Annotated in this window: 47 protein-coding genes (1 of these 47 running past the window's edge); 18 read left to right on the top strand and 29 right to left on the bottom strand. The window is 60.1% G+C overall.

Features of this window, described 5'->3' with window-relative positions:
* Positions 1-185 precede the first annotated feature (185 nt).
* Entirely contained in the window at positions 186-872 is a 687-nt protein-coding gene (locus tag QM467_RS09395; RefSeq protein WP_283366052.1) for an outer-membrane lipoprotein carrier protein LolA, read from the top strand.
* A 141-nt stretch (positions 873-1013) separates the two neighbouring features.
* Entirely contained in the window at positions 1014-1820 is an 807-nt protein-coding gene (xth, locus tag QM467_RS09400) for an exodeoxyribonuclease III (RefSeq protein ID WP_283366053.1), read from the top strand.
* 10 nt (positions 1821-1830) lie between these two features.
* On the opposite strand, the gene QM467_RS09405 is transcribed toward xth, so the two are convergent.
* Both QM467_RS09405 and QM467_RS09410 read right to left on the bottom strand, forming a co-directional pair.
* On the bottom strand, positions 1831-2277 hold the full coding sequence (locus tag QM467_RS09405; protein ID WP_283366054.1) for a cyclic nucleotide-binding domain-containing protein: 447 nt from the start codon (positions 2275-2277) through the stop codon (positions 1831-1833).
* Positions 2278-2298: 21 nt separating this feature from the next.
* On the bottom strand, positions 2299-2985 hold the full coding sequence (locus QM467_RS09410; protein ID WP_283366055.1) for a response regulator transcription factor: 687 nt from the start codon (positions 2983-2985) through the stop codon (positions 2299-2301).
* Between QM467_RS09410 and QM467_RS09415 the strand changes: the two genes are divergently transcribed.
* The gene (locus tag QM467_RS09415; protein ID WP_283366056.1) at positions 2984-3712 is read left to right on the top strand and encodes a L,D-transpeptidase family protein; all 729 of its coding nucleotides are present in this window, start codon (positions 2984-2986) and stop codon (positions 3710-3712) included. The genes QM467_RS09410 and QM467_RS09415 overlap by 2 nt on opposite strands.
* Here QM467_RS09415 and QM467_RS09420 read toward each other — a convergent pair.
* Positions 3631-4269 (bottom strand): YggS family pyridoxal phosphate-dependent enzyme, encoded by a 639-nt coding sequence (locus QM467_RS09420; RefSeq protein ID WP_283366181.1) that lies wholly within the window; start codon positions 4267-4269, stop codon positions 3631-3633. The two genes, QM467_RS09415 and QM467_RS09420, sit on opposite strands and share 82 nt — an antisense overlap.
* A 305-nt stretch (positions 4270-4574) precedes the next feature.
* On the opposite strand from QM467_RS09420, the gene leuS reads away from it, so the two are divergent.
* Genes leuS through holA form a run of 3 tightly spaced genes read left to right on the top strand, consistent with a single transcriptional unit; the run spans position 4575 to position 8771 of the window.
* Positions 4575-7190 carry a leucine--tRNA ligase gene (gene leuS, locus QM467_RS09425; protein WP_283366182.1) on the top strand — a complete coding sequence of 872 codons (2616 nt, stop codon included), beginning with the start codon at positions 4575-4577 and terminating at the stop codon, positions 7188-7190.
* Positions 7177-7725 carry an LPS assembly lipoprotein LptE gene (lptE, locus tag QM467_RS09430; RefSeq protein ID WP_283366057.1) on the top strand — a complete coding sequence of 183 codons (549 nt, stop codon included), beginning with the start codon at positions 7177-7179 and terminating at the stop codon, positions 7723-7725. The genes leuS and lptE overlap by 14 nt, the downstream gene beginning before the upstream one ends.
* The gene (gene holA, locus QM467_RS09435; RefSeq protein ID WP_283366058.1) at positions 7725-8771 is read left to right on the top strand and encodes a DNA polymerase III subunit delta; all 1047 of its coding nucleotides are present in this window, start codon (positions 7725-7727) and stop codon (positions 8769-8771) included. The genes lptE and holA overlap by 1 nt, the downstream gene beginning before the upstream one ends.
* Before the next feature lie 32 nt (positions 8772-8803).
* Here holA and QM467_RS09440 read toward each other — a convergent pair whose 3' ends face one another.
* The 12 genes from QM467_RS09440 to QM467_RS09495 form a co-directional block, all read right to left on the bottom strand.
* Positions 8804-9670, bottom strand: coding sequence for a ParB/RepB/Spo0J family partition protein (locus tag QM467_RS09440; RefSeq protein ID WP_283366059.1), 867 nt, complete (start codon positions 9668-9670; stop codon positions 8804-8806).
* 73 nt (positions 9671-9743) lie between these two features.
* Positions 9744-10562, bottom strand: a complete 819-nt coding sequence (locus QM467_RS09445; protein ID WP_283366183.1) for a ParA family protein — start codon at positions 10560-10562, stop codon at positions 9744-9746.
* A gap of 10 nt (positions 10563-10572) precedes the next feature.
* Positions 10573-11208 carry a 16S rRNA (guanine(527)-N(7))-methyltransferase RsmG gene (gene rsmG / locus QM467_RS09450; RefSeq protein ID WP_283366060.1) on the bottom strand — a complete coding sequence of 212 codons (636 nt, stop codon included), beginning with the start codon at positions 11206-11208 and terminating at the stop codon, positions 10573-10575.
* Between the two features lie 4 nt (positions 11209-11212).
* On the bottom strand, positions 11213-13099 hold the full coding sequence (gene mnmG, locus QM467_RS09455) for a tRNA uridine-5-carboxymethylaminomethyl(34) synthesis enzyme MnmG (protein ID WP_283366184.1): 1887 nt from the start codon (positions 13097-13099) through the stop codon (positions 11213-11215).
* A gap of 12 nt (positions 13100-13111) precedes the next feature.
* Positions 13112-14491 (bottom strand): tRNA uridine-5-carboxymethylaminomethyl(34) synthesis GTPase MnmE, encoded by a 1380-nt coding sequence (gene mnmE, locus QM467_RS09460; RefSeq protein WP_283366061.1) that lies wholly within the window; start codon positions 14489-14491, stop codon positions 13112-13114.
* A 50-nt stretch (positions 14492-14541) separates the two neighbouring features.
* Positions 14542-15846, bottom strand: coding sequence for a transcription termination factor Rho (rho, locus tag QM467_RS09465; protein ID WP_283366062.1), 1305 nt, complete (start codon positions 15844-15846; stop codon positions 14542-14544).
* A gap of 238 nt (positions 15847-16084) precedes the next feature.
* Positions 16085-16621 (bottom strand): bifunctional adenosylcobinamide kinase/adenosylcobinamide-phosphate guanylyltransferase, encoded by a 537-nt coding sequence (cobU, locus tag QM467_RS09470; RefSeq protein WP_283366063.1) that lies wholly within the window; start codon positions 16619-16621, stop codon positions 16085-16087.
* Between the two features lie 28 nt (positions 16622-16649).
* A complete protein-coding gene (gene dnaA, locus QM467_RS09475; protein ID WP_283366064.1) occupies positions 16650-18119 on the bottom strand; it encodes a chromosomal replication initiator protein DnaA in 1470 nt (489 codons plus the stop codon).
* Between the two features lie 788 nt (positions 18120-18907).
* Positions 18908-19627, bottom strand: coding sequence for a DNA polymerase III subunit epsilon (gene dnaQ / locus QM467_RS09480; protein ID WP_283366065.1), 720 nt, complete (start codon positions 19625-19627; stop codon positions 18908-18910).
* 36 nt (positions 19628-19663) lie between these two features.
* Positions 19664-20254, bottom strand: a complete 591-nt coding sequence (gene coaE / locus QM467_RS09485; RefSeq protein ID WP_283366066.1) for a dephospho-CoA kinase — start codon at positions 20252-20254, stop codon at positions 19664-19666.
* Complete coding sequence (locus QM467_RS09490) at positions 20251-21105, bottom strand: shikimate dehydrogenase (RefSeq protein ID WP_283366067.1); 855 nt, start codon at positions 21103-21105, stop codon at positions 20251-20253. The genes coaE and QM467_RS09490 overlap by 4 nt, the downstream gene beginning before the upstream one ends.
* A gap of 16 nt (positions 21106-21121) precedes the next feature.
* Entirely contained in the window at positions 21122-21955 is an 834-nt protein-coding gene (locus QM467_RS09495) for a pyruvate, water dikinase regulatory protein (protein WP_283366068.1), read from the bottom strand.
* A 416-nt stretch (positions 21956-22371) separates the two neighbouring features.
* Between QM467_RS09495 and hemE the strand changes: the two genes are divergently transcribed.
* The gene (gene hemE / locus QM467_RS09500) at positions 22372-23436 is read left to right on the top strand and encodes a uroporphyrinogen decarboxylase (protein ID WP_283366069.1); all 1065 of its coding nucleotides are present in this window, start codon (positions 22372-22374) and stop codon (positions 23434-23436) included.
* A 1-nt stretch (position 23437) separates the two neighbouring features.
* Positions 23438-23857: a protoporphyrinogen oxidase HemJ gene (hemJ, locus tag QM467_RS09505; protein ID WP_283366070.1), complete on the top strand. Its 420-nt coding sequence runs from the start codon at positions 23438-23440 to the stop codon at positions 23855-23857.
* A gap of 1 nt (position 23858) precedes the next feature.
* On the opposite strand, the gene QM467_RS09510 is transcribed toward hemJ, so the two are convergent.
* The 6 genes from QM467_RS09510 to QM467_RS09535 all read right to left on the bottom strand — a co-directional run bounded on the left by QM467_RS09510 (position 23859) and on the right by QM467_RS09535 (position 33074).
* Complete coding sequence (locus tag QM467_RS09510) at positions 23859-24449, bottom strand: ActR/PrrA/RegA family redox response regulator transcription factor (protein WP_283366071.1); 591 nt, start codon at positions 24447-24449, stop codon at positions 23859-23861.
* 81 nt (positions 24450-24530) lie between these two features.
* Positions 24531-25847, bottom strand: coding sequence for an ActS/PrrB/RegB family redox-sensitive histidine kinase (locus QM467_RS09515; protein ID WP_283366072.1), 1317 nt, complete (start codon positions 25845-25847; stop codon positions 24531-24533).
* Positions 25848-25918: 71 nt separating this feature from the next.
* Complete coding sequence (gene typA / locus QM467_RS09520) at positions 25919-27739, bottom strand: translational GTPase TypA (protein WP_283366073.1); 1821 nt, start codon at positions 27737-27739, stop codon at positions 25919-25921.
* A 284-nt stretch (positions 27740-28023) separates the two neighbouring features.
* A complete protein-coding gene (locus tag QM467_RS09525; protein WP_283366074.1) occupies positions 28024-29358 on the bottom strand; it encodes a TAXI family TRAP transporter solute-binding subunit in 1335 nt (444 codons plus the stop codon).
* A 97-nt stretch (positions 29359-29455) separates the two neighbouring features.
* Complete coding sequence (locus tag QM467_RS09530) at positions 29456-30697, bottom strand: argininosuccinate synthase (protein ID WP_283366075.1); 1242 nt, start codon at positions 30695-30697, stop codon at positions 29456-29458.
* Positions 30698-30788: 91 nt separating this feature from the next.
* Positions 30789-33074 (bottom strand): NADP-dependent malic enzyme, encoded by a 2286-nt coding sequence (locus QM467_RS09535; RefSeq protein WP_283366076.1) that lies wholly within the window; start codon positions 33072-33074, stop codon positions 30789-30791.
* Between the two features lie 218 nt (positions 33075-33292).
* On the opposite strand from QM467_RS09535, the gene mutS reads away from it, so the two are divergent.
* Complete coding sequence (mutS, locus tag QM467_RS09540) at positions 33293-36064, top strand: DNA mismatch repair protein MutS (RefSeq protein WP_446737756.1); 2772 nt, start codon at positions 33293-33295, stop codon at positions 36062-36064.
* A 9-nt stretch (positions 36065-36073) separates the two neighbouring features.
* On the opposite strand, the gene QM467_RS09545 is transcribed toward mutS, so the two are convergent.
* Positions 36074-37393: an ABC transporter ATP-binding protein gene (locus QM467_RS09545; protein ID WP_283366077.1), complete on the bottom strand. Its 1320-nt coding sequence runs from the start codon at positions 37391-37393 to the stop codon at positions 36074-36076.
* Between the two features lie 21 nt (positions 37394-37414).
* On the bottom strand, positions 37415-39049 hold the full coding sequence (locus QM467_RS09550; protein ID WP_283366186.1) for an ABC transporter permease: 1635 nt from the start codon (positions 39047-39049) through the stop codon (positions 37415-37417).
* A 388-nt stretch (positions 39050-39437) separates the two neighbouring features.
* Between QM467_RS09550 and QM467_RS09555 the strand changes: the two genes are divergently transcribed.
* From QM467_RS09555 to QM467_RS09565, 3 genes are all read left to right on the top strand, one after another.
* On the top strand, positions 39438-40976 hold the full coding sequence (locus QM467_RS09555) for a YifB family Mg chelatase-like AAA ATPase (RefSeq protein ID WP_283366078.1): 1539 nt from the start codon (positions 39438-39440) through the stop codon (positions 40974-40976).
* Positions 40977-41074: 98 nt separating this feature from the next.
* The gene (locus tag QM467_RS09560) at positions 41075-42802 is read left to right on the top strand and encodes a response regulator (protein WP_283366079.1); all 1728 of its coding nucleotides are present in this window, start codon (positions 41075-41077) and stop codon (positions 42800-42802) included.
* Positions 42803-42888: 86 nt separating this feature from the next.
* Entirely contained in the window at positions 42889-43836 is a 948-nt protein-coding gene (locus QM467_RS09565) for a GNAT family N-acetyltransferase (protein ID WP_283366080.1), read from the top strand.
* Here QM467_RS09565 and QM467_RS09570 read toward each other — a convergent pair.
* On the bottom strand, positions 43833-44702 hold the full coding sequence (locus QM467_RS09570; protein WP_283366081.1) for a YihY/virulence factor BrkB family protein: 870 nt from the start codon (positions 44700-44702) through the stop codon (positions 43833-43835). The two genes, QM467_RS09565 and QM467_RS09570, sit on opposite strands and share 4 nt — an antisense overlap.
* A 128-nt stretch (positions 44703-44830) precedes the next feature.
* Between QM467_RS09570 and QM467_RS09575 the strand changes: the two genes are divergently transcribed.
* Together QM467_RS09575 and QM467_RS09580 are read left to right on the top strand one after the other, a co-directional pair.
* Positions 44831-46867, top strand: coding sequence for a M3 family metallopeptidase (locus tag QM467_RS09575; RefSeq protein ID WP_283366082.1), 2037 nt, complete (start codon positions 44831-44833; stop codon positions 46865-46867).
* A gap of 111 nt (positions 46868-46978) precedes the next feature.
* Positions 46979-48631 (top strand): acyl-CoA dehydrogenase family protein, encoded by a 1653-nt coding sequence (locus QM467_RS09580; protein ID WP_283366187.1) that lies wholly within the window; start codon positions 46979-46981, stop codon positions 48629-48631.
* 62 nt (positions 48632-48693) lie between these two features.
* On the opposite strand, the gene QM467_RS09585 is transcribed toward QM467_RS09580, so the two are convergent.
* The 5 genes from QM467_RS09585 to QM467_RS09605 form a co-directional block, all read right to left on the bottom strand.
* Complete coding sequence (locus QM467_RS09585; protein ID WP_283366083.1) at positions 48694-49005, bottom strand: RNA-binding S4 domain-containing protein; 312 nt, start codon at positions 49003-49005, stop codon at positions 48694-48696.
* Between the two features lie 14 nt (positions 49006-49019).
* Positions 49020-50273 carry a GNAT family N-acetyltransferase gene (locus QM467_RS09590; protein WP_283366084.1) on the bottom strand — a complete coding sequence of 418 codons (1254 nt, stop codon included), beginning with the start codon at positions 50271-50273 and terminating at the stop codon, positions 49020-49022.
* A gap of 198 nt (positions 50274-50471) precedes the next feature.
* On the bottom strand, positions 50472-51620 hold the full coding sequence (locus tag QM467_RS09595; protein WP_283366085.1) for a CobW family GTP-binding protein: 1149 nt from the start codon (positions 51618-51620) through the stop codon (positions 50472-50474).
* Positions 51617-53041, bottom strand: a complete 1425-nt coding sequence (locus QM467_RS09600; RefSeq protein WP_283366086.1) for a D-alanyl-D-alanine carboxypeptidase family protein — start codon at positions 53039-53041, stop codon at positions 51617-51619. The genes QM467_RS09595 and QM467_RS09600 overlap by 4 nt, the downstream gene beginning before the upstream one ends.
* 235 nt (positions 53042-53276) lie before the next feature.
* On the bottom strand, positions 53277-53573 hold the full coding sequence (locus tag QM467_RS09605; protein ID WP_283366087.1) for a BolA family protein: 297 nt from the start codon (positions 53571-53573) through the stop codon (positions 53277-53279).
* Between the two features lie 207 nt (positions 53574-53780).
* Between QM467_RS09605 and QM467_RS09610 the strand changes: the two genes are divergently transcribed.
* From QM467_RS09610 to fdxA, 4 genes are all read left to right on the top strand, one after another.
* Positions 53781-54260, top strand: a complete 480-nt coding sequence (locus tag QM467_RS09610; RefSeq protein WP_342395116.1) for a J domain-containing protein — start codon at positions 53781-53783, stop codon at positions 54258-54260.
* Positions 54261-54457: 197 nt separating this feature from the next.
* A complete protein-coding gene (gene cobS, locus QM467_RS09615; RefSeq protein ID WP_446737757.1) occupies positions 54458-55453 on the top strand; it encodes a cobaltochelatase subunit CobS in 996 nt (331 codons plus the stop codon).
* A 49-nt stretch (positions 55454-55502) separates the two neighbouring features.
* Positions 55503-57374, top strand: coding sequence for a cobaltochelatase subunit CobT (gene cobT / locus QM467_RS09620; protein ID WP_283366090.1), 1872 nt, complete (start codon positions 55503-55505; stop codon positions 57372-57374).
* A gap of 128 nt (positions 57375-57502) precedes the next feature.
* On the top strand, positions 57503-57671 hold the 5' portion of the coding sequence (gene fdxA / locus QM467_RS09625) for a ferredoxin FdxA (RefSeq protein ID WP_283366091.1). 170 nt of this gene lie beyond the right edge of the window; only the first 169 of its 339 coding nucleotides appear in the window; its start codon is at positions 57503-57505; the stop codon falls past the right edge of the window.

Consider the following 57671-nt stretch of genomic DNA (forward strand, 5'->3'; position numbering starts at 1 on the left):
TGGCGGCGTGGATCGTGGCGCGTTCGATATCGAGGATTAAACCCTCCGCATTGCCGCCACAGGAAGGGTCTAGATGCTTGGCGCCGCCATTGGCGACGTCGCGGCTTGGAATTCCCTGACATGATGGCAAGGACGCCAGACATGACGCCAATCAAATTACATTCGGACAAGAGGCGAAAAGCAAAATGAAGCGCGGCACCATGTTGTTTTTCGGCGCTCTGGCGACATCTGCGTTGATGAGCGGCGCCTTCGCGCAAAAGCTTCCCGCGCCGGAAAAAAAGCCATCTGCGAAATCCGCCGAAGCGCCGAAATCGGCGCCTGATCCGGTCGATTCGCAAACGGCAATCCAGATGGCGAATGACTATTTCAACGCCGCGCAGGTCATGACCGCCGATTTCGTGCAGGTCGGCGCCGACGGACGGCGTTCGGAAGGCAAACTCTATGTCCTGAAGCCCGGACGCCTCCGCTTCGAATATGCCTTGCCCGCGACAATGGAAATTATCGCCGACGGAGTTTCAGTGGCGATTCGCGATCGCAAGCTCCAGACCCAACAGCTTTATTTTATCAACCAGACCCCCCTCAAATTTCTCCTGAAGGACGAGCTCAATTTGAAAAAGGACGTCAAGATAACTGGCGTCTCGTCCGACCCGAAATCGACGACCATCACGATCGAGGACAGCGCCACCTTCGGCGGCTCGTCGACAATCAAGCTCAATTTCGACCGCAAGGCCTTCGCCTTGCAACAATGGGAAGTCACAGACCCTCAGGGCTACCAAACTCTGGTCACGCTGCATAACATCGACCTGAAGTCGGTTCCGGATCGCGGTCTTTTTCGTATCCCCCCGACGTCTTTCTGGCCCATGCAGAACTGATTCGTCGCCTAGCGTTGTTTCACGTGAAATGAGGCGACCGCGCTTTGCGAAGGGCGATTCAGCATCGCGCCTTGATTCCTTGCCGGTTCTTGGGCTTAGTCGCACAGCCGCGCACCAATTGCGCCGCCACGGGGTGACGACGTGAACCTGAAAATTACGACCTGGAACATCAATTCCGTTCGGCTGCGGATCGCCCAGGTTGGCGCCTTCCTGCGCGATCACCAGCCCGATATTCTTTGCCTTCAGGAAACAAAATGCCGGGATACCGAATTCCCGACCGCCGATATTCGTAAGTTCGGCTACGAGCACATCGCGATCAATGGACAGAAGGGTTACCATGGCGTCGCCATTATCTCGCGCCTGCCGCTGAGCAATATTGATCGAAAGGCCTTTTGCGAGATGGGCGATGCGCGGCATATCTCTGCCGCGATCGAAATCGCAAACCGCCCGGTCCGGATCGACAATCTTTATGTTCCGGCTGGCGGCGACGAGCCGGACCCGGTGATAAACCCCAAATTCGCGCACAAGCTCTCGTTTTTGGACGAAATGTCCCATTGGATCGACAAGGAATCCTTCGCGAAGGAATCGTCGATTCTGGTCGGCGATCTCAATATCGCGCCGCACGAGAATGACGTCTGGAGCCACAAGGCGCTGTTGCCGGTGGTCAGCCACACGCCGATCGAGACCGACAAGTTGAAATCCCTCATTGCGCAGGGATCATGGATCGACACGCTGCGTCATTTCACTCCGATGGAGGAAAAGCTCTACACTTGGTGGAGCTATCGCGCCCAGGACTGGTCCAAGGCGAACAAGGGACGCCGTCTCGACCATATCTGGGCGTCGCCGGCGCTGGAGCCGCATCTCGAAGGAATCGACATCCTGCGGGAAGCACGCGGGTGGGAGCGGCCATCCGATCATGTTCCGGTGAGTCTGCGTCTGCGTTTCTGACGCCTGGCCGTCACAAGGCCCGCCGGGCCTTGTCCAACTCTTGCCCGAAATTCTCGATTTCCTGGCGGACGGCTTCTCTCGCCCGCCTCGCGCTTTCGGGAAACTCTTCCAGCACGCGACGAATCAGGGAACGCGGAAGCTTGAGCGTCGTCGCGTTTTCGCGGGCGATGGCGGTCGAGGGCTGAACGGTTGGCGCGAGCAATGCCAATTCCCCGATCAGGGCGCCCGGACCGACAATTTTGCCATTGTCCATTGTGCCGTGTCCGAGATCGAGCATGATCGACCCGGACAGTACGAGAAAGCCGCCATCCGAGACGTCGCCATTGCGAAAAACCACGTCGCCGGCGCCAAATTTCACGGGTTCCGCAGCAAATGCAATGAGCTTCAGCGCCTCCGGCTCAAAAGCCGAGAAGATCGGAAGGCGAGCGAGCGCTTTGACATCGCTTTCCAAAGACATGACGTTTCCCCAAGATAGCCATCATACCGCGAGGCGATAACCGCCGGCGTCCGTCAGCAGCAGCCGCGCGCTCGCGGGATCCGGCTCGATCTTCTGCCTGAGGCGATAGATATGTGTTTCCAACGTATGGGTCGTGACGTTGGAATTATAACCCCACACGTCGCGGAGGAGATCCTCCCGGGAAACAACAATCCCCTTCGCCCTGTTCAGATATTGCAGGATCGCCGTTTCCTTTTCGGTCAACCGCAGCTTTTCGCCATTCCCGCCGATCAGCAGCTTCGCGCTCGGCTGGAATTGATAGGACCCGATCTGGAAGGTCGCGTCTTCGCTGAATTCGTGCTGGCGCAAATGGGCGCGAATACGGGCGAGCAGAACCGCGAAGCGAAAGGGCTTGCTGACGTAATCATTGGCGCCCGAATCAAATCCGGAAACAATATCGTTTTCCGAATCATGTCCCGTCAGCAGAATAATCGGCTTTTGGAATCCTTCGGCGCGCAGGCGTTTCACGGCGTCGCGCCCATCGCCATCCGGCAGTCCGACGTCCATAATGATCAAGTCGAGCGGCTCTTTGCGAGCGACGGCAAGCGCCTGGGCGACATCCGCGGCCTCGGACGCGATAAATTCGTGGTGGACGGTCAATTGCTCGACCAAAGAGAGGCGCAAAAGGGCATCGTCGTCGACAATCAAAATCCGGCGGACTTGCGACATGAACGATCCTGTTACCCGCGCACATGCTAGCTGGAAGGCCAACCGGGTTGAAAAGGGCGAAATTCCGACAATGCGGAAAGAATCTACGCTGTATCTTAAGCTTCGTCAAAAGCAGGACGTCTTTTGCACACGTGGCGCAGCCCAAATTTCGTGCGCTTTCGTTCGCCAATTGCCTCGGCTGCCTGGTCGCCCACCGTTGGGACTCGTCAGAATCGGCGCGCAGGCGCTTTTTTGCGCGCTCGGTCGAAACGGCGTCGGCGTCAAGCGTCACGAGGGTGATTCGATAACGCCGATCGGCCGCTTTCGAATCACACGATGGATGCGGCGACCCGATCGCTGGACCAGCTTCCGAGCAGATTGTCGTGCGATTTCAAAGGCCGATGGCTGGTGCGACGATCCGCGTTCGTTCGGCTATAACCGCGCGGTCCGCTTGCCGGTCCCCTTTAGCGCGGAGACGCTCTGGCGTGACGACGGGCTTTACGACATCCTCGGCGTGATCAATTTCAATCAGCGGCCTCGCGTCATCGGACGCGGCAGCGCCATTTTCATGCATATCGCTCAGGACGGCTATCGCCCCACCGCCGGCTGCATCGCCCTCGCCGCCGAGGATTTCAGAAAAATACAATTTCGTCTGGGATCTGCGCCTCAAATCGTCGTCGGCGATATTTTCATCCGACGATCGCCGAAAATCGCCGAACCAACTCGGACCTTCGTGGCGCCCATTTGAATGGCCAGTTCGAAATCGTCGCTCATTCCCATCGACAGCTCCTTCAACTGAAACTCCCTCGCCAGTTGATTGAGCAGCGCAAAATGAGGCGACGCCAGTTGATCAACCGGCGGAATACACATCAGGCCGTCAATCTCCAATAGTGTCCGTTCGCGGCAGAACGACAGCAGCGCGCCAAGTTCGCGCGGCGCGACCCCCGCCTTCTGAGGCTCCTCCCCTGTATTGACCTGAACATATAGCTGCGGCGTCTTGCCGCTCTCCCGCATCGCAGCATCAATCGCCGCGGCGATTTTCGGCCGATCGATCGTTTCGATGACGTCGAACAGCGCGACGGCCTCGGCAGCCTTGTTCGATTGCAGCGGCCCGATGAGGTGCAGCGTTATGCCGGGATAGAGGGCGCGAAGTTGCGGCCATTTTTCCTTGGCCTCCTGGACGCGGTTTTCCCCGAAGACCTTTTGCCCGGCGGCGAGGAGAGGAAGGATGTCTTCCGCGCCGAAATTCTTGGAAACGCAGACCAGCTCGACGGAATTTTCCGAACGGCCAACGTCCCGGCACATGCGCTGGATGCGCGTACGGATAGTTTGCAGGCCGGCGAGGGCTGGGCTCGCAACAGATTCTTTTTCCACGGGATCTCCCTTTATCGCTGTGAACCATGCCGGCCGCGCCGCGCCATTCGAGCCGCCAAATTTCGCATTTCGTCGCTCGCTCATGCGTTGCAGGCGTCAGGTCTAGAAAGGGAATCCACCGGAATCAAGCCGGCTGCGCCACTTGTCTGTTTCGCCCTGCTAAACAAATTGACCATCGCCCGGAAATCATGCTCATTGCAGGCAATTTCCGATGTCGCGCGAGAATTGAAATGACGATGCGGTCTGAGCGTTACAACGCTCGTGAAGTCGAGTCGAAATGGCAGAATATCTGGCAGGAACGGCAGACGTTTGAAACCCGGAACGACGATCCGCGACCAAAATATTACGTCCTCGAAATGTTTCCCTATCCCTCGGGACGCATTCACATGGGCCATGTCCGCAATTATGCGATGGGCGACGTCGTCGCGCGCGTGATGCGGGCGAAGGGCTTTAGCGTCCTGCACCCCATGGGCTGGGACGCGTTCGGCATGCCCGCCGAGAACGCCGCGCGGCTTAACCGCTCGCACCCCGCGACCTGGACCTACGCAAATATCGCCACCATGCGGAAACAGTTGCAAAGCATGGGGCTGTCGATAGACTGGAAGCGTGAAATCGCGACCTGCGATCCCTCCTATTACAAGCATCAGCAGTCGATGTTCCTCGATATGCTGGGCAAGGGCCTGGTTTACCGCAAGAACGCCAAGGTGAACTGGGATCCCGTCGACCAGACTGTTCTAGCCAATGAACAGGTGATCGACGGCCGCGGCTGGCGCTCGAACGCCCTGGTCGAGCAGCGCGAATTGACGCAGTGGTTTTTCAACATTACCGCCTTTTCCGAGGACCTTCTGGACTCTCTGGACACCCTGAAGCGGTGGCCGGAAAAGGTGCGCCTGATGCAGAAGAACTGGATTGGCCGGTCGGAGGGAGCTCTGGTCCGCTTCGCCGTCGCGCAGCCCGCTCCAGCATCCGAGATCGAGGTCTATACGACGCGCCCGGACACCCTGTTCGGAGCGAAATTCATCGCGCTTTCCCCCGATCACCCACTTGCCCTGCAACTCGCCGAAGGCAACCCGAACCTTGGCGCCTTCATCGAAGATTGCCGCCGGATGGGAACATCGGTCGCGGCCCTCGAAACGGCCGAAAAGAAGGGTTTCGATACCGGATTGCGTGCGGTCCATCCCTTCGATCTCCAATGGTCGATTCCAGTCTATGTCGCGAATTTCGTCCTCATGGACTACGGAACCGGCGCCGTCTTCGGCTGTCCGGCCCATGATCAGCGCGACTTCGAATTCGCTCGCGCCTATGGCCTCGGCCATACCATCGTCGTCTGCCCTGAGGGCGCGGACCCGGCGACCTATCGGCTGACCGACGCCGCCTATGAAGGCGACGGCCGGATGATCAATTCCCGCTTCCTCGACGGCAAGACGCCAAAGGAAGCGCAGGACGAGGCCATTCGCCGCCTCGAATCCGAAATGCTCGATGGCCGCCCGCGCGCCCAGCGCAAGGTCAATTTCAAATTGCGCGACTGGGGCGTTTCCCGCCAACGCTATTGGGGCTGCCCGATTCCGATCATTCATTGCGAGACCTGCGGCGTCGTTCCCGCGTCGAAGGACAGTCTGCCGATCACCCTTCCCGCGGATGTCTCCTTCGACATTCCGGGCAATCCGCTCGACCGTCATCCGATCTGGAAGAATGTCGATTGTCCGCAATGCGGCCGCCCGGCGCGGCGCGAAACCGATACGATGGACACTTTTGTCGATTCCTCCTGGTATTTCGCCCGCTTTACCGATCCGAACAACGAAACCGCGCCGACCACGCCTGCCATTGTCGACCACTGGCTCCCTGTCGACCAATATATTGGCGGCATCGAGCACGCGATTCTGCATCTGCTTTATTCGCGTTTCTTCACCCGCGCCATGAAGGAGACCGGCCATGTTGGCGTCAAGGAACCGTTCGCCGGTCTGTTCACGCAGGGCATGGTCGTCCATGAAACCTATCGCGCCGCTGATGGCGCATGGCTTTCGCCAACTGAAATCCGCTTCGACGCTGACGGCTCGGGACGTCGCGCCTTTGCGCTGAGCGATGGCCAGCCGATCGCGATCGGCGCGATCGAGAAGATGTCGAAATCGAAACGCAACACCATCGATCCCGACGACATCATCGGAACCTACGGAGCCGACACCGCGCGCTGGTTCATGCTGTCCGACTCCCCGCCGGATCGAGACGTCATCTGGACCGAGGAAGGCGTTCAGGGCGCGGCCAAATTCGTCCAGCGCCTTTGGCGGTTGATCGGCGACATCGCCGATTTCAGCCGCAACGCGGGGAAAGTGACAAGCTATGGCGAATTCGCGCAAAGCATTCGGCGAGCGGCGCATGGCAGCCTGGTGAAGGTCGAAGAGGACCTTGAACGCCTTCGCTTCAACCGTTGCGTCGCCCAGGTCTATGACCTGACGAACCAATTGACGGCGCTGCTCAATTCGATCGACAAAGTCGCCATCGACGACGATATCCGCGCCGCTTTTAACGAATCTGGAAAGATTCTCGTTCACCTTTTCGCGCCAATGATGCCTCACCTGGGTGAAGAATGCTGGGCGGAACTGGGCGAGGCAACGCCCATTGCCGAATCGCCCTGGCCCAAGGCCGATCATTCTCTTGTCGTGGATAACGTGCTAATGCTTCCGGTGCAGGTGAACGGAAAAAAACGCGCGGATCTGACGATCGCCCGTGACGCGACTTCGAACGAGATCGAAGCGGCAGTGTTGAACCTGGATGTTGTCCAACGTGCTCTGGAAGGCCGGACGCCGAAAAAGATCATCGTCGTGCCGCAAAGGATCGTCAATGTTGTCGTCTGATCAGCCCGTTGCGCCCAAGGCCCGTAAAGCCGTCAAGGCTTGCGGATTTGCCGTACTTCTTTCTTTTGGCCTGTCCGGCTGCGTCGAACCCCTCTATGGCCCCAAGATCGGCGGCGTCTCGATTGTCCCCGATATGCAGGCGATCAAGGTCGAGCCGATTCCGGATCGCATCGGTCACTACCTTGAAAACGAGCTGATCTTCGCACTCAACGGCACAGGGTCTTCCCCCACGCCGAAATATCGGCTGGTGGTGACTGTTCGGGAACGGCTCAGCACGCCGATTGTCAACACCGTCACGGGCGAGGCGCAAGCCGGCGACGTCAATATCGACGCCGATTACCGGCTCTATCCGATCGCTGGCGGGGGCGAACCGATCGCAAGCGGCAACGTCACCCAATTCGTTGTTTATGACCGCTCCAGCCAGCGGCTGTCGAATGTCCGCGCCGCACGCGACGCCGAGATTCGCAACGCCAAGGTGCTCGCCGATCAAATCCGCACGCGCATCGCAGCTGCACTGGCGACGCGCGGCTCCTGATGGCCGCCATCGCGCATAGGGACGCCGACCGCTATATCGAGCGGCCCGACCGTGCGCATTTTCTCTTTCTCGTTTTCGGCGCCGATCAGGGACTGATCTCCGAACGATCGCGACGATTGCTCGCTTCCATCGCCACAAATGGACGCCAGGCGCAGAACATTATCGATCTTTCGGGCGACGCGATTGCGCAGGACCCGCTTATCCTGGTCGATGAAGCGCATTCCATCGGCCTTTTCGATGGGCCGTCCCGCGAAATCCGAGTCATGCTCGGCGGAAAATCGATTTTGCCCGCGCTCGAGATGATCGAGCGCTCGCCGCCGACATCAAGCACCATCGTTCTCATCGCTGGCGACCTGAAGCGCGACGCCCAAATACGCAAGTGGATTGAAAGGCAGCCTTTCGCGGCCTCTATCGAATGTTCGCTGGACGACGCCCGGGACATCCAGCGCCTGCTGGACGCCGAACTGAAGCGGGCGAACCTCACCATCGAACCCGAGGCGCGGGAAATCCTGTCGGAAATACTCGGCGATGATCGGATGTCGACCAGATCGGAGATCGACAAACTGCTGCTCTATGCCAAGGACCAGAGCACGGTCACCGTCGAGCATGTCCATGACATTCTCCTCGACGCAACCGCGGTGAATCTCGACGCTCTGCTCTCAGGAACCTTTACCGGTCGCCCCGAGCGGATCATCGAGGCCTCAAGCAAACTGTCGCTCGCAGATCTGGACGTGAACAGGCTCTTCGCCGCGGCATTGCGCTATGCGCTCGCGATCCATCGCGCCCGCGCCGAAATCGAGAGCGGCGCCTCGCCGGATGAGGCGCTCCAGATCCTGCTCCGTCTCATCAATGGCTTCAAAAGGAAATCAGAGGTGACGACTGAACTCCGGCAAGCGCAATCGGCAAAGACGGTCGATTTCGTCAACGCGATTTACGTCGCGATCAAGGACCTTCGTCAGAATAACATTCTCGGCGATGAGCGCTTTTCGCGCCTTATGCTTGCCATGGCTCGCTCGATGCAAAACGCTAACCGCAAAAGAGCCTGATCTTTCCGGCCTTTCGCAAGTTTAATAAATCGTTAGCCCTGCAAGCGTTTGCATAACAAGTCCAATTGCTCCATCGATTTGTAATGAATGCGAACATCTCCCGCATCATTTTTATGCGAAATCTTGACCCCGAGCCCGAGCAAGTCGCCCAGCAACTTTTCCAGAGCCCGCGTGTCCGAATCCTGTTCAGCCCTCGCCCTCGGCTTTTTCGGCGCCTCTCCCGCGTCTTCCTGCGCAAGACGCTCGACGTCCCGAACGGTAAGCCCTTCCTCGACGATCCGGGCCGCGACTTTTTCGGGATGCGAAACGGACAACAAGGCGCGCGCATGGCCTGCTGAGATCTGCCCATTGACGAGATAACCCTGGGCCTCTTCCGGCAACTTGAGCAGTCGCAACGTATTCGCGACGTGGCTCCGGCTCTTGCCGATGATCTTGGCCAGATCCTGTTGGCTATAGGAAAACTCCTCCGTCAACCGTTCATAACCCCGCGCTTCCTCCAAGGCGTTGAGATCGGCGCGCTGAACGTTCTCGACAATCGCGATTTCAAGCGATTGCTGGTCATCTGCCTCGATGATGACGATCGGAACTTCGTGCAACCCCGCCCGCTGCGCTGCACGCCACCGTCGTTCGCCGGCGATGATCTCGTACACGTTGATGAGGCCCCGGATCGTCCGCACAAGGATTGGCTGAACAATCCCGCGCTCGCGTATTGAATCCGCAAGTTCCTGGAGATCGCCCTCATTGAAACTCTGTCGAGGATTTCGCGGGTTCGGCCGCAAGAACTCAATCGGCGCCTTGGCCGGCTTCTGCTGCTCTGCGAACTCGGCGTCACTCACTCCGACATCGCCAATCAAGGCGGCCAAGCCACGGCCCAAACGCGATCTTGCTTCTTCAGCCATGAAAACCCCCATCTCGCGCGACGAAGGTTAAAAACACCTCGCCCGAGAATTCTGCACCCGATTACGAACGCCCTTACGCCGCCCGCAAATTCCGCTCGCGCTGAATAACCTCTGAAGCCAGCTTTAAATAGGCTTGCGACCCGCTGCACTTCAGATCGTAAAGCAACACAGGCTTGCCATGCGACGGCGCCTCGGAAACGCGGACGTTCCGCGGAATAACCGTCTCATAAACCTTGTCGCCGAGAAAGGCTCGCACATCGGCCACGACCTGCGCCGCGAGGTTATTCCGGGAATCGAACATTGTCAGGACGATCCCATGAATGGACAATTGGGGGTTCAATCCCTTCTTGACCTGCTCGACAGTCGACAGGAGCTGCGACAAACCCTCGAGCGCGAAAAATTCACATTGCAATGGCACAAGAACGGCGTCGCTCGCCGCCAATGCATTGATGGTCAGCAAATTCAGCGACGGCGGACAGTCGACTAGGACATAGGTAATCCGATCGCCATTCGGCAATGCGCCCCTACCGGCCAAAGCCCGCAACGCGTTTCGTAGCCTGAAATTGCGCTCTTTTTGATCCGCAATTGCAAGTTCGACGCCCAAGAGGTCCAGAGTTGATGGAGCAACATATAGGCGGGGCACGGAAGTAGGCCGGATCGCGGCGTCCAGCGCGCGCTCCCCCATCATCACGTCAAAAGTCGAGATGGTCCGCTGCTTCCGATCAATGCCCAGGCCGGTCGACGCATTGCCTTGCGGGTCGAGATCTATGATCAGAACGGTTTCGCCGATGGCCGCCAAAGCCGTACCAAGATTGATGGCCGTCGTGGTCTTGCCGACCCCGCCTTTTTGATTGGCCAGTACAAGGACGCGCATCTGATCATCATTTTTCATAGCCACACCCTTAAACGCGATTCGTTCGAGAGTCATGCGCCCGAACAACAACAATACTACCACCTGGTTCAGTGCGGCTTGCGACAATCTGGATATCCAAACTATTATTCGGCGGTAAATCGGTCAATTCAGCCGACAGCCCTCTCCCCTTTAAAAACAGCCCTGTCGCGCCCTTAACCAGCGCCGGCCATGCATATTCCACAAGAAGGGGCAAAGGCGCCAAAGCCCGCGCGGAAATGACGTCGAAATCGGTCTGTTCGCAAAGCTTTGGAAGGATGGATTCGATCCGCCCGACATGGATATCGACATCGATCCCTGTTTCACGTGAAACCTCACGCAAGAAAGCGACCTTTCGCTTATCCGATTCGATCAGATGAACCCGGCCCGCGCTCCCCTTCGTCATGGCGATCACGAGGCCCGGAAATCCGCCGCCGGACCCGAGATCAACCCATTCGGCCCATCCCCCCGCGAGTTCAGCCAGTTGATACGAATCCTCGAAATGACGCGTCCACAGGTCAGCCAATGTGGACGGACCGATCAGATTGATCTTGGGCTGCCACTTGCCGATCAAGGAGGCGTAGATTTCAAGCTTGGATTTCATCTCCGGCGTGAGCAGAGCCAAACCGTTCGAGCGTGAAGCGGTCATGGCGTCAACCCGTAAGCACCGCCCCTGGCTGACCGCGCTTACGCTGCCACGCCAGGATCAAGGTTAGCGCCGCAGGAGTGATCCCCTCGATCCTGGCCGCATGACCAAGACTTTCGGGCATTCCCGCTTTCAGTTTTGCGCGCGCTTCGTTCGAAAGCCCAACGACCGAATCATAGTCGATATCTGGCCCGAGCCGCACGGCCTCATCGCGCTTAAGCGCGGTGACGGCAGATGACTGTCGGTCGAGATAGACCGCGTATTTTGCGTCGATCTCCACCTGCTCACGGACCTTCGGTCCATATTGGCTCAGCTCCGGCCAGACTCGAATGAGATGATCGAAGGTGACGTCCGGATAGGAAAGGATTGCGAAGGCCGCCCGGCGCACGCCGTCTCGATTCAGTTTCACGCCATATTTCGCGGCGTCCGATGGCGCCAGATCAAGCGACTGCAACCTGCCCGTCAGAGCCTCGAGTTCGCTCAGCCGTTCCCCAAAAAGCCTGCGCCGAGCCGACCCGACGCAGCCGATATCGTCGCCTTTCCTCGTCAGCCGCAAATCCGCGTTATCGCAGCGCAAGGACAGCCGGAATTCCGCGCGCGAGGTGAACATGCGGTAGGGCTCGGATACACCCTGCGTGACCAGATCATCGATCATCACGCCAAGATAAGCTTCGGTGCGATCAAATATGACTTCTCCGGATCCTCCAGCGAGGGCGGCCGCATTGAGTCCAGCGACCAATCCTTGCGCGGCTGCTTCTTCATATCCGGTGGTTCCGTTGATCTGGCCTGCCAGAAACAGTCCCGGGAATTTCTTGACTTCGAGCGTCGATTTGAGTTCGCGCGGATCGACATAATCATATTCCACGGCGTAACCCGGCCGAATCACATCGACATTCTCAAGCCCCGGAATGGTCCGAAGAAACTCCTCCTGGACATCCGCCGGAAGAGAGGTCGAAATGCCATTCGGATAGATGGTGTCGTCGTCCAGGCCCTCGGGTTCGAGAAAAATCTGATGACTATCCCGTTCCCCAAATCGAACGATTTTATCCTCGATCGACGGGCAATAGCGCGGGCCACGACCCGAAATCTGTCCGGAATAAATCGGCGCCCGATCCAGATTGCGGCGGATCACGTCGTGGCTAGCCTGCGTCGTGTGGGTTATCGCGCAGGCGACCTGGCGATTCCTGCAAGACGTCGTGAAGGCTGAAAAGAATTCAGGATTGGCGTCGCCCTCCTGTTGCTCCAACTCGTTCCACCGAATCGAGCCGCGCCGCAACCGTGGCGGCGTACCGGTCTTCAAGCGCCCGAGACGAATGCCCCGTGCGGCAAGGCCGTCGCTCAGATGCAAAGCGGGAGCGTCCCCGATGCGACCTGCTGGCTTTGTCTCCGGTCCGATATGAATGCATCCATTCAGGAAGGTTCCGCTCGCGATTACGAAGGCTTTTGCGGAAATTGTCTTCCCCTCTTCCAGATGCAATTTGATCCGTCCGGAGCCTACGATCTCCTCGATCCCGATCGCAGCGCCTTCGGCCAAATCGAGATTTTCGGTCGCCTTAAGCAGGTGGCCGACAGCGGCTTTATAAAGTTTCCGATCGGCCTGGGCGCGGGGCCCGCGAACTGCCGGACCCTTCGACCGGTTCAGCAGTCGGAACTGAATGCCCGCTTCATCCGCGGCGCGGCCCATGATTCCGTCCAGCGCGTCGACCTCGCGAACAAGGTGGCCTTTCCCCAGCCCCCCGATCGCCGGATTGCAGGACATTTCGCCAATGGTCGAAAATTTATGCGTCAACAGCAAGGTATGAGCGCCGCAACGCGCGGCAGCCGCCGCCGCTTCACACCCGGCGTGACCACCGCCGATGACGACGACATCATAATGCGAAGCATCGTGGATCATGACCACACTCATTCATTTTCCGATACAAAAGCGGGCGAACAAGCTGTCCAGTATATCTTCGACACCGACCTTGCCGATCAGTTCCTCAAGCGCAAAACACGCGCGACGAAGATCTTCAGCAAGGATCTCCAAGGGTAAATTCATCCGCCCGGCATCGGCCAAGGCGTCCAGCGCGCGATCGATCGCGTTCCTCTGCCGTGCATTCGCCACGACGAGGGAGCCGGCAACCGTCATATTTTCATTGGCGAAAACTTGCAAGCGATCCATCAGGAATCCAAGATTAAGGCCCGTCTTCACCGAAAGATCGAAAGACTTCTCGTCCCGCCCGCCCGGAAATTCGCAACTGACAAGTTCCGACGACAGATCGGCCTTGGTCGCAATGCGCCATAACGGACGCTGAAGCAACTCCGCGGGCGGCTCGATTTGATTCGCCCTCGGAGCCAGCCAAAGTACAAGATCCGCGCTTCGTGATTTTGTCAGCGCGCGGTGAATCCCTTCGCGTTCGATTGGGTCTTCGCTCTCACGAATGCCAGCAGTATCGATCACATTGACCGGAAAGCCGCCAAGATCGAGTTTGACTTCGATCAGGTCACGGGTCGTTCCCGCATATTCCGAGACAATGGCGGCTTCGCGTTTGGCTAGAGCATTGAGCAGACTTGATTTTCCCGCATTGGGAGGGCCCGCAATCAGCACCGAAAGCCCTTCCCTGATGAGTTCCGCGCGTTCGTGGGTGGACCTCAAAGATTGGAGCTGCTGTCGAACTTCAGGAATTCGCTCCTGAACCTGGTTCGTAACGTCGTGAGGGCGATCGCCTTCATCCGAGAAATCGAGTTCTGTTTCGACCAGAACCATGAGATCGAGCACCCGACCGCGCAACTGACCAATCGCCTCCTGCAAAACTCCGGAAGCAGCGATTGTCGCCAGACGGCGCTGCTGCTCCGTCTCGGCGTCGATCAAGTCAGCCAAGGCTTCCGCACCGACCAGATCCAGCTTGCCGTTGGCCAAGGCCCGGCGAGCAAATTCACCGGGCAGCGCCATCCTCGTTTCCCCGAATGTCGCCAAGACATCAAGCATCGCCCTAACGACGGCCCGGGAGCCGTGAATCTGCAATTCGACACAGTCTTCGCCGGTGAAACTGCGCGGCGCAGGAAACCACAGAACGACGGCCTTATCCAGGATCTCAGCGGTGTGCGGATTTCTGATCGGACGCAAGGTCGCAACACGCGGCGAGGGCGCGGCTCCAGCGACGGAACCCAAGATTTCTAAAGCCTTGTGGCCCGAAATGCGAATGATGGCGACGGCCGATTTGCCTGCACCTGACGCCAGTGCGTAGATGGTCGCACTGTGTTCGCATCCGGGACTCATAAGGAACCTCCAAATCAAATCGACCATGTTTCACGTGAAACATGGTCGATCAAGTTCTCTAATAATGAATAGCTCGCTCAGGTGTTCATGGAGTCGAAAAACGTCGCATTGCCTTTCGGCGTTTCACGCAACTTCCCGAGCAGGAACTCAATAGCGTCCACAGTGCCCATCGGGTTCAGGATGCGGCGGAGAACATACATCTTCTTGAGAATGTCGGCCGGCACCAGGAGTTCTTCCTTACGCGTACCGGACCTGGTGATGTCGATCGCGGGAAAGACACGCTTGTCGGCGACCTTGCGGTCGAGAATAATCTCTGAATTGCCGGTGCCCTTGAATTCCTCGAAAATAACTTCGTCCATGCGCGATCCGGTCTCAATGAGCGCGGTCGCGATGATCGTCAGCGATCCGCCCTCTTCGATGTTTCGGGCCGCACCAAAAAACCGTTTCGGCCTTTGCAGGGCGTTGGCGTCGACGCCGCCCGTCAGCACCTTGCCGGAAGATGGCACGACGGTGTTATAGGCGCGACCCAAACGCGTGATCGAATCCAGAAGGATGACGACGTCGCGACCATGCTCCACCAAGCGCTTCGCCTTTTCGATTACCATTTCCGCGACCTGGACGTGGCGAACCGCCGGCTCGTCGAAAGTGGATGACACGACCTCGCCCTTTACGGAGCGCTGCATGTCCGTGACTTCCTCCGGGCGCTCATCGATCAACAGGACGATAAGATAGCATTCCGGATGATTGGTCGTGATCGACTGCGCAATATTCTGCAGGATGACCGTCTTGCCGGTACGTGGCGGAGCAACGATGAGTGCGCGCTGGCCCTTTCCGATAGGCGCGACAATATCAATGACCCGAGCGGAGAAATCCCTTTTCGTCGGATCCTCGATTTCAAGCTTCAAGCGCTGGTTCGGATAGAGCGGCGTCAGGTTGTCGAAATGAACCTTGTGGCGAACCTTCTCCGGATCTTCGAAATTAATCAAATTCACTTTGAGCAGAGCGAAATAGCGCTCGCCCTCCTTCGGACTCCGAATGAGCCCTTCGACCGTATCGCCGGTGCGCAAACCAAACCTGCGGATTTGCGAAGGCGAGACATAAATATCGTCCGGCCCCGCAAGATAATTTGCATCGGGCGCGCGCAAGAAGCCAAAGCCATCCTGAAGCACTTCGACGACGCCCTCGCCGACGATCTCAATTTCCCGAGACGCCAGCTGCTTCAAAATCGCAAACATCAATTCCTGTTTGCGCATGATCGAAGCATTCTCGACCTCATGCTCTTCAGCAAAGGCGAGCAGATCCGTCGGGGATTTCGCCTTCAGATCCTGAAGCTTGATTTCACGCTTCCGGCTTTCCGCGCCGGCTTTATCAATATCTGTCATGGCGCGATGCGCTCTTCTGATCGTGTTGGGAATATTCAATCATCGACGCGATCCGCGCCCCTTGTCATCGCGCCAATCGTGCGCTGCTGGACAAGTGATTGCTTTGAGGAGAGGAGGCAAGCCTATCCACTTTAGCCGTCCTCGTAAAGTCTATCTTCGAGACAATCCGAAAATATCCCTCGGTTCCGTCGCTAGACCTTGGCCCCGGCCAGATACGTTCGGAGGCCCGAGAATAGGTTCAAGCTTTAGATTTCAGCACGAGGGGCAATCCCGCGGCGACGAAGGTGACCTGCTCGCAAGCAGCCGCTAGAGTTTGATTCATTCGCCCATGACTGTCCCGGAACGCGCGGCCGAGCGATGTCTCGGGAACGAGACCCATTCCCAGCTCATTCGAAACGAGGACCAGCGGCAACGGCTTCTCTTTGACCAAAGCGGCAAGTTTTGCCACTTCGCTCGCATGATCGATCTCTCTTAACAGCAAATTGGATAGCCAGATCGTCAGGCAATCGACGACGACGATGCGGTCGGGTCGGGAAATCTGGTCCAGGACTCCGGCAAGATCGATGGGCTCTTCCCAGACCTGCCAGGTTTCATCACGTTCAGCGCGATGCAGCGCGATCCGCTGTTCCATTTCCGGATCAAAGGCTTCCGCGGTGGCGACCATCCATTTTTCAAGTCGGGAATCGGTCGCCAGCTTCAATCCAAAGGCCGTTTTCCCGGATCTGGCGCCTCCGAGCACCAGATGCGTCCGCCATTCCATGGTGGTCTCAGCCATCTCAACGCAACTCTATGACTTGAACGTCTCAATCGCTCAACAGGCGCTTCAATAATTCCAGTTCCTGATTAAGTCCGGAATCCTTTGAAACCAAATCCTCGATTTTGCGAACCGCATGCAAGACGGTCGTGTGATCCCGGCCGCCAAAACGCCGACCGATCTCCGGCAAGGATCGCAGAGTCATGGTCTTGGCCAGATACATCGCAATTTGTCGCGGGCGCACGACATTCGCCGTGCGTCGCGACGACAGGATATCCGCCCGGCTCACATTAAAATGCGTCGCCACGAGCTTCTGAATATCTTCGATCTTCACCCGCTTGGGTTCGCGGACCCGGATCAGGTCGCGGATCGCGGCTTCGGCGGCCTCGATGGTCAAGGACGCGCCCGCAAGGATCGTATGAGCCAAGAGGCGATTGACCGCGCCATCCAGATCGCGACCATTGGTGTCGATGGAGCGGGCCACCATTGCTACGACCGCGTTTGTGACCTCAAATCCCGGCTGAGCGGTGCGCGCATTTTCGATCCGAGCTTCCAGAATACGCATGCGCAGGCCTTCGTCGAGCGGCTGCATTTCAACGCATAGGCCACCCGAAAAGCGCGACCGCACGCGCTCGTCCAGATTCTCCAGCTCGTTCGGCGCACGATCGCCGGCGATGACGACCTGCTTGCCGGAATCGATCAGCGCGTTCAGCGTATGGCAGAATTCATGCTGGATGGTCTTACCCTGCAGGAACTGGACATCGTCGATCACCAGCAGATCAATCGACCGCAATTTCTCCTTAAAGCCAATGGAGTTCTGGGACTTCAGCGCCGAAACGAAGCCATACATGAACTTCTCGGCCGTGAGGTAGATCACCCTGCGGCCCGCTTCCAGGCCGGCGTGTCCGATCGCCTGAATCAAATGGGTTTTTCCAAGTCCCACATTTGAAAAGATGTAGAGCGGGTTGAACATGGCGCCCACGCCGGGATTGATCGTCGCGACCTGTTGCGCCGCCGCATAGGCCAGCTGGTTCGAGGGACCCACCAGGAAATTTGCGAAGTTAAGCCGACGATCGAGACTGGAGCCTTCGATCCCCTCTATGACCCTGCGAGCCGGAGTTGGTCCGTCCGACCGCACATCCTCGCTCGAATTTTCATGTCCCAAGCCGACGCGGGCGCCTTCAATCGCCTGACGCTCGCTTGCAGCACGGATGGCATTCCGCGCCGTCGCCCTCAAATTGAGCACGATATCACGGACTTCGGGAACTTCCTGAACCACGACAGCCCGCAATTTTTCAAGATAATGGGCGTGAATCCAGCTCTTCAAGAATTTGGTCGGAACGGACAGATAGGCGACTTCGTTCACGACCTCGTCGAGCTCAAGACATTTGAACCAGGAGGAATAGACGGCGTCGCCGACCTCCGATTTGAAACGGGCGCAAAATCTGACCCAAATTTCCGAGGTCGGCTTTGCATTCCGCTCTTCGGGGATGTTCATCTGAATTTGGGCCTTCGACATTTTTTCTCTTCTTCAGGCAATGGTTCGCCCTTTCGCGCCGGAGCGAAAGACGCGACGTCCGATATGGCTGGATGTATTGAACGAGTGTTGGGATGTCTAATCCAACCGAGCCTCAAGCACCCGGAGGATACCAGGCTTCTCGATCAGGAATAAAAGACATCATGCTCTGACCCGCCGAACTGCAGTTAAGACGCGCTCGAAGGAGTCGCACTGATAAAAAGCTGAATCTGCAATATCATCATGCCCCCCTTGCGCCTAAATCCCGCTTCGGTCTGTTTCTCTCGTATCACGTAATAAGAACACATAATACCTATATTCTCATCCGAATATAAGTTATGTTATTACTTAATACAAATCAGATATAGTTCGTTATTTGCTATCTCTGGTCCCGTTATATTTTATGCTTGGTCATTTATGAAGCTTTCGACATCGGGCTTTCCGTGACAGCCAAGAAACCATACACAGGGCGTCCGAGCTAGGCAATGCCTCCAGAGCCAGATTCACGAATCCAAATGGACCTCTCAGCGAGCCGGCAGACACCGAAAATGCATTTCGCTTGAGAACAAGGCGAGTCCGAGCAAAGCTGTTCATGCATCGCAAAATCCACCCGAAAAAAACCATTATCAAATTTGCGATTCGGACCAAACGCTCCAGCTTGTCAAGATCACGCCGCAGCGGCGTGGCGACGGCTTTATAAATAAGCTTTTGTTTTTATGTGAGCTTCTCTGACCGGCCTTGAACCTGTCATAAATTTTTATCGTTCGGTTTCCTGGAACCCCAAAGCTGCGTCACTCTGCCACAGCTTCGCCAACATTCACCGGATCGCGATAGCGGCGCCAAAATGGATTCGCTCCCAGAGTCTCGATGAGCGTCGAATGGCTTGCCTCGCTGGTCTCCGTCACACGGCTGGGCAATGGCCGCGGTCTTTCCGTCATTCCGCCCGTGAATTCTGCCTTTCGGATTTCCTTTCGAACTTGCAAGGACAAGGACGTCTGGCGGCCGCCGCGGAGCTCAATATAGACCTCCGCCAGAATCTCGGCGTCGATCAACGCGCCGTGCTTGACCCGGCGGCTTCGATCGACGCCATAACGCGTGCAAAGCGCATCCAGAGAATTCGACGCCCCCGGATGTTTTTTCCGCGCAAGCGCCAAAGTGTCGACAACCCTTTCGCCCGAGATTGGCGGTCGACCGATCTTCTGCAGTTCGCAATTAATGAATTTCAGGTCGAATTCCGCGTTATGGGCGACGATCGGATCGTCGCCGACGAAATCCATGAATTGATCGACGATGCCACTGAATACTGGCTTATCGGCGACCATATCGAAAGATATGCCATGAACTCTGAAGGCTGAATCCGGGATATCTCTTTCTGGATTGATGTAACAATGAAAATTATTCGTCGTCACAGAGCCATTGAGGAGTTCAATTGCCGCAATCTCAATTATCCTGTCCCCAGCTTGCGCATCGAGCCCAGTGGTTTCCGTGTCTAAAATGATCTCTCGTGACATACCGTGCTGATCACCCTTCGATAAGAACCGGCGTCCTTATCGATCTGTCTGTCGAAGCGCAGCAATCAGCAGATGCGTCTGCCGCCGCGCCGATTCAATTCCGTCGTCTGAACTTATCATGAAATGGGACCGCTGACGTTTTTCCGCGTCGGGAACCTGCCGACGCAAGATGGCGAAAAACTTATCCTCGTTCATCATGGGACGCGACAAAACGCGCCGCTTTTGTTCGCCGAATGAAGCGGACACGACGACGACCGCATCAACGTCTCGCCATGCCTTTGTTTCAAACAGAAGGGGGATATCGACCACGGCCAGAGCCGAACCTTTTTGTTGTTCCCGGCGCAGAAAGTCGGCCCGGGCGGAGGCGACCTGCGGATGGATGATCCGCTCGAGTTCCGTCATGGCGTCGGGATCGTTCAGCACCAGACGCCCAAGAATGTCTCGTTGGATCTCGCCATCGCGGACAGCTTCCGGGAAGCGCGCTTGCACGGCCTCGAATGCGCTGCCACGATAGAGATCATGCACACATTTGTCGGCGTCGAAAACCGCAACGCCCTGGTCGCGAAACAATTCCGCCGTGGTGGACTTTCCCATCCCGATCGAGCCAGTAAGCCCCAGCACGATCATGTATGCGCCTGCTGCAAATCCGCGATGATCAGATCGCGCAGATCCGGCGTCACTTCGGGTCGAACCCCGAACCAGCGTTCAAATCCCGGCGCCGCCTGGTGCAGAAGCATCCCCAGGCCCGACGAAATCCTGTGACCCCGTCGCTTTGCATTTGCCAGCAGATCCGTTTCAAGCGGCGCATAGACGATGTCGCTGACGACGGCATTTTGCCGCAATCCATCTAGATCGATTGCGAGCTTCGGTTGCCCGGTCATCCCCAAGGACGTCGTATTGACCAGCAGCGCCTCGCCATTCAGCGCGCCCGGCTCGTCATTCAAAAATTGCGTCCAAACACGCCGGAAGCCCCAGCCCTCGGCCTCTGCCGCCAATTTCAACATCCGATCGGCTGATCGATTCAATAATTTGACTTCGGGAATCCCGCGCGCGGCCAAGCCGACCAGAATAGCCCGGGCCGCGCCTCCGGCGCCGATGACCGCCGCCCTTTCGCAATCTTCATTCCAATCCGGCGTTTCGGCGTCAAGATTGGCCAGGAATCCGCCGACGTCCGTATTATCGCCGCACAGCCGGCGGCCCTCGCGCCAAAGCGTGTTCACTGCGCCAATCCGCCGCGCCATTTCCGTGACGGTCGCGCAGGCTGCAAAGGCCCGCTCTTTATGGGGCAACGTGATATTGCCGCCGCAATAGCCGAAACGGTCCATTTCAGACAGAAAAGCATCGAGCTGATCTGGCGGGATTTCCAATTTCACATAGGAGCCCTGGATATCGTATTTCGACAGCCAATAATTATGAATGAGGGGAGATCGACTATGTTTTATAGGAAATCCAATGACAAAAGCCTTGTTGTCGCTCATAGCGGTCCCCGATACTTCAAGAGCTAGCTATGAATTTCATTGAATGAACGCGGTAAAGATCCATGATCGCCGCCGCTGTCTCCTCGATCGAGCGCCGGGATACGTCGATTGTAGGCCAACCGCGTTCTGAAAAAAGTCTCCGCGATCGACTGATTTCGTCGGCGACCGAAGTCCTGTCGACATAAGAGGAGTCCTGGGTCGCATTGAGCGCCAGCAACCTGTTCTGCCGAATTTGCACAATCCGCTCCGGCGAGGCGAAAAGTCCAATGACCAATGGTTTTCGCACGTTTTCCATCACGGATGGAAGCGGCACGCCGGGAACGAGCGGAATATTCGCGGTCTTGACGCCACGATTGGCCAGATAAATGCTCGTCGGGGTCTTTGAAGTCCGGCTGACGCCAAGAAGAACGACGTCGGCGCTCTCCAGGTCTTCGGCCATCTGCCCATCGTCATGCATCATGGTGTAATTCAAAGCTTCGATACGCTTGAAATATTCGGAGTTCAAAACATGCTGGGCGCCCGGTCGCGGGGCCGAGGCAGGACCGAGATAGGACTGAAAAAGCCCCAATATTGGAGCAAGGACGGAAAGCGCCGGCGAACCGGCGTCCGCACAGGCTTTCTCGAGCCTTTCAGCAAGTTCTGAATCCACCAAAGTGAAGAGCACGATCCCGGGCGAGGACTGGATTCCGGCGATGACTCGCTCCAGTTGCTCGTGATTGCGGATCAAAGGGTAGATATGTTCGATCGACGCGATGCCCTGATATTGCGCGGCGGCGGCCCGACTCACGGCGATAAGGGTCTCTCCCGTCGAGTCAGACACCAGATGAAGGTGAAAATAGTTTCTGGTCACAGCGCGCCTGGTTCGTTGTCAACGAGACACAATCCGTAATCCGACCCCACGCGACAGGCAAGGCTTGTTGAAGCCTGTGAATATCCGTTCAAATGCGACCAAAATATCGCACCTCGCATTCCGGCGACGCCATTCCTTTAGAATTTATTAACCGGCGTCAATCTGTCATCAAAAATCCTCACCCCTGTCCAAAATAATGGGAATTACGGGTATAATTCCGGCGGAACGCCTCTGCGGCCGGCTCGGGGAAGCAGAGAAATTATCGTTAAAAAAGGTTTAACGTCAAAGCGCGTCGAACCTGAATTCCATCTCAAAAATTCCGGTCTGTTGGGGATCCATTGTGTGTGGCCGTGAATAAGGCTATTCCCTCGGCTAATAACAGAAAAAGAGATTCTAGAAAGATATAGGATTATTCCGTGACCGCGCCGGCGACCAGTGGCCTCTCAAGCAAGACCAACAAGGCCTTTTTGTCCGTTCTTGATGGACAGCAGCTCAAGACTCCGCCGATCTGGCTGATGCGCCAGGCCGGGCGATACTTGCCGGAATATCGCGAACTGCGCGCGACCGCGAAAAACTTTCTCGATTTCTGCTATTCTCCCGCTCTTGCCGCGGAAGCGACACTTCAGCCAATCCGGCGCTTTGGTTTCGACGCCGCCATTCTTTTCAGCGATATCCTCGTCATCCCCGACGCGTTGGGCCAGACGGTGACGTTCGAAGCTGGCGAAGGTCCTCGTCTCAATCCTTTGACGTCCGTCGAAGACATCGAACGGCTTCCCGAATTATCGCTGGGCCGGCTCTCCGCCGTTTTCGAGACGATCGACCGGGTCAAGCCCCGGCTTGCTCCGCAAACGGCCTTCATCGGTTTCTGTGGCGCTCCCTGGACCGTCGCAAGCTATATGATCGCCGGACGCGGCACCCCGGACCAGGCGCCCGCCCGACTCTTCGCCTATCGAAATCCCGCCGCGTTTCAATTGCTCATCGATAAATTGGTCGACGCCTCGATCGCCTATCTGAGCGAACAGATCCGCACAGGCGTCGAAGCGGTCCAGATTTTCGATTCCTGGGCCGGAATTTTGCCGCCATCCGAATTTCAGCGTTGGAGCCTCGCGCCGATCGCCCGCATCATTTCCGGCGTCCGCACCAGCCATCCTGCGGCGCGCATCATCGCCTTTCCGCGCGGCGCCACGACCCATCTTCCGAACTTCATTCGTCAGACCGGCGCGCAAGCCATTGGCCTCGACACAGCTGTCGATCCGAACTGGGCCGTGAACGCCATTCCGGAACAGGTGGTGGTGCAGGGCCATCTCGACCCGCTCGCGCTGCTGGCGGGCGGAAGAGCGCAGACCGAGGCTGTCGACGCCCTTCTCACGGCCTACCGGGGCCGTCGCCACATCTTCAATCTCGGCCACGGAATTTTGCCTGAGACTCCGATCGATCATGTGGCGGCGCTGGTCGATCAGGTTCGCTCATTCGAGGGCTGAAATGTATCTTTGGATCAAAGCGCTGCATGTCGTCTCGATCATCTCGTGGATGGCCGGGTTGCTCTATCTTCCCAGGCTTTTTGTCTATCACTCCGACGCCGAATTGAAATCGATCCAGTCCGAAACATTCAAAGTGATGGAAAAAAGATTAGCCCATGCAATCATGACGCCAGCGATGGTCATGAGCTGGATTTCTGGTTTGTTTATCGCGATTCATTCTGGATTTTATTCAGAAAATTGGTTCAAGATAAAATTCATATTGGCTATATTCATGACGGTATTTCATTTTTATCTATTGAATTTACAAACGAAATTCAATTTCGACAATAATCGCCACTCCAATCGATTTTACCGTCTCATCAATGAGATTCCGACCGTGCTCATGTTGCTGATCGTCGGTCTTGTCATCCTGAAGCCGTGAGCTAGCGCGGCGCTCTCTTCGCAAGGATTCGCTGCAAGGTGCGCCTATGCATGTTCAGGCGGCGGGCGGTCTCGGAGACATTCCGCTCGCAAAGCTCATAGATTCGCTGGATATGCTCCCAGCGCACGCGCTCGGCGGACATCGGATTTTCCGGAGCTGTTCCGACTGGCGAGTCGCTCGATTTCATCAGCGCGAGGAATATCTCGTCGGCGTCGGCGGGCTTGGCCAGATAATCGAATGCGCCGAGTTTGATTGCGATGACGGCGGATGAAATATTCCCATAGCCCGTCAGGATGATTCCACGGGCCTCGGGGCGCCGGGTCTTGAGCTCGGTGATAACGTCGATGCCGTTGCCGTCATTCAAGCGCATGTCGATGATCGCGAATGCCGGCGGAAATTCGCGCAAGCGGGCGAGGGCCTCGGCGACCGATTCCGCTGTGGAGACGATGAAGCCCCGCGCCGTCATCGCCTTGGCGAGACGATTCAAAAAGGGCTTGTCATCGTCGAGGATGAGGAGAGTCTTGTCTTTCTCGAACAGAAGCAGGGCCTCGTTCAATGCCGAGGCTTCCTGATTTTCAGACGAGTCATCCATGGCAAGTCTCATTCTTTTTTGGACCATTTGCAGCAAATTAAGCGAATTTATCGCTCATTTGTCTAATCTTGTTCCAGATCGTCACGAGCGATCAGCGGCGCCGGTTCGATTTTCCAGGCGCGTCCGATTCCATATCATCTGCACGGAAGCGCCGCCGCCGTCGAGATTGGAGAAGCGCATTGCGGCGCCCGTCCGCTCCAACAAGGTCTTGGAGATGAAAATGCCCAGGCCGAGTCCGGCGCTGGTTTCGGATTTCAGACGCCGCGCCGCGCGGCCTCTCAAATAGGGCTCGCCGATCTGGTTGAGGATTTCGTTGGAGAAACCGGGACCATCGTCACGGATAACGATGATGATGTCCTTGTTCGTCCACATGGCCGATAAAAGGACCTTTTCCTTGGCGAAATCGACGGCGTTCTCGAAAAAATTGCCGACGCCATAGGTCAAGGCGGCGTCATTGAGGATGATCGGCTCGTCCCCTTCGCCCTGGAGACTGATCTCGATATCCACGGCATATTGCCGGAACGGCGCGGCTATGTTCTCCAGCAGATGCCGCAGACGGATATGGTCCAGCGGAGGTTGCCTCTCGTCCGCGAGGGACGAAAGCCGCCCCAGAATGGCGCGGCAGCGCTGGGCCTCCTGCGTCAATAATTCAATATCCTCGGAAAATTCGGAGGGTAATTTGGCTTTGCTGAGTTCCCGGCTGACCAGGGCGATCGTCGCCAGAGGCGTCCCGAGTTCGTGTGCCGCGGCGGCGGCAAGACCATCGAGCCGGGACAGATGATTTTGCCGCTCCAGAACGAGTTCGGCTGCGGAAAGCGCCGTTTGAAGGTCTCTCTTTTCGCTCGCGACCCGCGCCGCATAAAGGCAAATGAAAGTCGTCGCGACGAGAAGCGCGCTCCAGAGAGCAAGACGGTAGAGGGGCGCAAGCTGGAAGGTTTCCGCGCGATACCAGGGCAGCGGCCAATGAAAGGCGGTCAGGAAACTGGCGGAAAGGACAACCAGACCCGCAATAATCAGAATCTGGCTGGAACGAAGGGAAACGGCCGCGATCGTGACCGGAGCCAGGAGAAGGATCGCGAAAGGATTTTCGATGCCGCCGGCGAGGAAAAGCAGCGCCGAGAGCTGCAACACATCAAAGGCCAGAAGCGCGGTGGCGGGCTGTTCTTCCAGTCGAAGATTTTTAGGAACGAAAATCTCGACGAGGACATTCAGGACGGCGGATGTCGCGATAATGGCCAGGCACAGGGCGACAGGCGCCGAAAATTGCAGGCCGTGGGCCACAAACAAGACAGTCGCCAGCTGACCGAAAATGGCGAGCCAGCGCAGCCGCGTCAGGGTCTCGATACGGAGGTGGCGACCCTCGGAGCCGATGATCAGGGAAAAGGGCCTTGTCTCCATGGGAACCGCGACCTTGATGAACGGAAGCCCCGGGCCGCGCCGGGTCCAGAGCTTCCGCGCAAAGGATTAACTCAGACCACTTGTTCCTTGGACCGTTCCGCGCGCTTGCGGTCGTTGGGATCGAGGATCGCCTTGCGGAGGCGAATGGACTTGGGCGTGACTTCGACCAGTTCATCGTCTTCGATATAGGCGAGAGCCTTTTCAAGGGTCATCCGGATTGGAGGCGTCAGCTTGACCGCTTCATCCTTGCCGGCGGCGCGAACGTTCGTCAGCTTTTTACCCTTGAGCACGTTCACTTCGAGGTCGTTTTCGCGGGTGTGCTGACCGACGATCATGCCCTGATAGACCTTCCAGCCAGGCTCGATCATCATCGGTCCGCGATCTTCAAGGTTCCACATCGCATAGGCGACAGATTCGCCGGAGTCGTTCGACATCAGAACGCCATTACGGCGGCCCTGAATGTCGCCCTTGTACGGCGAATAGGAATGAAACAGGCGATTCATGATCGCGGTGCCGCGCGTATCCGTCAGCAACTCGCCCTGATAGCCGATCAAGCCGCGCGTCGGGGCATGGAACACCAGACGCAGACGATTGCCGCCGGACGGCCGCATCTCGATCATGTCGGCCTTGCGTTCCGACATTTTCTGAACCACGACGCCGGAATATTCCTCGTCGACGTCGACGACGACTTCCTCGATTGGCTCCAGCCGGGAGCCGTCCTCGGCCTTCTGGAAGACGACGCGGGGGCGGGAAATGCCGAGTTCGAAACCTTCGCGCCGCATGGTCTCGATCAGGATGGCGAGCTGCAATTCGCCGCGGCCGGAGACGATAAAGGAATCGGATCCCGGCGAATCCTCGATTTTCAGCGCGACATTGCCTTCGGCTTCCTTGTAGAGGCGGTCGCGGATGACGCGGCTGGTGACCTTGTCGCCCTCGGTTCCCGCGAGCGGGGAATCATTGACCAGGAAGGTCATGGACAAGGTCGGCGGATCGATGGGCTGGGCCTGCAAGGGCTCGGCGACGTCGGGCGCACACAGCGTGTCGGCGACGTTGAACTTCTCCAGACCGGCGATGGCGATGATGTCGCCCGCCTCGGCCTCGTCGATCGGCTGACGCTCGATGCCGCGGAACGCGAGGATCTTGGAGACGCGTCCCTGCTCGACGACATTTCCCTTGCGGTCGAGGACCTTGACTGCCTGATTGGGCTTGATCGAACCGGCGAAGACCCGGCCCGTGACAATGCGGCCGAGATAGGGATTCGATTCGAGCAAGGTGCCGAGCATGCGGAAATTGCCCTCTTCGACCTTGGGCTCCGGGACGTGATCGAGCACGAGATCGAACAGGGTCGCCATGTCCTCGGTCGGCTTGTCGGGGCTGTCGGCCATCCAGCCCTGTTTCGAAGACCCGTAAAGGATCGGGAAGTCCAGCTGCTCGTCGTCGGCGTCGAGCGCCGCGAACAGATCGAACACCTCGTTGATGACCTCGGACGGACGGGCGTCGGACTTGTCCACCTTGTTGATCGCGACGATGGGCTTCAGGCCGATTTTGAGCGCTTTGCCGACGACGAATTTCGTCTGGGGCATGGGTCCTTCGGCGGCGTCGACGAGCACGATGGCGCCATCGACCATCGACAGGATGCGTTCGACCTCGCCGCCAAAATCGGCGTGGCCGGGAGTGTCGACGATGTTGATCCGCGTGTCCTTCCAGACGATCGAGGTCGCCTTGGCGAGAATGGTGATGCCGCGCTCCCGCTCGAGGTCATTTGAGTCCATCACGCGTTCGGCGACGCGCTGGTTGTCGCGGAAAGCGCCTGACTGGCGGAGCAATTGATCGACGAGCGTGGTCTTGCCGTGGTCGACGTGGGCGATGATCGCAATGTTTCGCAGTTTCATGGGCGCCTGGCTATTGGGCCGGCCCCGGCCAAGGGCAAGGGCAAGCGTTGATAAGATGAACAGGGGCCATTCCCGATGGATCTGGGGAAGAGCCGCCCGTTTCGCATGCGCGACAGGAAAGACGTCACCGAATTTTCTGTTCCGGCCCGGTAAAGAATTACGGGCCGATGACACTGCTGTGAGCGTAAATCGCGCAAGCTTTTACAAGTTTGCGCCTGCTCTACCTGAAAATGAACAGATTGGAAACCCGCGATGCAGCCGGCATTCGATTGAAAATTCCCCGATCACCGCAGGGAAAGGATATTATTTGGCGGGCTCGACGGACGAAGCGTCAAATCGGATCGCCGTTCGGCGATGGCCAGGCGCGCCTGCTGGACCGCAAGCGTAAGCGCGGCGAGTTGATGGCCGTCAAGCTTCGGCATTTCTCCGGCGGCGAGCGATTGCGTGAGGATCTCATCGATCTGGATCTCCAGCTTCGAGAGGGTTTCCAGATCCGGGGCTTCCCGGCCGGCTTTCAAGATCGTCAGCGCATCTTCCATCAGGCGATCGAACCGCGCATATCCCGTGACCGCCATTCGGCTGGCGAGCGTCGCAAATCCGGAAATCAGGATGCTTCCAACCATTGCGCTGATATAAATCAGGTCGCTGTATTTCTCGAAAAAGCTTTCTTCCTCGCCGTCGAAGAAGGCGGCGGCGCCGGGATGCGTCGGCAAAACCTCGCCCTTGTCCGTACTGGGCGCTTCAATATGGTTGGCGACGGCCGTCGTCGCGGCGGCGACCCCGCGATTGGCGAGGATCAGCCGGGTGACCTCGCCAACCGTCGCATTGTCCAGATCGTTTTCTGCGACGAGACGCACCGTGGCGCCGATTGTTTCGATCGTTTCCGCAGGCCGCGAGGGCGATCCCCCGAATGCGCCGCGCAGGATTTCATTTTCCTCCAGGCCGGGAAATTTTTCGGCGATCGCCTTCGCTTCGCGGATTGGGATGAAGATTGGAGCGCCCGAAACGGCGCCTTCCTTCGAAACGGCGTTGACGATCTCGGAAATATGCGGGGCGTCGAACAGACCTACCGCGAAAACGGCGTCAACCTCGCCAGAACGCAAGAGTTTCGGCAATTCGCTCAGGGCAACAGGCGCTTTTTTGATCGCGTCTGGCGCAAGGGAGTATTGCGACTCAATGGTCGCCAGCAAATGGCGATTGGCGTCCCCCGAGTGCTCCGATTCGACAACCGCGATCCGCTTTCCGTTCAACTCGGAGAAATTTGCGAAGGGCACGCCGGGCGGAGCGACGACGATGGCGGAAACATGGGCGAGGATCAAAGCCGTCTGCGCATTGGTCGGCATGGAAATGTCCGAGCGGACGACGGCGAGGTCGGCGGCGCCCGCTTCGATCGCCCGGGCCGAGGCGGGCTCGTCGGGCGTTGGAACGAGCCTCAGCCTGATGTCCGCATGGGTGTGGACGAATTGCTGATTCAGGGCCGTGAGCAGCTTATGGAACTCACTTCCACGCGAAACCGCGACGCGCAGGGACGTCGGCCGCTCGTAGAAGTAGATCCCGATGGTGGCAAGGGCGACCAAGGCGGCGCCCGAGGCCAGGATCAAGGAAAAAAAGCGCCGCATCGCCCCGCCAACCTGAAACTCTTCACTCAAGAAGATCAGCAAGTCGCGTCAAATTTGCGGCGCGGCCGGCGCAACTTGGCGCCGGCCAGGATCAAAATCAGATTTTCGCCGTTTTGCGTTCGCGTTTCGCCAGGGTCCGCAGGCGAAGGGCGTTGAGCTTGATGAAGCCCGCGGCGTCGCGGTGGTCATAGGCGACGGCGCCTTCCTCGAAAGTCACCAGCTCCTGATCATAGAGCGAATAGGGGCTTTCGCGTCCGACGACGGTGGCGTTGCCCTTGTAGAGCTTCAGCCGGACCCGGCCCGTGACCTTCTCCTGGCTCTTGTCGATCAGGCCCTGCAGCAACTCGCGCTCAGGCGCGAACCAGAAGCCATTGTAGATCAGCTCGGCATATTTCGGCATCAACTCATCTTTGAGATGCGCGGCGCCGCGGTCGAGCGTGATCGATTCAATGCCGCGATGGGCGAAATAGAGAATCGTGCCGCCGGGCGTTTCGTACATGCCGCGCGATTTCATGCCGACAAAGCGGTTTTCGACCAGATCGAGACGGCCGATGCCGTTCTCGCGGCCCAGATCGTTCAGTTTCGTCAGCAGCCGCGCCGGCGAGAGCGCTTCGCCGTCAATGGCGACAGGGTCGCCCTTTTCAAAATCGATGGTGATGTAGGTGGGCTTGTCGGGGGCGTCTTCGGGATTGACAGTGCGGGAATAGACGTAATCGGGCGTCTCCTGCGCCGGATCTTCGAGCACCTTGCCCTCGGACGACGTGTGCAACAAGTTCGCGTCGGTCGAAAAGGGCGAATCGCCGCGCTTGTCCTTGGCGATCGGAATCTGGTGTTTTTCGGCGAATTCGATCAAGGCCGTGCGCGACGTCAAATCCCACTCGCGCCAGGGCGCGATGACCTTGATGTCGGGCTCGAGCGCATAATAGGAAAGCTCGAAACGCACCTGGTCATTGCCCTTGCCGGTCGCGCCATGGCAGACGGCGTCAGCCCCGACCTGGCGGGCGATCTCGATCTGCTTCTTGGAGATGAGCGGTCGGGCGATCGACGTGCCGAGCAAGTAGAGGCCTTCATATTGCGCATTGGCCCGGAACATCGGGAAGACATAGTCCCGGACGAATTCCTCGCGCAGATCCTCGATGAAGATGTTTTCCGGCTTGATGCCGAGAAGCTCCGCCTTCGCGCGGGCTGGCTCCAGTTCTTCGCCCTGGCCGAGATCGGCGGTGAAGGTGACGACTTCACATCCATAGGTGGTCTGGAGCCATTTCAGGATGATGGACGTATCCAGGCCGCCGGAATAGGCGAGGACGACCTTTTTGACTTCTTTGCTGGGCTTGGACATGAATTTCGATCCGGGTAGAAAATTTGGCGCGACTATAGGCGCGCCGACGGCGGGCGCAAGCCCAGCATCGCGCGTCGCGAGCGCCGAGGAATCAGGCTTCGGCGTTGAAGGCGGCGAGCGCCGCCATATTGACGATGTCTGAATCCTTGCCGCCGAGCTGAACGATCTGAACGGGCTTGTCGAAACCGACGAGCATCGGTCCGATCACGGTGGCCCCGCCAAGCTCCTGCAGCATCTTGGTGGAGATCGAGGCGGCGTGAAAGGCGGGCATGATCAGCACATTGGCCGTGTCCGTGAGGCGGCAGAACGGGTAAAGCGCCATCGCCTCCTTGTTGAGCGCGACGTCCGCCGCCATTTCGCCGTCATATTCGAAATCGACGCGACGGTGGTCGAGGATGCGGACCGCCTCCTTGACGCGCGTCGAACGCTCGCCCGGCGGATGGCCGAAATTGGAGAAGGCGAGCAACGCGACTCGTGGCTCATAACCGAGACGTCGGGCGAAGCCGGCTGCTTCGACAGCGATATCGGCGATTTCTTCGGCTTCCGGCAGTTCGGTGATCGCCGTATCGGCGACGATGACCGGACGGCCGCGCGCGAGAATGAGCGACACGCCGATCAGCCTGTGCCCAGGCTTGGAATCGATCACGCGCTGGACTTCTTCGAGAGCGATCGAGAAATTGCGGGTGACGCCCGTGACCATCGCGTCCGCGTCGCCGGAGGCGACCATCGTCGCCGCGAAATGGTTGCGGTCATTGTTGATGATGCGTTGGCAGTCGCGCATCAGGAAGCCTTTGCGTTGCAAACGTTCATAGAGCATTTGCGCATAGGCGGCGTTGCGCTGGGAAATCCGCGCGTTATGGATTTCAATCAGCTTTTCATCGAGTTCGATGCCGGTTTTCTCGGCGACTTCGGCGATTCGTTCCTCGCGGCCGACGAGGATGGCGGTTCCTAGCCCCTGGTTGACGAAAGTCGTCGCGGCGCGAATGACCTGCTCTTCCTCGCCTTCGGCGAAGACCACCCGCTTCGGGTTGCGTTTGATGCGATCCATGATGCCCTGCATCATGCCTGCGACTGGGTCGCGACGCGCGGAAAGCTCGGCGCGATAGGCGCCCATGTCGATGATCGGTTTTTGCGCGACGCCCGTATCCATCGCCGCCTGGGCGACCGCCGGAGGAACGATCGAGATCAGGCGCGGGTCGAAAGGCGCGGGAATGAGGTAATCGCGGCCAAAGCGCGGCCTCGCGCCCTGATAGGCGCGCGCCACGTCGTCGGGCACGTCCTCGCGCGCGAGCTGAGCCAGCGCTTCGACAGCGGCGATTTTCATCTCCATGTTGATGGTTTTGGCGCGCACATCCAACGCGCCCCGGAAGATGTAGGGAAATCCGAGCACATTATTGACCTGGTTCGGATAATCCGACCGACCGGTCGCAACGATGGCGTCGGGACGCACGGCATGGGCGTCTTCGGGCGTGATTTCCGGATCCGGATTGGCCATCGCGAAGATGATCGGGTTCGGCGCCATGGATTTGACCATGTCCGGGGTCAGGGCGCCCTTGGCGGAGAGACCGAAAAAGATGTCCGCTCCAGCCATGGCCTGTTCGAGCGTGCGGTTGTCGGTTACGACGGCGTGGGCGGATTTCCACTGGTTCATGCCGGCCGTCCGGCCCTGGTAAACCACGCCCTTGGTGTCACACAGGGTGACGTTTTCAGGCGCGAAGCCGATGGCCTTGATCAGGTCGAGACAGGCGATGCCGGCTGCGCCGGCGCCGTTGCAGACCAATTTGGTCTTCTTGATGTCGCGCCCGGTCAGGTGCATGGCGTTGATCATGCCGGCGGCGGCGATGATGGCGGTGCCGTGCTGGTCGTCGTGAAACACGGGAATGTCCATCAACTCCCGCAGCCGGGCCTCGATGATGAAACATTCCGGCGCCTTGATGTCTTCAAGGTTGATGCCGCCGAACGTCGGCCCGAGGAAACGAACGGCGTTGATGAATTCGTCCGGATCTTCCGTCCCGATTTCCAGGTCGATCGAATCGACGTCCGCAAAGCGCTTGAACAGGACGGATTTGCCTTCCATTACCGGCTTGGAGGCGAGGGCGCCCAGATTTCCCAGCCCGAGAATGGCCGTTCCATTGGTGATGACGGCGACCAGATTGCCCTTGGTCGTATAATCATAAGCCTTCGACGGATCTTCCGCGATCGCAAGGACGGGCACGGCGACGCCGGGGGAATAGGCGAGCGAAAGATCGCGCGCCGTCGCCATCGGCTTCGTCGGCGAAATCTGGAACTTTCCGGGCCTGCCCCGGGAGTGAAACAGCAACGCTTCCTGCTCGGTGAAGGTCGGCCGCTTCCCGCGGCTCGGCTTTGTCTCGGACATTCTTTAACTCTGGTCGGCGCTGAAAGAGCGGCGAACTTAGCGGCGCCAAGCCCGGGATGCCAAGCAATCCTTTCGGCATAGGCGATTTTTTTGGTCGAATTTCCTCTATGGGAGCAGCATCGAGAATCCTTTGGGAAAATCCCCGCGATTTGGCCAATCGAGGTGCGGGACGCGCGCGCCTTTGTTAGCTTCGCGTTCCGGAAAGCGTCGAGGACGGCATGAGTGTTGACGAAGGACAGGGTGTGGCCGAGGCGACGACGCCGACACGCACGGCGGCGGCCCGCGAGGATGTGTCCGGAAAGGGCGGTCGGGAGACGCCGGAGCGCGTCACGCCGATGATGGCGCAATTCCTTGAAATCAAGGCCGCAAACCCCGATTGCCTGTTGTTTTATCGGATGGGCGATTTCTATGAGCTGTTTTTCGAGGACGCTGAACTTGCTTCGCGGACTCTCGGCATCGTTCTGACCAAGCGCGGAAAGCATCTCGGCGAAGACATCCCCATGTGCGGCGTGCCGATTGAAAGGTCGGAGGATTATTTGCAGCGGCTGATCACGGCCGGACATCGCGTCGCCGTCTGCGAGCAGATTGAGGATCCGGCGGAGGCGCGCAAGCGCGGCGGCAAATCGGTCGTCCGCCGGGCGGTTGTCCGTCTGGTGACGCCGGGCACACTGACGGAGGATCAATTGCTCGATCCCGGCCGGGCGAATCTTTTCATTTCTCTGGTCCGTCAGCGCCTCAATGATACGGATTGGCTGTTCGGGGTCGCGGCCGTGGATATCTCGACCGGCGCCTTCGAGGTGTTCGAGACCGACTTTCCGGGGCTTCCCGGGCTGATCGCGCGATTAGACCCGCGGGAAATCGTCGCGTCCGACGCGATCCTTGGCGATGAGGGGCTGAAGCGCCTGCTGCAGGATTTCGGGGCGGCTCTGGCGCCTTCCGATCGTTCGGCGGGCGGAGGGGCGCTCGCCGAACGCCGCCTCAAGGAATATTTCGGCGTTTCGACCCTCGACGGCTTCGGCCCGCTGTCACAAGCCGAAATCAACGCCGCCGCCGCAGCGGTCGCCTATGTTGAGCGGACGCAGTTTTCCGCGCGCCCCCGCCTGTCCTATCCGGGACGCGCCGAAACCAGAGCCTGCCTGCAGATCGACGCCTCGACGCGGGCGAATCTGGAGCTCAGCCGAACGCTTGGCGGCCAGCGGTCGGGTTCGCTGCTCTCGGTTCTTGATCGCACGACAACGCCGGCCGGGGCGCGTCTCCTCTCGGACTGGATCGCGGCCCCCTTGTGTAATTGCGCCAAAATTGTCGCCCGTCAGGACGCCGTCGGGTTTTTCGCCCAGGATCCGCTGTTGCGGAAAGAAACGAGGGATCGGCTGAAGGGCGTTCCCGACATGATGCGCGCGCTTGGCCGGCTGGCCTTGGATCGCGGCGGCCCGCGCGATCTCGCGGCTTTGCGCGACGGCTATCTTGCTGCGCGCGATTGCGGCGCGCGCTTGCAAGCGGAAGCGCCGCCGGAATTGCTCGCCAGCGCGGCGGCTTTCCTGTCCCAAGTCGATCTGGCTCTGGCGGAGGATCTGGGCGCGGCGCTGGCGGATGAGTTGCCGCTCGATCGGCGGGACGGTCATTTCATTCGAGGCGGCTACAATACGGCGCTTGACGAGACGCGGGGCCTTCGCGACGAAAGCCGACGCATCGTCGCGGCGTTGCAAGGCCGCTATTGCGATCTGGCCGAAACCAGACAGTTGAAAATCAAGCACAATAATTTTCTCGGCTATTTTATTGAGGTCTCGCAGGCGCAGGGCGAGAAATTCTTGCGCGCGCCGCTCAATGCGACCTTCATCCATCGCCAGACGATGGCTGGCGCCATGCGGTTTTCCACCAATGAACTGGCGGAGCTGGAAGGACGCATCGCGAGCGCGGCGGACGAGGCGCTCGCGATCGAAAAAGGAATTTTCGAGCGTTTCGCGGCGCAGGCGCAACGCAATTCCGCCGAGATCGAGACGGCGGCCAAGGCGCTTGCCGCCGTCGACGCGCTCGCGGCGCTCGCGGAAATCGCCGTGGACGCCGACTGGGTGCGCCCCCGGGTCGATGAGAGCCTCGATTTCGAAATCATGGGCGGCCGCCATCCCGTCGTCGAAGCCGCGTTGCGCGGGCGCGGCGAAGCCTTCGTGCCCAATGATTGCGAACTGAGCGGAATCGTCCGCAAGAAATTCGCCGCGTCGGGCGGCAAGGTCGCCGTCGTCACCGGCCCGAACATGGCGGGCAAATCGACTTTTCTCCGGCAGAACGCCCTGATCGTCGTGCTGGCGCAGATCGGCTCTTTCGTTCCGGCCAAGGAGGCGAAAATCGGGGTGGTGGATCGGCTTTTTTCCCGTGTCGGCGCCTCGGACGATCTGGCGCGCGGCCGCTCGACCTTCATGGTGGAAATGGTCGAAACCGCCGCCATTCTCAATCAGGCGACCCTGAATTCGCTGGTCATTCTCGATGAGATCGGCCGCGGGACCGCGACTTATGACGGCCTTTCCATCGCCTGGGCGGTGATGGAGCATCTTCATGAGTCCAATCGCGCGCGGGCGCTTTTCGCGACGCATTTTCATGAATTGACCCATCTGGGTCAGCGCCTGCCGCGGCTGGTCAATCTTTGCATGCGCGTCACGGACTGGAACGGCGACGTCGTCTTCCTGCACGAGGTCGCCCGTGGCGCGGCGGATCGGTCCTATGGCGTGCAGGTCGCCAAATTGGCCGGACTTCCGAAGACTGTGGTCGAGCGCGCCAGAAATATCCTGGCCGAGCTGGAAAAGACCGATCGCCATGGGCCGGTCGAGAGGCTGGTCGCCGATCTGCCATTATTCGCCGGACTGGATGTCCCGGCGTCGCAGCCGGTGGCGCAAGGTGCGCTTCGCTCGGCGCTCGACGCGCTCAATCCGGACGAAATGACCCCGCGAGAGGCGCTGGAGGCGCTCTATGCGCTCAAGAAAGCCGCCAGCGCCTGAGCGGCGGCGTCAATTCGGGTTTTCAAGGCTGAACATTTCCGACATTTCGTCATAGGCGAACAGCTCGGCGTAACGGGCCCAGGACACCACCGTGTCCAGCGTCTCTTCCGCATAATCTTCCGACATATAGTCTTCCAGCTCGTTGCGGAAACGCGCGGCCGGGGCCGAATGGCTGGGGCGTTCGTCAAGGACGCGGCGGATCAGGCTGATGATCGGCACATAATTGATGAGGTGCTGGGAAAACAGCTTTTTGCGCTCATCGGTATCGAGGTCCGCGAAGGCGCGGCCAGCGTCCGAGAGCAGGAAGTCGCCCTCGCTGAGCATGCCGAAACGCAGCAGCTGAATCGCTTCCGCGATATGGAACAATTCGTCGGCTTCCATCTGAAGCTTGTCGGCGAGCACCGGCAAGTCCGCGCGTCCATAGAAGGGCTCGGCGGCGACGGCCTCGATCAGGCCCGCGAGAACGTTGGTCGAAATGGGATGGAGGACCATGCCGACGCCGGTGCCCGGAATGCCATCGACGGTTGAGGGACGCGGCTCGGCCCGCTGCGTCATGCGGGCGTAAATGCTGTCGACCAGCGCCCGGAACTGCGGATTGAGACGATTGCGCGGATGCGGCAATTCAACCTTGATCTCGGAAGCGATCCGGCCCGGATTGGAGGAAAAGACCAGGATCCGGTCGCACATCAGGACCGCTTCCTCGATGTTATGCGTGACCATCAGCACGGATTTCATCGGCAGGCGCCCTTCGACCCAGAGGTCGATGATGTCGGTGCGCAGCGTTTCGGCGGTCAGTACGTCGAGCGCCGAGAAGGGCTCGTCCATCAGGAGAAGATCGGGATGGACGACAAGGGCGCGGGCAAATCCGACGCGCTGGCGCATGCCGCCGGACAGTTCCTTCGGATAGGCGGATTCGAAACCGTCGAGACCGATCAGATCGATGGCTGCGAGCGCGCGCTTGCGCTGTTCCGCCTGGGCGACGCCGAGCGCGTCGAGGCCGAGCTCGACGTTCTCAAGCACTGTGAGCCAGGGGAAAAGCGCGAAGGACTGGAACACCATCGCTATTCCGCGCGGCGGTCCATCGATCGGCTTGCCGCGGCAGGCCGCCAGTCCCGACGAGGGCTTCACCAGTCCCGCGATAATGCGAAGCAAGGTGGATTTGCCGGAGCCGGAGCGTCCGAGCAGTCCGACGATCTCTCCCGATTTGATCGTGAGATCGACTTTTTCGAGCACGACCAGTTCGTCGCCGTTCGCCTTGGCGAAGCTGCGATTGACGCTTTCCAGATCGATCAGCGCGGATTCGGGTCCGGCATTGACGACATCGAGCATGGCGATCTCCGATAGATCCGTTTAACCGAGGCGAAGGCGGCTTTCAGCGAAGCCGTAAAGCGGTCGCCAAAGCAAGCGATTGAACAAGGTGACAAAAATACACATCACGACGATGCCGAGAACGACGCGGTGGAAGTCGCCCGCCTCGGTCGCGTTGGCGATATAGGAGCCGAGACCCACCGCGGTCAGCTTCTGGTCGCCCCAGCTCGCCACTTCGGCGACGATGGCGGCGTTCCAGGAGCCGCCCGACGCGGTGATCGCGCCTGTTATATAATAAGGAAAGACGCCGGGAAGAATGACGAAGCGCCACCATTTCCATCCTGTGAGGTGGAAACTTTGCGCGGCTTCCTTCAGGTCGCCCGGAAAGGCGCTGGCGCCGGCCACGACATTGAACAGAATGTACCATTGCGTGCCGAGGATCATCAGCGGACTGAGCCAGATATTCGGGTTCAGCTGGAAATGGATGATCAGCACGACGGCGGCGGGGAACAGGATATTGGCTGGAAAGGCCGCAAGGAACTGGGCGAGCGGTTGAACCTTTTCCGCGATCGACGGACGCAGCCCGATCCAGACGCCGATGGGAACCCAGATCAGCGAGGCCAGGGCGATGAGCACCACGACGCGGATCAGGGTGTAGAAGCCGTCGGTGAAGGCGGTCAGCACGTCGGACCAGTTCAAAGTGGCGAAGACATATGCGAACACACGCCATCCGATCACGAGGGCGCCGCCAAAGATGATCGTGATCCAGATGGCGTCGACCAGGCGCGCCGGGACATTCAGCTGGAATTTCAGCTTTGACAGGTCGGGCGCGGGCAGGCGAATGCGCGTCGTCGATTCGACGATGTCGGAAACGGCGCCGGCAAAGGTCCGCAGGAAGCGGGTCTGACGAAAGAGATCCAGCAGCCATGAACTCGGCGCTTCGGCGGAGGCGGTCTGTTCGAAGCGAAACTTGTCGGCCCAGGCGACGATCGGCCGGAATAGCAGCTGGTCGTAAATGATGATGACCGCCAGCATTGTGAGCACGGCATAGCCCACCGCCGGAAGATTCTGGTCCTTGATCGCGGTGGCCACATAGGCTCCGACGCCGGGCAGGGTCACGGTAGTGTCGCCGACGGTGATCGCTTCCGAGGCGACGACGAAGAACCAGCCGCCGGACATGGACATCATCGCATTCCAGACGAGGCCCGGCATGGCGAAGGGCACGTCCAGACGCCAGAACCGCCGCCACCACGAGAGGTGAAAGCTCTTGGCCGCCTCGTCCAGATCTTTCGGCACGTTGCGGAGCGACTGGTACATGCTGAAGGTCATGTTCCAGGCCTGGCTGGTGAAAATGGCGAAAACGGAAGCCAATTCCGCGCCCAGCACCCGTCCGGGGAACAAATTCATGAAAAAGATGACCGTGAAGGTCAGAAAGCCGAGAATCGGAACCGACTGAAGGATGTCGAGAATGGGAATCAGCACAATTTCCGCGCGCCGGCTTTTCGCTGCGAGCGTGGCGTAAATGAAGGTGAAGACGAGCGACGCGACCATCGCCGCCAGCATGCGCAAGGTCGTGCGAAGCGCATATTCAGGCAGATTGGCGGGATCGAGGCTGATTGGCGTCGCGTCCAGCAAGGTCAGCGGAACATCGGTCTGGCTGGCGCCGTGGACAATCATGACCAGCGCGCCAGCGACGAGCGAAAGGGCCGCGAGGTCGAAGAGATTGGGGGCCAAGGCGCGGCCCAGGCCAGTCGGCGGCGCGGGATTTTTCACTGGCGCTGTTCCTTGTGCGCTCGATCGGAAACAACAGGCTTGAAACGGTGAAGACGAGCTCGCCGCATTTATTCGTTACCCCAATGTGAATGACAAAACTGTGACATTTTTGCCCGTTAGCGCGAGTCTTCAGACTTCCTCTGTCCGTCACGCGGCGATCGTCAAGAAAAATTAATTAAAACAACCTGTTCAATGGCTTGTTGCGGGTGCGGCGGGTCTGAGCCGCGTTCGATAAATGTTCTTGCCAAGCCAAAGGTGATTCGTTAGCGTTCAGCCAATCCGGGGAAGGCCCATGGTTGTTCGCGTATCGACGGTGGCGTTCGAGGGCGTAGAAGCTCGCCCTGTCGATGTACAGGTTCAATTGTCCAACGGCAGCGTCGTCTTCAATGTCGTCGGTCTTGGCGATAAAGCCGTCGCCGAATCCCGGGAACGGGTCCGATCCGCTTTGGTCGCTTCTGGTCTTTCGTTGCCGGCGAAGCGGATCACGGTCAATCTCGCCCCGGCCGATCTGCCTAAGGAAGGCAGCCATTACGACCTGCCGATCGCGCTGGGCGTGATGGCGGCGATTGGCGCGATCCCCTTCGACGCCCTCGAAGGCTATACTGTTCTCGGCGAACTGGCGCTCGACGGCGCGATCAGTCCGGTCGCCGGCGTCCTGCCCGCGGCGGTCGCTGCCGGGGCGCGTGGCCGGGGGCTGATTTGTCCCGCGGATTGCGGGCCAGAAGCGGCCTGGGCCTCCGCCGACATCAAGATCATCGCGCCGCGATCGCTCATTCAGCTTGCCAATCATTTCAAGGGATCGCAGGTCATTTCGCGGCCCGCGCCAGCCATTCGCTCATCCAGTGGCGTCTTGCCCGATTTACGCGAGATCAAGGGGCAGGAAAGCGCAAAACGCGCGCTGGAAATCGCCGCGGCGGGCGGGCACAACCTTCTCTTCAACGGCCCCCCCGGAGCGGGAAAGAGCATGCTGGCGGCCAGGTTGCCGTCGATCCTGCCGCCGCTGACGCCTCGCGAGCTGCTCGAAGTTTCGATGATTCATTCGGTCGCCGGCGCATTGGCCGGTGGCGAACTGACTGACAGTCGGCCGTTTCGTGCGCCCCATCATTCAGCATCGATGCCGGCCCTCGTCGGCGGCGGCTCCGGGGCGCGGCCCGGCGAGATTTCGCTGGCCCATAACGGCGTGCTTTTCCTTGACGAATTGCCTGAATTCCAGCCTCAGGCCCTCGACGCGCTGCGTCAGCCTCTGGAAACGGGGGAGGTCGCGATCTCTCGGGCCAATCACCGCTGCGTCTATCCTGCGCGGTTCCAATTGGTGGCGGCGATGAATCCCTGCCGCTGCGGCCACGCGCTGGAGCCGGGCTATTCCTGCCGCCGCGGCGAGCCGAAACGTTGCGCCCAATCCTATCAGACGCGTCTCTCGGGTCCGCTGCTGGACCGCATCGATCTTCATCTGGAGGTGGCGGCGATTCGGGCGTCGGACCTGATCCTGCCGCCGGCCGCCGAGGGATCGGCGGAGGTCGCCGCACGCGTCGCCGCCGCGCGCGAATTCCAGCGCGAACGCTTTCAACGGCTGGGGCGTCCGGACATTTCCTGCAACGCCGCCGCTCCCGCCGCTCTTGTCGAACAGATCGTGAGTCTGGATGAGCCGGGGATCAAGCTGATCCGGGACGCCTCGGAAAAGCTGCGGCTTTCGGCGCGCGGTTTTCATCGCGTTCTCAAACTGGCGCGCACCATCGCCGACCTTCAGGGGGCCGAGCATGTCCGGCGTCCGCATCTCGCCGAGGCGCTTTCCTACCGGGCCGCGTCCGATCGCAATGAAATGGCCGCGTAGCGCAACGAAAGATTTAGCGCGGGCCGCTAGAATTCCGTCGGGACTTGCCGGGCGGAGATAAACCGTGCGCCCGTCTGTCGATCGAACTGGCGTCGATGATGATTGGGACTTTGACGACGAATTTGGCGCTATTTGCGGGGGTCGCCGGTCTTTCCGTGGCCGTCGCGCTTCATTTCATTCGCGCCGCGCGCCGCCAGCAGGGTCTCGCCGAGAAGGAAAAGGAACGACTTCTCGACGAAATCTGGGAGTTGAAGGCGACCGCCAGCGCGCTGAACAAGGCCGAAGCCGCCAATGATGCGAAATCGCGTTTTCTCGCCATGGTCAGCCATGAGGTCCGGACCCCGCTGACGGGCATCTTGGGCATGGCCGAACTCCTGACGGCGACAGAATTGACGGCGGAACAATTGACCTATGTCGACGCGATCCGCCTGTCGGGCGAATCCCTGTCGTCCCTCATCAACGAAATTCTCGATTTCTCCAAGATCGAGGCGGGCAAGCTCGACCTTAACAAAGCCGCCTTCGACCTGCAGGCGCTGGTCGAAGGCATCGCGGAATTGCTGGCGCCGCGCGCTCAAGGCAAGGGAATCGAAATCGCCACGTCAATCGATCGCGCCCTTCCCAGTCGCGTGCTTGGCGATTCGGAGCGCCTTCGGCAGGTCCTGATGAATCTCGCGGGCAACGCCGTGAAATTTACCGAGCATGGCGGAGTCGGGATCGTCATCCGGCAGGCGCAGGGCGGGAAGGTTCATTTTTCGGTATGCGATACGGGTCCCGGGGTTCCCGAAGGTCGGCGCCAGTCGATTTTCGAGGAGTTCGAACAGGTGGACGGGTCCATGACCCGCCAGCATGAGGGGACGGGGCTGGGCCTCGCCATATCGAAATTGCTCGTCGAATTGATGGGAGGCGATCTGAAACTGGAACGTTCGGGTCCTGAAGGCTCGGTTTTTTGCTTTTCGATCGCCCTGCCTCCAGCCGAAGCCCGGGCGATGATTCAGGAGCCGCCGTCGGGGCTGAACGGAAAGACCGCTCTGATCGTCGCGGATTCGCCTTTCGGGGCCCCGTTCCTGGGCGAGCGATTGGCCGAACTGGGGGCCAAGGTGTTTCACGCTCAGGATGAAGCGGCGGCGCTGATTCTCCTGCGCGAAAAAACGCCCGATCTGGTGATCGTCGATTGTGCATTGGGCGAGGTGGAGACCCATCGTGTGGTCGTCGAGGCGCGCAAAAGCGGAGCGAAAAGCAATCTCGTCCTGTTCTCGCCTTTCGAGCGCAGGGCGTTCGGCGAAGCCCTGGTCAAGGATTGCGACGGCTGGCTGGTCAAGCCGGTTCGTCTCCAGTCTCTTCACGCGAGGCTTGGCCCGAAGCGCGCGCCATTCTCTGTCGCCCGCGACGCCTCCTTGCAAACAGGGATCGCGCAGCCTTTGGCCGGGCGCAAAATCCTGCTGGCGGAAGACAACGACATCAACGCGCTGCTTATCGAGCGCCATCTTTCCCGTCTCGGCGCCCAGATGGTCCGAGCGCGCGACGGCGCCGAGGCGGCGGCTCTCGTCTGCGCGAACATCGGCGGATTCGACGCCGTGCTGATGGATATTCGAATGCCGCGCCTCGACGGGTTTTCCGCCGCCCGGCAAATTCGCGCAGTTGAGAAGAAACCGGCGTCCGACCGGCTTCGCATGATCGCCCTGACGGCCAATGCTTCGGAAGAAGATCGATTGGCGGCCGAGGCCGCCGGAATGGATGGTTTCCTCACCAAGCCCGTCGACTTGAACGAACTGGCCCGGGCGATCGGACCGCAAGGCGTTCCGCCGATTGCGCGGCGCGCGCTTTGAGGCCGGATGTCATATTTCCGTATCGACTTCGCTATAAATATGCTCAACCCAATGCGAAGGCTGGCGCCATTCAGGGAAACGCTTTTATGAACGGATTGGCCGTGATCGCGGGTCTGTCGTCGAAGATCCCGTTCCTCCCGAAAAAGCCGAAAGAAACCGGCTCGAGGAAAATCAGCCGTTTCGGCGCCTGGCGAGGCGCTTTTTCGCATACGGGCCTTGGTCCGAATCTTGGTTGGTCAGGCTCGCTCGAATTGCGTCTGGCGACGAAAAAATCGGATATCCGCAAGGCGCAGCGCCTGCGCTACAGAGTTTTCTTCGAGGAAGGCGGCGCGGCGCCGGACGGCGCCGGGGCTCTCGTTCGTCGCGACATCTGCCGTTTCGACAAGGTTTGCGATCATCTTCTGGTGATCGACCACGCCGCGCGCAATCGCTTCGGCAAGATCAAGCCGAAGGTCGTCGGCGCCTATCGCCTGCTGCGCCACGAGGTCGCGCAGGAAAATTTCGGTTTTTACAGCGCGCAGGAATTCAATATCGGACCGCTTCTGGCGCGCCATCCCAATTCGCGTTTCCTTGAGCTCGGGCGGTCTTGCGTTCTCGCGGATTACCGCGGCAAGAAGACGATTGAAATGCTTTGGCGCGGAATCTGGACCTATGTGAAGCATTACCGCATCGATGCGATGATCGGCTGCGCGAGCCTTGAGGGCACTGATCCGGACAAGCTCGCGCCGCAGCTGAGCTTTCTTTTTCATCACGCCAAGGCCGCGCCGGAATGGCTCGTCAGTCCCTTGCCGCAGCGTTTCGTGACGATGAATCGTCTCGAAAAAGAGCAGGTCGACGCCAAGCGCGCATTGGCCGCGCTGCCGCCGCTCATCAAGGGCTATATGCGGGTCGGCGCCAAATTCGGCGAGGGCGCGGTCGTCGATCGCCAGTTCGGCGTGACCGATGTGTTCGTCGTCATGCCGATCAACGAGATCGAAGGGCGTTATATCGAATATTTCGGCGCGCCCGAGGATCTGGCCCGCCGCGCCGCCTAGTCAGCGTCTTTCGTTTGCGCGTGATCGGCGTTTGCGTTGCGCGCACAACGTCGGCTCTCGATCGCCGCATTCACCTCCGCCCCAAAGATGAAAATCGCCGCGAGAGAATAAAGAAAGACGATGGCGATCATGACCGACGCCAGCCCGGCGTAAGTCGCCACGTAATTCAAGGCGAAGCGGGCGATATAGGACCCGAAAGCCGACGCGAAAATCATCCAGGCGCAAAAGGTCAGGATCACGCCGGGAGCCGTCTGGCGCAGGGTGAGCTTCACATTGGGCAAGACCCTGTGCGCAATGATCAGCGCGGCGAGCAGGATGATGGTCGCGATCGCATAGCGCCCGACCTCGACCTTGGCGTTGAAGGCGCCAAGCGCAGGCGCCTGCTTGAGCGCGGCCTCCCACAGGATAGGGCCCAGAATAAGCAGGAAGGCCATGGCGAGCAAAGCGAGCGCGCCGATGAAGACATAGCCGATTGACTGGACGCGCAGGCGCCACCAGGGCCGGGTCTCCCGCGCGCCATAGGCGCGGTTGAGTCCGGTCCGCAAAGCTTCGACGCCGCTCGATGAAAAATAGACGGCGAGCGCCGCGCTGATCGTCAGCAGCCCGCCGTGCCTGTTGCTAAGCACATTATGGATTTCGAGCAGGATCGGCGCCGCGACGCGCTGCGGCCAGATATCGAAAAAGGCGGAGAACGCCTCGTCCGCGAGGGGCTGCACGCCGAACAGGCCGGCGAGGCTCGTCACGACGATCAGGAAGGGAAAGATCGCGGTCAGACCGGCCAGCGCAATGTGGCTCGCCATGGCGTAGCCGTCGTCCCTTTCGAAATTCTGGGCGGCTTCCAGCAATAGGCGGGCGTTTTTTCGCAAAGGGCCCCTCCGGGGCAAAAATTCCATGGGGTTCATTTAGCAATATTTCTGCAGGCCGGGAAATTTACGCGCCCAAGCGCTGGCTTCGCGGCGGACGGCGTCCTATTTGAGCCGAAAGGGAGATTTTCATGGACGCGCAAAACCCGCTTCTCGCCGGCTGGGACACGCCATTCGGGATCCCGCCTTTCGAGGGGATCAAAACCGAACATTATCGGCCGGCCTTCGAGGCCGCCTTGCGTGAACATGAGGCGGAAATCGCCGCGATCGTCGAAAATCCGGAGCCGCCGACCTTTAGCAATACGATCGACGCGCTGGAGCTGGCAGGCCAGGGTCTGAATCGGATCGGCGGGGTCTTCTGGAACATCACGGGAACGGATTCGACGGAAGAATTGCGCGCCGTCGAACGCGAATTGTCGCCCATTCTCGCCCGGCATTTCGCCGCGATTTCGCTCAATGAAGGTTTGTTCGCGCGCGTCGCCACTCTTTATGAGCAACGGGAAGGCTTGACCCTGACCGACGAGCAGGCGCGGCTTCTGGAATTGACGTACAAGAGCTTCATTCGCAGCGGCGCCAGGCTAGAGGGCGCAGCCCGCGCGCGATTCGCGGAAATCGCGGAACGACTCGCGAGCCTCGAAATGGCGTTCGCCCAAAACATTCTCGCCGACGAGAATAATTTCGTGCTGCCGCTGGATGAGGCCGATCTGTCGGGCGTGCCCGATGACGTGAAGGCCGCCGCCGCGCAAACGGCCGCGGATCGCAACGTCGCACGCCCCTTCGCGCTGACCTTGTCCCGATCAAGCGTCGAGCCTTTCCTGAGCCACGCCCATCGCCGCGATTTGCGCGAGGAATTGTTCAAGGCCTGGATCGCGCGCGGCGAACATGACGGCGCGACGGATAATCGGGGCCTGATCTGCGAGATTCTCGCGCTGCGGAACGAACGCGTGAATTTGCTGGGTTACGCGACCTTCGCCGATTACAAGCTGGAGCCGACCATGGCGGGCGCGCCGCAGGCGGCGCTCGATCTTCTGGACAAGGTGTGGGCGCCGGCGCGCGCCAAGGCCGCGCAGGAATGCGAGGCGCTCCAGGCCGTCGCCGACGCGGAAGGCGCGAATTTCCAGATCGCCGCGCATGACTGGCGCTATTATTCGGAAAAATTGCGCCTCAGTGAATATGACATCGATCAGAGCGAGCTGTCCGGCTACTTCCAGCTCGATAAAATGATCGAGGCGGCGTTTTATTGCGCGGAGCGGCTGTTCAGCCTGCATTTTGCGCCGAAGTCCGACGCGCCGGCCTATCACCCTGACGTGCAGGTTTTCGAGGTCAAGGATCGGGACGGCCGCCATCTGGCGCTGTTCCTGGGCGATTATTACGCGCGCTCCGGCAAGCGCTCGGGCGCGTGGATGTCGAATTTCCGCAGTCAGAAAAAGCTCGGCGGCGAAGTTCGGCCGATCATCGTCAATGTGATGAACTTCTCTAAGCCGGTTCCCGGCCGCCCGGCCTTGCTGACCTTGACCGAAGTGCTCACCCTGTTTCACGAATTCGGCCACGCCTTGCACGGCATGCTGTCCGACGTCGTCTATCCGTCGATGAGCGGTACGGCGACGCCGACCGATTTCGTCGAACTACCGTCGCAGCTCTATGAACATTGGGCCTTGCGGCCGGAAGTCCTGGAAAAATTTGCGATCCATCACGAGACCGGCGCGCCCATTTCGCAGCAGATGATCGACCGGGTCATCGCCGCGCGCAATTTCAGCCAAGGCTTTGCGAGCGTCGAATTTTGCGGCTCGGCTTTTGTCGATTTCCTGCTCCATTCGAAAAGCGAACCGCCGAAGGACATCATCGCCGCCGAAAAGGAAATCCTGGCCGGCATCGGCATGCCGTCGCAGATCGTGATGCGCCACCGAACCCCGCATTTTTCCCATATTTTCGCGGGCGACAGCTATGCGGCCGGCTATTACAGCTATCTCTGGTCGGAAGCTCTGGACGCGGACGGCTTTGCGGCGTTCGAGGAAACCGGCGACATCTTCGATCCGGAGGTCGCTGGGCGCCTGAGGGATTTTGTCTACGCCGCAGGCAACCAGCGCGATCCCAACGAGGCCTATGCCTTGTTCCGCGGGCGCAAGCCGGAATTCGACGCGCTCCTGCGAAAGAAGGGCTTGGCCTGACGCCAAGACATATTGCGCTGCGGCATCCGGGCTGGCAATAAAGTCACAGATTGATCTCTATCAAGCCCGTAGCAGCCAGATCAGGAGTCCCGGATGACGCAGGCCGCGCACATGATCGCCACCGACAAATTTTTCGAGCTCGGCCGCGAGGCGAACCACGCCATCGAAGCCCTCTATGCCGAGGCGGTCGCCAGCGTTCGCGCCAGGGTGACCGAAAACGGCAAGCTGTCCAATGCGGCGATCGAGCGTGAGCAGCATGCGGCGCATGGCATCGCCTGGCTCGCCACTTACGTCGAATCCGTCCGCGAATTGTTCGCCTATGCCGAGCGTCAGAAGGCGGAGGGCCGCTATGGCGAAACCGAGGATCTGCTGACCCGGATCGGCGTCGGCGAATATCTCGCCCAGATCTTCGGCGGCATCCCGATGAGCCAGGGCGAAATCATTCGTCTCGGCGATTTCGGCCTTGCCAATGAAACGATTGCGGCCAAGCGCATCGCCGCGATCGAAACCCTGATCGCGACCGGCAATACGGCGCCCAACCGCGCGCGGCTGGTCGATCTGGTCGACCATGCCGAAGCTTCGGCGACCGTCGGCTCGCCGGGTCTCGACGAGACTCTCGAAGCCATTCGCGAAGAAATCCGCAAATATGCCGAAGCTGAAGTGCTGCCCCACGCGCATGAATGGCATCTGAAGAACGCCTATATTCCGCTCGAAATCATCCAGGGTCTCGCCGATCTCGGCGTGTTCGGCCTGACCGTGCCGGAAGAATATGGCGGCATGGGTCTGGGCAAGGTGGCGATGTGCGTCGTCACGGAAGAATTGTCGCGCGCCTATATCGGCGTCGGCTCGCTGGGCACGCGCTCCGAAATCGCCGGCGAGCTGATCCTTTGCGGCGGCACGCAGGAACAGAAGGAAAAATACCTGCCGAAGATCGCGTCCGGCGAAATTCTTCCGACGGCGGTCTTCACGGAGCCGAATACCGGCTCCGACCTCGCGTCGTTGCGCACACGCGCCGTGCGCGAGGGCGACACATATATCGTCAATGGCAACAAGACCTGGATCACCCATCCGGTGCGCGCCGATTTGATGACGGTGCTGACCCGCACCAATCCCAACGAGCCGGGCTACAAGGGCCTGTCCATGCTGCTGGCCGAAAAACCGCGCGGCGACGATGCCAATCCCTTCCCCGCCAAGGGCATGTCCGGCGGCGAGATCGAAGTGCTCGGCTATCGCGGCATGAAGGAATATGAGATCGCGTTCGACGGTTTCGAGGTTCCCGCCGAAAACCTGCTCGGCGGCGTCGAGGGCCAGGGCTTCAAGCAGCTGATGCAGACCTTCGAGGGCGCGCGCATCCAGACCGCCGCGCGCGCCGTCGGCGTGGCCCAATCCGCGATGGAGCTGGGCCTGCGCTATGCGAAGGAGCGCATTCAGTTCGGCAAGGCTTTGGTCCATTTCCCGCGCGTCGCGGACAAGATCGCCATGATGGCCGTGGAAATCCATATCGCGCGCCAGCTCACCTATTTCGCGGCGCGCGCGAAGGATGAAGGCAAGCGCTGCGATCTCGAGGCGGGGCAGGCGAAGCTGCTCGGCGCTCGCGTCGCCTGGGCTGCGGCGGACAATGCCTTGCAGATTCATGGCGGCAATGGTTTCGCGCTGGAATATCCGGTTTCGCGCGTCCTTTGCGACGCCCGCATTCTCAATATTTTCGAAGGCGCGGCGGAAATCCAGGCGCAGGTCATCGCGCGCCGGTTACTCGAGGGCTGATCTGGCTCGATCAGGCTTCTTACATAAACGCCCGCTCAGATTTGAGCGGGCGTTTTTTGTGGTCAGTCAGGGCGTTCGGGCGTTTCCAGACTTGGGCCCATCCTGCCCTCGATCAGCCGATAGAGCTTCGAGGCTTCCGCATAGGGGCCGCGTCTGTCCGCGCAAGCCAGAACCTCCAGAACGACGACGCGGTTGTGGAAGGCGATGGTCAGAACGTCGCCAACGCCAACCGGCTTGGCTGCCTGCTCGACCCGCTTCGAATTGACCCGGACATGGCCTTGAATGATGAAATCGGCGGCGCCCGTACGCGTCTTGACGATGCGCGCGTGCCAGAGCCATTTGTCGAGACGCTGACGATTTTCGCTTGAATTCATGTCTTGTCCCGCGCTCAGGCAAATCCGAGATGAGCCCAGGCCGATTTGGCTTTTTCACGCATGCGTCGGCGAAACAATTCGCGTTTGACAGCGCCTTCCAGTTCCTGCGGCCGATCGGCGCGCAGCGACAGCATGACGTCGGCCATGGGCGTTCGATCGCGCCAGATGTGGTCGATCATGGGATGACCCGAAACCGCGCAGGAATCGACCGAGCGAACGCCGGGTTCGTGCAACAGCGAGTCGGTCATGCTCATCGTGAGCAAGACGCCGGGGGAGGAGAAGGCGAAGTCCTCATCATAGGCCGTCTTCCAGAAATATGCGGTCTCGCCGGTGAAGAAGACGACATTGCTGGCGATGATCTTGTCCTCGCTGGCCATCCAGTAGACCCGGCATTTTCCTTCGGCGCCCAGCGCTGCCGCGATCGACCGGACAAAGGCGGCGTGGTCCGGCCGATTCAGAAATGCGCCGCCATCCCGCCCCTTCCAGCCGCTTTTTTCGAGAGCCAGGAAAGATTCGATATGCCGCGCCATGTCGGCCCCTTCGCGCGTCACGCCCAGAGTGAGCGGCCCCATGTCGCGAAGTCGGCGCAGCTGGCGATCCAGCTCCTTCTTTTTTTTCCGCGAAACGAAATCCGCCGCGGAGACGCCGGGCCGCGCGGCCTCGAGCGCGGCGCGGTCATAATGTGCGACGATGTTGAGCGCGAGGCCTCGCAGCGCTGAGAAATGGCGCAGTAGCGCAGCGGTGGCGCCGTGTTCGCGGATCTGGGAAATCGCAAGGATGGAGACGGAGTTCTGCGACGCCCGCAAATAGGCCAGGATGGCGTCGAGGCTGCGGAGCGCCTGCGCCTTGTCGAGCAGCGGCGCTCCGGAGCAGCAATAATCGTGAACCCATGTCTTGCAGGTTGAGCCAAACCACAGGCGCGGCCGCACAATGGGCCAGACCGCGATGAGACGTTTGCGCGGCGAAGTTCCATCCTGCTCCCAGGCGAGCAGAAATTCGGGACCTTTTCGATCGGAAAGATGTCGCGCGGCCGGCAAGGCGAAGGCCGGATCCAGAAAGATGTTCGACTCGAGCGCGCGCGTCGTCAGGTCGGCCCAGGCCACGACGTAACGTCGCGCCTGTTCTGCACTGATACGTTCGACGAAAGCAGGAAAGATAGAGCGATCGGCATCGCAGCAGCCATGGAGCCGCCGTTCGTCAAGCAGGCCGAAGCGATCGGACGCGCTGAACGCGGCGGGCTGATGCGTGAATTGCGGACGTCTGAACATTTCCGTCAACCGCGCCAATTCAGATGGGCAAGCCGCTTCAGAGAGGGACGCTTCAGAGCAGGAAGCTCGGACGCGCCAGCGCCAAAACGGGACTGCTGGATCATTTCGACGCGATATTCCTCGAAAATCTTTCTAGCAGTTCAACTCAATCAAGCATCAGGCCAATGGGGAAGTAAATTCAAGCAAGGCGAAGGCGCCTCAAGCCAGCAGGCCGCCGAGGGAGGGCTTGAGGGGATTGTCGGCAAGCGCCGCCGCATCTGGCTGGCCGATATTCGGCTTGCCAACGAAAGCGTCATGAAGCCCCTGAATGAAATGAGGACTCAGATCCTTGACGATGAAGACGATTCGGGTCCGGTGATCGGCGTCGGGCCAGGCGTCAAGCCGCACGGGCGGATGAAAAATGTGCTGGACGCCATGGATGATCAAGGGCCGGTTCGGATCGTCGGCGAGCGCGATGATTCCCTTGACCCGAAGCAGATTGGGGCCGTGGGCGTTGCGCAGGATTTCGAGGAACAGATCACAGGCCGAGGGCGGCATGGGCGTTTCGCTGGTCAGGCAGAATGCGCGAATGGATTCGCCATGGCGGTTGACGTCGTCATGTGCGTGGCCATGCCCATGATGATGGTCGTGTTCCGCCTTGGTCAGACTCTCCGCATTCAGCCAGCGGGCGATGTCGGGGGCTTTGGTCGCGGGGTTGTACAGGCCGGCGTCCAGCAGATGTTCGGCGTCGAAGGATTCTGACACATCCAGCAGGCGCGCGGTCGGATTGAGGGTCGACAGGCGCTCGCGCAGACGCGCCAGCGCCCTTTTTTCCTCGGGCGACTGGAGCAGATCGCATTTGGACAGCACGAGACGATCGGCGACGGCGGCCTGCCTGACGGCCTCGGGATGCGCCGCCAGCGTCGCCTCGCCATTGACCGCGTCGACCATGGTCACGACGCCGTCGAGCCGGAAGCGCAACAGCAGATAGGGATGGCTCATGATCGTGTGCAGCACGGGCGCGGGATCGGCGAGGCCCGTCGTCTCGATGATAAGGCGGTCAAAGGGTGGGATTCGCCCGTTGTCGAGCCGGCGCAACAGATTTTCGAGCGCGTCGATCAGGTCGCCCCGGAGCGTGCAGCAGAGGCAGCCCGAAGCCATCATGACCATGTCGCCGTCGATTTTCTCGACAAACAGATGATCGAGCCCGATCTCGCCGAATTCGTTGATCAGGACGACCGTGCGCGCCAGCGCCGGATCCCGTAGCAGCCAATTGAGCAAGGTCGTCTTCCCGGCGCCGAGGAAGCCGGTGAGGATCGTCACGGGAATCGGCGCGGGCGGGCGCCGGACGCCTATGCCGCTGGTCAATTCTGCCCCGTCTTGCCGGCGGCGGCCGCGGCTTTATCGGGATGCTTGGCCGCAGGTTTCGGAGCCGCGGTTTTTGGGTGTTCCCTGGCGGGTTTGGCGGCCGCCTTGGGGGCCGGCTTGTGGCTGGCCTTGGCCTCCGGCTTCGCCTTGTGCTTGGCCTGCGCCTCGCGCTTCATGGGCAGCGCCTTGGGATCGGGCTTGATGGGCGAAGGCGCGGCGGCGTGCTCCGGCGGCGCATAGGCGATGGCGCCGATGGGGGTGTTGGCGGGGCGCGGTCCGGCGACCGGCCCCTGATAGCCGGGCGTGGGGCCAACGAAAACGGGCACGGCGTCATAGGCGGGACGCGGCAAGGCTGCGATCTGCGCGCCATTGCCGGGCGCGGGCGGCGCCGATCCGGCCGCGGACGAAATCGCGGCGTTGAAATCTTCCGTCTCGGCCGCAAGCTGCGCTTTCTGGCTTCGCCTCCCGCAAATCTCGCCGCGCATGTCGGGCGGCGCGCCGCCGACCGACGCCAGGTCGCTGGCGGGTTCGCCGAGTTGCGAAGTCGCGAAGGCGCGATCCAGAAGGTCGGCGGCATGCGCGGTGCGGACGCGCGCGGAAGTGTCGCCCATGACGACGACGATGACTTTTCGTCCTCCGCGCGTGGCGCTGGCCACCAGGTTGAATCCGGCCGGGCAGGTGAAGCCCGTCTTCATGCCGTCGGCGCCGGGATAGCGGCCGATCAGGCCGTTATGGGTCGGGATGATCTGTTCGCCGAGCTTCAACGCGCCGATATTGTAGAGATCGGCATATTGCGGGAAGGCCAGCAGCAGCGCGCGGCCGAGGACGGCCATGTCTCGCGCCGAGCTGACGTGGCTAGGGTCGGGCAGGCCGTTCGGATTGACGAAATGCGATTCGCGCATCCCGAGCGCGGACGCGGTCTGGTTCATCTCGGCGGCAAAGGATTCGACCGAACCGGAGACGCCCTCGGCGATGACGACCGCGATGTCATTGGCCGATTTCACCATCAGCATCTTGAGCGCATTGTCGAGCGTCACCTGCGAGCCCGGCGCGAAACCCATTTTTGAGGGCTTCATGTTGGCGGCGCGCGCCGAAACGACCAGTGGAGTGTCGAGGCTGAGGCGGCCTTGCCGCACGGCATTGAGCGCGACATAGACCGTCATCAATTTGGTGACGGAGGCGGGATACCAGGGGCGCGTCGCGTCGCGCGCCTCGATCACGCGGCCCGTCGCGAGATCTGTCGCGATGAAGGGCGGCGGCGTATGGTGAACCGGTTCAGCCTTCGCCTGCGCATGTGCATGCGTCGCCGGGCGCTTGTGCGCCGCAAGGGCCATTGCGCCGAGCGGTCCCTGGAACAGGACGGCGGCGGCGATTACAGCGAGCGGGGCCCGTCGAAACCTGAAGCGATTCGAAGCAGTCATCATTCTCGCGCCATTTCGGCCGGATTGTTCCGGCCAGGAGTGAAAAGCAGCACGGTCCAGGGCAATGGACCGGAATCCAGAGAACCCGGACCAGTGCGAAAGCCGAAGCAGGTTCATAGCCGTCGGGCTTTTATGAACCAAGCCGATCGAAACGTAATTACGACGCTTCCGACGTTGCGCCACGTCTGCCTTGTGAAGCGCGCTTTTAAGACTCTTTTATGGCGGCGCGCCACAATCACTCGCCCGGCGCCTTGATTTCGAGCGCGAGGGCATGGACGCCGCCCGCGATCTCATCGGCCAGGAGGCTGTTGACGGCGCGGTGGCGCTCGATGCGGCTCTTGCCCGAAAATCCGGGCGAAATCATCTGGACCCGGAAATGCGTCTCGCCGCCATGGCCGGCGCCGCCGTCATGGCCGGCATGTCCGGCGTGTTTGTGCGATTCGTCGATGACCTTCAGGAATTGGGGCGCGAAGGCCGCCGTCAGTTTCGTTTCCATCCGTTCGCGGACGGTCTGTTCACCTGATTGCGCCATATTGATTCTCCTGTGTTCCCTGAGAGGGGGCCGGGCAGTCAAGCGATTTAATCTATCTCGCGTTCTTGCTCCGGCCGCCTCTTCGACCATATTGTGTTCAACATGGACTTTAATTCCCCCATCTTCGATCGGATCCGGACCCGACGCAACGCCGGGCCGGCTCAGACCGCTCCGTCGGGGCCGCGCTGTCAGCATCCAGGGTGCGACGTGGCGGGACAATTTCGCGCGCCGATGGGGCGATTGCGCGAAGGGCAGTATTTCTCATTCTGTCTCGATCATGTGCGCGAATATAATGCGACCTATAATTATTTTAACGGCATGAGCGACGAGGCGGTCCTGTCCTATCAGAAGGACGCCCTGACCGGGCATCGGCCGACATGGAAAATGGGCGCGAACCGGCAGGACGCCGCCTCCGGCCCGATGCGCGATCCATTCAGCATGCGAGGCGACGGGAGTGGGGCGAAGCGTCGCGGCGCCCGTGCGCCACGCCACGGCGTAGTCGCGCTGAAGGCGCTGAACGCGCTCGGGCTGGATGATGAGGCGGGTCCGGAGGAAATCAAGGCGCGTTACAAGGAACTGGTCAAGAGATTGCATCCGGACGCCAATGGCGGCGACCGTTCGAACGAAGACCGGCTGCGCGAGATCATCAACGCCTATAACGTATTGAGATCGTCACGCGCGGTTTAAGCTCCCGGGAGCCGCGCCATTCTTTCGGAACGGGTTTCCGCCCCTTGTGGCGCGCGCCGCCGCAAGGTTATCGTGTCGCGCAAATGTCAGGGGCGCCGCGCATGGGTTTGAATTGGATTCAGCAAGCCTTTGCAGGTTAGTTGGTCATCATCCGCTCCGCCAGGTGTTGCCTCTGGCGGAATGGAGACGGAGGTTTGATGCAAGTTTCTCATTCTGCGGGGCTGGTTCAGGGGCTCCCGGACAAAATGGTTTCGGTGCGCGAGGTTTTCGGGATCGATTCCGACATGAAGGTTCCGGCTTTTTCCGTAGCCGATGAACATGTCCCGGCCATCGACCCGGATTATCTGTTCGACCGCACCACAACCTTGGCCATTCTCGCCGGTTTCGCCTACAATCGCCGCGTGATGGTGTCAGGCTATCACGGCACCGGCAAATCGACCCATATCGAGCAGGTGGCGGCGCGGCTGAACTGGCCTTGCGTCCGCGTCAATCTCGACAGCCACGTCTCGCGCATCGATCTCGTCGGCAAGGATGCGATCGTCCTGCGCGACGGCAAACAGGTGACGGAATTCCGCGACGGCATCCTGCCCTGGGCGCTGCAACACAATGTGGCTTTATGCTTCGACGAATATGACGCGGGCCGGCCCGATGTAATGTTCGTGATCCAGCGCGTCCTGGAGGTTTCCGGGCGGCTCACCTTGCTCGATCAGAATCGGGTCATCAGTCCCCATCCGGCCTTCCGGCTGTTCGCGACGGCGAACACCATCGGGCTCGGCGACACGTCGGGCCTCTATCACGGCACGCAGCAGATCAATCAGGGGCAGATGGACCGCTGGTCGATCGTCGCGACCCTGAACTATCTGCCGCATGACAAGGAAGTCGATATCGTCGCGGCCAAGGTCAAGCAGTTCCAAAACGACAAGGACAGCCTCGACATCATCAACAAGATGGTTCGCGTCGCCGATCTGACCCGCAACGCCTTCATGGGCGGCGATCTTTCGACGGTCATGAGCCCGCGCACGGTGATCACCTGGGCGGAAAACGCCGCGATCTTCGGCGATGTCGGCTTCGCCTTCCGCCTGACCTTCCTCAATAAATGCGACGAGCTCGAGCGGCCGCTCGTGGCTGAATTCTACCAGCGCTCTTTCGGGAAGGAATTGCCGGAAAGCGCGGTCAATGTGGCCTTGAGCTGAGCGGGGCGGGTTTTTCGCATCCTGCGCGCAACCGGATCGGAACCGCCGCGTGAGTCTGTCGAACGTCAAACCTTCCTCGCCGCGCGAGGCGCCGCACGAGCCCTTGAAGCGCGCGGTGTCCGCCTGCCTGCGGGCGATGGCGCGCGCGCCTGAGCTTGAGGTTTCCTTCGTCCCGGAAAAGGCGAGCGTCATCGCCGGCGCCGATAGCGGCAAGGCTCGGCTGTTCGAGCCGCCGCGCCGCATGACGCTCCGCGACGCGGCGATTCTGCGCGGCCAAGCCGACGCGGTCGCCTTGCGCATCGCCTGCCACGACGTTCAGACCCATCGCAAATTCGCCCCGCAGGCGCCCTTGGGACGCGCCATTTATGACGCGATGGAGCAGGCGCGCGTCGAGGCCATCGGCGCGCGGCGCATGGTCGGCGTCTCGCAAAATCTTGCGGCCGTGCTGGAGGATCGCTACCAGCGAGGACCCTATGCCGAGATTCATCAGCGCGCGGACGCGCCCATCGAAGACGCCCTCGCCCTGCTGGCGCGCGAAGTCCTGACCGGCGCGCCGCCGCCGCCCGCCGCGGAGCATCTGGTCGAACTTTGGCGCGAGACGATCGAATCGCGCGCCAAGGCCGATCTGTCGCGCCTCGCGGGCGCGATCGAGGACCAGAAGGCTTTCGCCAAATTGACGCGAAAAATCCTTTCCGATCTCGACATGGCCGAGCAGAGCGACGCCGAGGAGCAGGACGAGGACGACGAAGGCGCCGACGATCAGCCGCAATCGGATCAGGCGGATGAATCCGGCGGGGATCAGGAGGACGAGTCCTCGCAGGCGCAAAGAACCGAACGCGTCGAGGAGGCCGCCGACGAGATCCTCGACGGAGAAATGGAGTCCGAGGAGGGGCCGCCCGGCGACGAGGCCGACGAGCTCGATCCGGGCGAGGGCGAGGAGGCGGAAGCCGCCCACCGCCCGCCCGGCAATTCCGCGCCCTTCGCCGGGAGCGAATATCGCGCTTTTGCGCCGCAGTTCGACGAGATCGTTCACGCGGAGGATCTATGCGACCCCGAGGAGCTGGATCGCCTTCGCGCCTATCTCGACAAGCAGTTGCAGAACCTCTCCGCTGTCGTCGCCCGGCTCGCCAACCGGTTGCAGCGGCGGCTGATGGCGCAGCAGAACCGGGCGTGGGAATTCGACCTCGAAGAGGGCATGCTGGACCCGGCGCGGCTCTCGCGGGTCGTCGTCGATCCGCAATCGCCGCTGTCGTTCAAGCGCGAGAAGGATTCGAATTTCCGCGACACCGTCGTCACGCTGCTGATCGACAATTCCGGATCAATGCGCGGCCGTCCCATCACCGTCGCCGCGACCTGCGCCGATATTCTCGCCCGGACGCTCGAACGCTGCGGCGTCAAGGTGGAGATTCTGGGATTCACGACGCGCGCCTGGAAGGGCGGCCAGTCGCGCGAGCATTGGCTGCAGGCGGGGAAGCCGCTCAATCCGGGCCGGCTCAACGATCTTCGCCATATCATCTACAAATCGGCCGACGCGCCCTGGCGCCGCGCCCGCAAAAATCTCGGCCTGATGATGCGCGAGGGACTGCTCAAGGAGAATATCGACGGCGAGGCGCTCGATTGGGCGCATCGCCGCCTTCTGGGGCGTCCGGAGCAGCGCAAAATCCTCATGATGATCTCGGATGGCGCGCCGGTCGACGATTCGACGCTCTCGGTCAATCCCGGCCATTATCTCGAGCGCCACCTGCGTCAAAAAATCGAGGAGATCGAAATGCGATCCCCGGTCGAACTGATCGCGATCGGCATCGGACATGACGTTACGCGCTATTACCGGCGCGCGGTCACAATCACGGACGCCGAGGAGCTCGGCGGCGCCATGACCGAAAAGCTCGCTGAATTGTTCAGCGACGCCGTCGGCGCTTGATCTTTGTCCGCTGGAGCTTGTCGTTGGGGCGACCCGCCGCTAATGACTTGCATGGACGCGCCAAAAGCGTTAGCTAGCCACCGCATCGGGTTGAACGCGCGAGCATCGGGCCGCGCGCGGAGAGGCAAATGACCTACGTCGTCGTCGAAAACTGCATCAAGTGCAAATATATGGATTGCGTCGAGGTCTGCCCGGTCGATTGTTTCTATGAAGGCGAGAACATGCTCGTCATTCACCCCGACGAATGTATCGACTGCGGCGTTTGCGAGCCGGAATGCCCCGCCGAAGCGATCAAGC

The sequence above is a fragment of the Rhodoblastus sp. 17X3 genome (assembly GCF_030056575.1).
GTDB lineage: Bacteria > Pseudomonadota > Alphaproteobacteria > Rhizobiales > Beijerinckiaceae > Rhodoblastus.

Excerpts from the sequence above, each read along its gene's own strand:
- QM467_RS09590 (WP_283366084.1), bottom strand. The coding sequence starts at position 50,273 with ATGTTCAGACGTCCGCAATTCACGCATCAGCCCGCCGCGTTCAGCGCG.
- QM467_RS09525 (WP_283366074.1), bottom strand. The coding sequence starts at position 29,358 with ATGCGGCGCTTTTTTTCCTTGATCCTGGCCTCGGGCGCCGCCTTGGTC.
- QM467_RS09545 (WP_283366077.1), bottom strand. The coding sequence starts at position 37,393 with ATGCTCGATGTCGTCAATGCCGGACCCGAATCCGCGCTGATCGATCTG.
- QM467_RS09415 (WP_283366056.1), top strand. The coding sequence starts at position 2,984 with ATGAACGATCCTGTTACCCGCGCACATGCTAGCTGGAAGGCCAACCGG.
- QM467_RS09410 (WP_283366055.1), bottom strand. The coding sequence starts at position 2,985 with ATGTCGCAAGTCCGCCGGATTTTGATTGTCGACGACGATGCCCTTTTG.
- QM467_RS09535 (WP_283366076.1), bottom strand. The coding sequence starts at position 33,074 with ATGTCCGAGACAAAGCCGAGCCGCGGGAAGCGGCCGACCTTCACCGAG.
- mutS (WP_446737756.1), top strand. The coding sequence starts at position 33,293 with ATGAGTGTTGACGAAGGACAGGGTGTGGCCGAGGCGACGACGCCGACA.
- leuS (WP_283366182.1), top strand. The coding sequence starts at position 4,575 with ATGCGGTCTGAGCGTTACAACGCTCGTGAAGTCGAGTCGAAATGGCAG.
- dnaA (WP_283366064.1), bottom strand. The coding sequence starts at position 18,119 with ATGTCGAAGGCCCAAATTCAGATGAACATCCCCGAAGAGCGGAATGCA.
- mnmG (WP_283366184.1), bottom strand. The coding sequence starts at position 13,099 with ATGATCCACGATGCTTCGCATTATGATGTCGTCGTCATCGGCGGTGGT.
- QM467_RS09420 (WP_283366181.1), bottom strand. The coding sequence starts at position 4,269 with ATGTGCCGGGACGTTGGCCGTTCGGAAAATTCCGTCGAGCTGGTCTGC.
- QM467_RS09550 (WP_283366186.1), bottom strand. The coding sequence starts at position 39,049 with ATGATTGTCCACGGCGCCAGCCAGACCGATGTTCCGCTGACCTTGCTG.
- QM467_RS09585 (WP_283366083.1), bottom strand. The coding sequence starts at position 49,005 with ATGAATTCAAGCGAAAATCGTCAGCGTCTCGACAAATGGCTCTGGCAC.
- dnaQ (WP_283366065.1), bottom strand. The coding sequence starts at position 19,627 with ATGTCACGAGAGATCATTTTAGACACGGAAACCACTGGGCTCGATGCG.
- lptE (WP_283366057.1), top strand. The coding sequence starts at position 7,177 with ATGTTGTCGTCTGATCAGCCCGTTGCGCCCAAGGCCCGTAAAGCCGTC.
- QM467_RS09605 (WP_283366087.1), bottom strand. The coding sequence starts at position 53,573 with ATGGCGCAATCAGGTGAACAGACCGTCCGCGAACGGATGGAAACGAAA.
- hemJ (WP_283366070.1), top strand. The coding sequence starts at position 23,438 with ATGTATCTTTGGATCAAAGCGCTGCATGTCGTCTCGATCATCTCGTGG.
- QM467_RS09580 (WP_283366187.1), top strand. The coding sequence starts at position 46,979 with ATGATCGCCACCGACAAATTTTTCGAGCTCGGCCGCGAGGCGAACCAC.
- QM467_RS09440 (WP_283366059.1), bottom strand. The coding sequence starts at position 9,670 with ATGGCTGAAGAAGCAAGATCGCGTTTGGGCCGTGGCTTGGCCGCCTTG.
- QM467_RS09575 (WP_283366082.1), top strand. The coding sequence starts at position 44,831 with ATGGACGCGCAAAACCCGCTTCTCGCCGGCTGGGACACGCCATTCGGG.
- QM467_RS09600 (WP_283366086.1), bottom strand. The coding sequence starts at position 53,041 with ATGACTGCTTCGAATCGCTTCAGGTTTCGACGGGCCCCGCTCGCTGTA.
- holA (WP_283366058.1), top strand. The coding sequence starts at position 7,725 with ATGGCCGCCATCGCGCATAGGGACGCCGACCGCTATATCGAGCGGCCC.
- QM467_RS09445 (WP_283366183.1), bottom strand. The coding sequence starts at position 10,562 with ATGAAAAATGATGATCAGATGCGCGTCCTTGTACTGGCCAATCAAAAA.
- mnmE (WP_283366061.1), bottom strand. The coding sequence starts at position 14,491 with ATGGTCGATTTGATTTGGAGGTTCCTTATGAGTCCCGGATGCGAACAC.
- rsmG (WP_283366060.1), bottom strand. The coding sequence starts at position 11,208 with ATGACCGCTTCACGCTCGAACGGTTTGGCTCTGCTCACGCCGGAGATG.
- cobU (WP_283366063.1), bottom strand. The coding sequence starts at position 16,621 with ATGGCTGAGACCACCATGGAATGGCGGACGCATCTGGTGCTCGGAGGC.
- typA (WP_283366073.1), bottom strand. The coding sequence starts at position 27,739 with ATGAAACTGCGAAACATTGCGATCATCGCCCACGTCGACCACGGCAAG.
- QM467_RS09560 (WP_283366079.1), top strand. The coding sequence starts at position 41,075 with ATGATTGGGACTTTGACGACGAATTTGGCGCTATTTGCGGGGGTCGCC.
- QM467_RS09565 (WP_283366080.1), top strand. The coding sequence starts at position 42,889 with ATGAACGGATTGGCCGTGATCGCGGGTCTGTCGTCGAAGATCCCGTTC.
- cobS (WP_446737757.1), top strand. The coding sequence starts at position 54,458 with ATGCAAGTTTCTCATTCTGCGGGGCTGGTTCAGGGGCTCCCGGACAAA.
- QM467_RS09555 (WP_283366078.1), top strand. The coding sequence starts at position 39,438 with ATGGTTGTTCGCGTATCGACGGTGGCGTTCGAGGGCGTAGAAGCTCGC.
- QM467_RS09515 (WP_283366072.1), bottom strand. The coding sequence starts at position 25,847 with ATGGAGACAAGGCCCTTTTCCCTGATCATCGGCTCCGAGGGTCGCCAC.
- rho (WP_283366062.1), bottom strand. The coding sequence starts at position 15,846 with ATGACAGATATTGATAAAGCCGGCGCGGAAAGCCGGAAGCGTGAAATC.
- QM467_RS09405 (WP_283366054.1), bottom strand. The coding sequence starts at position 2,277 with ATGTCTTTGGAAAGCGATGTCAAAGCGCTCGCTCGCCTTCCGATCTTC.
- QM467_RS09530 (WP_283366075.1), bottom strand. The coding sequence starts at position 30,697 with ATGTCCAAGCCCAGCAAAGAAGTCAAAAAGGTCGTCCTCGCCTATTCC.
- QM467_RS09510 (WP_283366071.1), bottom strand. The coding sequence starts at position 24,449 with ATGGATGACTCGTCTGAAAATCAGGAAGCCTCGGCATTGAACGAGGCC.
- QM467_RS09490 (WP_283366067.1), bottom strand. The coding sequence starts at position 21,105 with ATGAGCGACAACAAGGCTTTTGTCATTGGATTTCCTATAAAACATAGT.
- QM467_RS09395 (WP_283366052.1), top strand. The coding sequence starts at position 186 with ATGAAGCGCGGCACCATGTTGTTTTTCGGCGCTCTGGCGACATCTGCG.
- coaE (WP_283366066.1), bottom strand. The coding sequence starts at position 20,254 with ATGATCGTGCTGGGGCTTACTGGCTCGATCGGGATGGGAAAGTCCACC.